Here is a 57671-nt window from a genome sequence, read left to right on the forward strand (position 1 = left end):
CGGGCGGGGACGTCCGGGTCACGGTCAACCGAGCGGGCGTGGTGACAGCGCTGGAACTACCCGAACAACTCTCGGGTATGCGCGGCCCGACCCTCTCCGGCGAGATCATGCGCGCCATCCAACGCGCGCAGGCGACCTTGGGGGACAAGGTGGTCGGCCTGATGAGGGAGCGGGTCCCGGAGGACACCGCCAGCATCGCCACGACCGCCGACGCCTATGCCCGCCAATTCCCGGACGTAGACGGCGAAAGCGACACCCCGGCCACCCCCACCCCCAAGCCGCCGACCACAACCGACGACCTGGATTCCTTCGACGCCAACGCCTTCCGAACAGTCTTCGACAACCCCGACCAGTTCTGAACGGCTGTTCGGATCAGCCCTTCGGGGCAGACGAGCGGACAGCAAAGAAGGGCAGACGGAAGGAACAGAAGGGAAGGGACAGGCGAACCGAGCCACCGCTGCAACCGCCGCCAGATCCCAGCCCTCACCCACCTCGACGCGACTTGGCTAAGCCGGGCTCATCCCGCAACCGGTGTCCGCGTGCCCGTCTCACTTCGACGCGACTTGGCCATGCCGGGCCCACCCCGTAACCGCCGCAGAATCCCAGCCCACCACCGAACGCAACGCGCCCCCACCATTCGCCTTGATTGGGTGGGCTTGCTTTGCGTGGGGGGACGAGCCTGCCAAGCTGTCCCGCGGGTGGGGTGGGCTTGCCCCTCCCACCGCTCTTCCCCACCGCAGGCTCGAAGGGGCCCCGCGCAAAGCAAGTTCGCCCAATCGAGGCCCCACATCTTTTCCGCGAACAGCCGGACAAACCCAACGCGCCCAGCAAAGCCAAACCAAAGCCCTACGCGGAACCCCGAACTTCCTTCCGCGCCCCAGGCCGATTCCGCCGCACCGTGTGCACCACGAACAGCGTCAACAACAACAACAGCACCCCACCACCAGCACCCACCAACGCAACCCGCATCGGCGTCCAGTCCTTCTGCTCCGGCGCAGGCATCACCGCCCGCACATCCAACGCCGGATCCGCCGCCACCCCCTGCTCGCTCGGGATCAACGTCGTCAACGCCCCAATGGGATTGATCATCCCGTACCCCACCAGGTTGTCCCGCCCCCCAGGCGCGGCCGGGTGCGACGACGACAACTTCACCCGCTCCATCACCTGCTTCGCCGTCAACTCCGGATACCGCTCCCGGATCAACGCCGCCAGCCCCGCCACATACGGCGCCGCGAAACTCGTCCCCTGGATCGACACCTGCTTGTTCCCCGGCAGCACCTGCATGTTCGCCAGCCCGTCCGTAGCCGGGTCCAGCGAAATGATGTCCGTCCCCGGCGCCGCCACCGTCACCCACGGCCCCTGCACCGAGAACTCCGCCGGGTCCCCGTTCCGGTTCATCGCCGCCACCGAGATCACGTAGTCCGAGAACCACGGCGGCGTCACGATGTGCGTCGGTCGATTCGGGTCGATCCCGTTCCGCTGGTCCGGGCAACCGTGCTCACCGGTGTTGCCCGCGGACGCCACCAGCACCACGTTCTTCTGCTCGAACGCGTACCGCAGCGCCGCCTGCAGCTGCTTCTCCGCCTCGGTGATCGGCCCGCTGGCCACCGGCCGGCAGTTGTCCACCGACATGTTGATGACCGACGCGCCCTGGTTCGCCGCCGACACGACCGCCTTGGCCAGCGTTTCCAGGGTGCCCGCGGGCAGGTCCTCGCCCTCGGGCTTGGCCGCGGTCGGCCGGTTGCCCTTGTAGTTCGCGCTGGACTGGCGGATCGAGAGGATCTGCGCGTCCGGCGCGATGCCCTTGAACCCGATGTCGCTGCCCGCGGGCGGGTTCGCCGCGATGATGCCCGCCACCTCGGTGCCGTGCCCGTCGCAGTCCTCGAGGCCGCGCTTGTCCGGGATGACGAAGTCGCCGCCGGGCAGCACCCGGCCGCCGAAGTACGCGTGCTGCTTGACCCCGGTGTCGATCACCGCGACGACCTGGCCCTTGCCGGTGGCGAAGTGGTGCAGCTCGTCGAAGCGCAGCTGCAGCTGGCCCCACGGCTTGTTCTTCAGGTCCGTGCCCTGGTTCAGCGACCCGATGCACTCGTTGGCCAGGTTGTACTTGGTGTCCGGGTCGGTCCCGCCGGGCAGGGGGAAGTCCGCGGGCAGCGGCGGCGGCTTGGCCATGGAGTCCGGCTTGGCGGGCGCGGGGGACGACGGCTGGGAGGACGGTTGCGCGGCCGCGGGTAACGGGAGGGCGACCGCGATGGCCGCGACGGTGATCGAGGCCGCGAGCCTGCTTGCGGTGCGGCGCATCAGAACGACACGTGCCGCAGCGTCGCGTACAGGTCCATCACGGCCAGCGCCAGCGGCAGCACCACCGCGATGCAGATGGCCTCGATGACCTCGACCGTGCGCCGCAGCGGTGGCGAGAACCGCTGCTCCGGGAACACCACGCCGAGCACCAGCGCGGCGCCGCCGATCAGCACGAGCGCGCCGAACACCCACAGCAGCCGGTCGAAGGTGTCCGCGCCGAACAGCCAGCCGAACAGGATCCCGGCCGCGGCCAGCATCCCCGTGCCCAGCAACGCGATCGCCTGGCTGCCGTTGGCGTACGTGCGGCCGCGCAGCAGCAGCACCAGCGTCGCCACCACACCGAGCAGCACGCCCCACAGGCCCGGCGCCGCGGCGGCCACCACGGCGCCGATCGCCGCCGCCGCGCCGCAGCCGATGATCATGCCGGTCATGTACTCGTGCGCCAGGCCCGCGCGCCGCTCGATCGAGCGGTAGTCCGGGAAGCCGGTGTCCTCCTTGAGGTCCTCGGCGCTGCCCGGCACGTTCGGCAGCGGCAGCCGCGCCAGCTGGATCGTCAACCGGGGCAGCACCGACAGCGCGCCGAGCGCGAACGCCACCGTGCCCGCCGCGATCCCGGCCGCCGGGTGCGCGACCAGCGTCGCCACCGCGAACGCGATCACCCCGAGGGCCGCCGCGGTGCCCGCCGCGACGAACGTGGTGATCCCCGCGCCGATCAGCATGATCGCCGCGGACGCCACGATCAGCACCAGCGCCGAGGCCAGCAGCAGGCTCGCCCGGCCGGGCAGGCCCGGCACGATCGAGAGCCCGCTGACGAACGCCAGCGGCAGACCGCCCGCCGCCGCGATCAGCACGCCGGTGGTCTTCGCCTGGTAGCCGCGGGCGAACACCGCGCCCAGCGCGACCGCGACGACCGCGCCCGTGCCGCCGGTGACCGCGGGCCCGAGGTGCCCGCCGCCGAACAGCGGCCCGGCCATCAGCACCGCGAGGGCGCCCACCAGCAGCGCCAGCGCGCCCGCGATGTGCCCGATGCGGTTCGCCGTCTGCTTCGTCCACGGGCGGTAGCTGTCCGGGGTCGACTCGGCGATGGCGTCGACCACGTCGTCGAACAGCGGCTGCGGCGGGTTCTCGGCGCGCTTGCGCAGCTGCAGCAGCTCACCGTCCACCACGCCGAGCGAACCGAGGGTGCGGCTCGGGTCCAGCGGGCTGTCGCCCAGCTTCGCCAGGCACCACCCGCCGTGCCGCGCGCCGCCGTCCGGTGTGGCCTCCTCGGCCATCTTCAACAGCATCGGCAGCAGGTCGGCCACCGCCACGTCCACGGGCAACGCCACGTCGATGCGCCGGTTCGGCGCGACCACCGTCACCCGGCTGAACACGGTCGTACCGGTCGCCACTGCCTGCCCCCTCGACTTCTGTCCCAGGTCTGCGCTGTCCACAGGCCCGTGAGTTGTCCACAGGTCTGTTCGTCCCCACCCCACCGGGGCCGGAACCGGTCCTAGTATGGCCGCACCGGTGTCGCCGCTCGCGGCGGTTCGGCCAAGTCGGCGGGCACGGCGGGGCGCGACCGGGAAATCGATGGCGGATTCCGCGTCGAACCGAGCGAAATCCCACGAGGGGGACGACATGGCGGGAGCGGAAGCGTCCCGGCGCGACGCGGCGTTCGTGCCGCGGCTGCTGCCGGTGCCCGCTGTCGTCGCCGCGGCGGCCTTGGCGGTGCTGGTGTTCCTGGCGGCCGGGCACCACCCGGTGGCGCTGTTCCCCGGTGTCGCCTGCCTGGTCGCGCTGGTGGCCGCGGTGTGGTCCCGGCCGGACGCCCCGGCCTGGCTCGGGCTCGGCGTGGTCGCGCTGTCCGCCGTCGCCGCGTCGACAGTCCTGCTGTACCTGGCGGGCGGGCACAACACGTCGTCGCTGCTCATCGGGGCCCTGATCGCCGCGCTGACCGCGGGCGCGCTGATCGTCCGCCGCCCCAAGGGCCCGATCGCCCTCGACGGCTGGCTGGGCGTCGCCGCCACCGCGACGGCGGGTGCCGTGGTCATCGCCGGGCTGGTGCCCGACGCCAAGACCGGGCCGGTCGTCGACCTGCTGCCCGCCGACCCGCTCCGCCACCTCCAGTTCAGCGGGCTGCTGCTACTCACCGCCACCGGCCTGATGGTGGCCCGCCGCGCCGCCGGGCCTGCCCGGTTCGCCCTGCACCTGCTGCTCACGGCGGCGACCGCGCTGCTGGTCTACCTGCTCGCCATCACCGGCGCCGGGTCCGTCGTCGTCACCCTGGGTGTGGCGCACGCGCTGGTCGCGGTCGCCGCGCTGGTGGCCGCGGGCCGAGCCGGATCGTCCGAACGCGCCGGGTAGCCGCCGGTGGTTCGGTAGTTTCTCCCCGAGCCAGCCCCACCATCCGCCAGTCGAGTCGAAGAGGTGTCCACCCGGTGAGCACGCTGCAGTTCAAGCGTTCGCCCCGCCTCGCCGCGCCGCGGCAGCCCGGCGGCGAGGTCCACCTGGAACCGCCGCCCGAGGTGCCCCGCGTCATCCCCGGCAACATCGTGATGAAGCTGCTGCCCGCGGTGATGATCGTGGCGTCGGTGGGCATGATGGCGTTCATGTTCGTCGTGGGCGGCAGGCAGCCCACGTCCCTGCTCTTCGGCGGCATGTTCCTGATGTCGACCGTCGGCATGATGGCGGGCGGCATGGGCGGGCGCGGCGGCGGCCAGAAGAAGGCCGAGATGAACGAGGACCGCAAGGACTACCTGCGCTACCTCGGCCAGATGCGCGACCGGGCCCGCGAGGCCGCGCTGGAGCAGCGCGCCGCCCTGGAGTGGACCCACCCCGACCCGCAGGCGCTGTGGTCGATCGCCACCAGCAGGCGCATGTGGGAACGCCGCCAGTCCGACTCCGACTTCTGCCACCTGCGCGTCGGCCGCGGCTCCCAGCGGCTGGCCACCCGCCTGGTACCGCCGCAGACCGGGCCGGTCGACGAACTCGAACCCATCGCCACCCTGGCGCTGCGCCGCTTCGTGCGCGCCCACTCCATCGTCCCCGACCTGCCCATCCAGGTCGCGATCCGCGGCTTCGCGGCCGTCGGCGTCAGCGGCGACCGGGCCCTGGCCCGCGGCCTCACCCGCGCGCTGCTGGCCCAGCTGGTCACCTTCCACTCCCACGACGACGTGCTGATCGCCGTCGTCACCTCCGGCAAGGCCAAGGCCGAGTGGGAGTGGGCCAAGTGGCTCCCGCACACCCAGCACCCGACCATGGTCGACGGCATCGGCCAGATGCGGCTGATGGCCTCCTCGCTGGCCCAGGTCGAGCAGTGGCTCGGCGACGAGATCCGCGACCGGCAGCGGTTCACCCGCAACTCCCCGCCCCAGCCGGACCAGCCGCAGGTCGTCATCATCATCGACGACGGCGAGGTCACCCACGAGGAAGCCGTCCTGCTCTCCGAGGGCAAGGTCGGCGTCACCCTCATCGACCTGTCCGAGACCCTCGGCACCCTCACCGCCCGGCGCGGCCTGCGCCTGGTCGTCGAACCCGACCGGCTCGGCGCGCGCAGCGCCAGCGGCGTCGAGTGGTTCGCCGAGCCGGACACGCTGACCACCGCCGAGGCCGAGGCGCTGGCCCGCAAGCTCTCCCCGTACCGGGTCAACACCTCCGTCGTCGACACCGCCGACGAGGAGCCGCTGCTGTCCAACCCGACGCTGCTGGAGCTGCTCGGCATCCCCGGCGACCCGATGACCTTCGACGTGCAGCACGCGTGGCGGCCCCGGCCGGTGCGCGACCGCTACCGGGTCCCGTTCGGCGTCGGCGAGCACGGGCAGGCCGTCGAGCTGGACATCAAGGAAGCGGCCATGGAGGGCATGGGCCCGCACGGCCTGTGCATCGGCGCGACCGGCTCCGGCAAGTCGGAGTTCCTGCGCACCCTGGTGCTGGGCATGCTGGCCACGCACTCGTCGTCCACGCTGAACTTCGTCCTCGTCGACTTCAAGGGTGGCGCGACGTTCCTCGGCCTCGACGACGCGCCGCACGTCGCCGCCACCATCACCAACCTGCAGGGCGACCTGACCCTGGTGGACCGCATGCGCGACGCGCTCGCCGGTGAGATGAACCGGCGGCAGGAGGCGCTGAAGAACGGCGGCAACTTCAAGAACGTGTGGGAGTACGAGAAGGCCCGCGAGAACGGCGCCGACCTCGACCCGCTGCCCGCGCTGTTCATCGTGGTCGACGAGTTCTCCGAGCTGCTCGCCGCGAAACCGGACTTCATCGACCTGTTCGTCGCGATCGGTCGACTCGGGCGGTCGCTGCAGATGCACATGCTGCTCGCCTCGCAGCGACTCGAAGAGGGCAAGCTGCGCGGCCTCGACTCGCACCTGTCCTACCGGATCGGTCTGAAGACGTTCTCCGCCGCGGAGTCCCGCGCCGCGATCGGCGTGCCGGACGCGTTCGAGCTGCCGTCGATCCCCGGCTCGGGCTACCTCAAGTACGACACCAGCACCATGGTGCGGTTCAAGGCGTCCTACGTGTCCGGGCCGTACCGGGCCGCGGGCGGGCAGGTGGCCGGGCCCGCCGCGGCGGTGACCGGCGACCGGCGCGCGAAGCTGTTCGTGCCCGACTACGTCGAGATCCCCAAGGAACCGGAGAAGCCCGCCGAGGCGCCGAAGCCGGAGGTCAAGCCCGAGGGCGGCACCGAGGTCAGCGAGCTCGACGTGATCGTCAAGCGGCTGGAGAACCAGGGGCCGGGCGCGCACGAGGTGTGGCTGCCGCCGCTCAACGACCCCAGCTCGCTGGACCTGCTGCTGCCGCCGCTGCAGCTCACCGAGGACCGCGGCCTCTCGCCGGTCGGGTTCTTCGCCAACGGCAGGCTCCAGGTGCCGCTCGGCATCATCGACAAGCCGTTCGAGCAGCGCCGCGACACCCTGTGGGCCGACTTCTCCGGCGCCGCCGGGCACGCCGCCATCGCGGGCGGGCCGCAGTCGGGCAAGTCGATGATGCTGCGCACGCTGATCATGTCGATGGCGCTGACGCACACCCCGCAGGAGGTGCAGTTCTACTGCGTCGACCTCGGCGGTGGCACGCTCGGCTCGCTCGACGGGCTGCCGCACGTCGGCGGCGTGGCCGGTCGCATCGACCCGGACAAGGTCCGGCGCATGATCGCCGAGGTCACCAGCTTGGTGACCGAGCGGGAGCAGCGCTTCCGCGACCTCGGCGTCGACTCGATGACCGACTTCCGCAACCGCAAGCGCCGCGGCGAGGTCCAGGACGACCCGTTCGGCGACGTGTTCCTCGTCGTCGACGGCTGGCTCAACTTCCGCCAGGAGTTCGAGGCGCTGGAGATGCAGGTCGTCAACCTGGCCGCGCAGGGCCTCTCGTTCGGCATCCACGTGATCGTGGCCGCCAACCGGTGGGCGGAGATCCGGCCCGCGCTCAAGGACCTGCTCGGCACCCGGTTCGAGCTGCGCCTCGGTGACCCGAGCGAGTCCGATGTGGACCGTCGGGTCGCGGTGAACGTGCCGTCCGGCAGGCCGGGCCGCGGTCTGTCGCGCGACAAGCTGCACTTCCTCACCGGCCTGCCGCGCGTCGACACCTCCAGCGACACCGAGACGGTGGCCGCCGGGGTGCAGGACGCGGTCGCCAAGATCAAGTCCGCCTGGCGCGGCCCCACCGCGCCGCGGGTCCGCCTGCTGCCGGAGCTGATGTCCTACGAGGACCTGCTGGCCATCGACGGGCACCGGGACAGCAGGCTGGTGCCGATCGGCGTCGACGAGAACGACCTGGCCCCGGTCTACCTCGACTTCGACGCCGAACCCCACTTCGTCGCCTTCGCCGACGGCGAGTCCGGCAAGACCAACCTGCTGCGCGTCATCGCGCGCGGCATCATGGACCGCTACGTCGCGAAGAAGGAAGCGGTCATCCTCCTGATCGACTACCGGCGCACCATGCTGGGCTTCGTCAACACCGACCACCTGATGGAGTACGCGGTCTCCTCCAACCAGCTGGGCAACGTGATCAAGACGGTCCGCGACTCGATGCTCAAGCGGCTCCCCGGGCCGAACGTGACGCAGGAGGAGCTGCGGAACCGGTCCTGGTGGAAGGGCCCCGAGCTGTTCGTCCTGGTCGACGACTACGACCTGGTGGCCCCGCAGGGGAACAACCCGCTGCAACCCCTGGCCGAGTTCCTCCCGCAGGCCAAGGACGTGGGCCTGCACGTCATCGCCGTCCGCCGCACCGGTGGCGCGAGCCGGGCGATGTTCGACCCGATCCTCGGCAAGCTCCGCGAGATCGCCAGCCCGGGTCTGGTCGGCAGCGGCAGCAAGGACGAGGGAAACCTGCTGGGCACGGTCAAGCCGTCCGCCATGCCCCCGGGCCGCGGCACCCTGGTCAGCCGCAAGGTGGGCCAGTCCCTCATGCACATCGCCTGGATCTCCCCCGACTAACCACCCCGCCACACCTCCGCGACCCGCCCCTGGCCACCGCCGGGGGCGGGTCGCGCCTTCCGCCTCGGTGCGTGCCGTGGCTCATCCGTACCCGCGCTTGCCCGATCCGCCGAGATCGACGAATCGCCGGTTCGCCGGTTCGCCCTCCGCGCATTCGAGCAACGGAAATGATCATGATCGGGTTTCCGCATTCCGGTAGCTCGATGGCGGGAACCATTCCGCCACCCGTTGGTGATCAATGGTTGCCGCCCCGCCCCCGGAAGCGCCATTCGCGAGAACGGGTGGAGGATGGGGGCGGTCAGGGCCTACGAGTGGAACCGGGGCGGGTTGTGGCGGTGCGGGTGGCGGTCGACTTCGGGACGTCCAGCACGTGTGTCGCCCTGTCCGTGGACGAGCGGGAACCGCAGGTGGTGGTCGTCGACGGGGGGCCGTTGTTCGCCTCCGCCGTGTGGGCGGGTGCCAACGGCGCGTTGTTCGTGGGGGCCGAGGCGGAGCGGCAGGCGGCCCTCGACCCGTCGCGCTACGAGCCGCACCCGAAGCGGCGGGTCGATGACGGGCAGCTGTTGCTCGGTGACGTCGTCGTGTCGGTCGAGGCGGTGTTCCGGGCGGTGCTGACCCGGGCCGTCGACGAGGCCCGGCGGGTGGCGGGTGGCGCGCCGGTCGACCAGCTGGTGCTCACCCACCCCGCCGACTGGGGCGGCACCCGCACCCAGGTCCTGCGCCGCGCCGCGACCGGGTTGGCGGCCCGGCTCGAGCTGGTGCCGGAACCGGTCGCCGCCGCCGTCTTCCACGCCGCGAACTTCCGGCCGCGCCGACCGGACCCGCCCGCGCCCGCGACCGGTCCGATCCCGCAACCCCCGGCGCCGTGGAACACCCAGCGGCCCCAGCGGGTCGCGCAGCCGTGGGGTGTCCCCCGGGGCGGCCAGGAGGGCGACGCGGTCGCCGTGCTCGACCTCGGCGGCGGCACGGTGGACGTCAGCGTCGTCCAGGCCCGGCCCGCGTCCTTCGCGCGTCCCGCCTCCTTCTACGTCCTGGACACCAAGGGCAATCCCGACTTCGGCGGCGCCGACATCGACCAGGCCATCATGGACCACCTCGGCGCCGCCGCCGCCGATCCCGCTGCCTGGCAAGCGCTTGCCGAGGGGCGCGACCTGGTCGACCGGCGGCGCAGGCGGGTGCTGCGGCAGGACATCCGCAACGCCAAGGAAACGCTCTCCCGCCACCCCTACACCGACATCCCGCTCCCGCCACCGTTCCACGACGCCCACCTCACCCGCGACGACCTGGAACGCCTGATCGCCCACCAGGTCTCCGCCGCCGCCGACCTCACCACCGCCGCCATCCGCGAGTCCGGTGTCACCCCCGGTCAGCTGTCGGGGGTCTTCCTCGTCGGCGGCTCCAGCCGGATCCCGATGGTCGCCCGCCTCGTCGCCGAGCGCACCGGCGTCGTGCCCGTGACCCTGGACCAACCCGAGACCGTCGTCGCCCGGGGTGCCTTGCGGGCCGTCAAAGTGGACGACGCGCCGCGGCCCGCGCCCAGGGCCGTCGTCCCGCCGCCGCCCCCACCTCCCGCGCCCGTCAAGCAGCCGAAGCGGAAAGCGCCCATCTTCATCGCTGCCGCGGTCGCCGTCGTCGCGGCCGGTGTGGCGGCCTTCTTCCTCATCCCCGCGGGCGAGCAGGATCCCGGTCGCTACGTGGACAGCTACCAGTACCGCTTCGCCCTCCCCGACGGTTGGCGGCAGACCGGCGGCAACCCGAACCTGCTGCGCACCGAGATCAAACCCATCGGCGCCGAGCGCGGGGCCGACCTGCTGATCGTGCAGGAGCGGCAGCTCAGCTTCGACAGCGGCGCCGAGCGGGACCGCGCCGTCTCCCGGCTGCGCGAGGACTACGCGAAGGGCGGGCAGGCGTTCTCCGGCTTCACCGAGCAGACCAGCTTCGGCGGCCGCAACGTCATCTACTACCGCGAGTCGTTGCCCGCGGACAACGCGACCGTGGAGTGGTACGTCCTGCTGCAAGGTAGGTTCCAGGTGAGCGTCGGCTGCCAGTACACCCCGGACGGCCGTGACGCCGTGCAGAGCGCGTGTGGGACCGTGGTGCGGTCGCTGGTCGTGACCGGCTGAGCGGTATCGGGTTGGGAGGCGGGGCGATGACCGGACCGAACCAGGGTTTCGCGGACGCGGTGGCGCGCTTCCGGGCCGAGTTGGACGCCGCGGTGACCCGCGCCCGCCGCGCGTCGGCCGAGGGCCGCGAGCTGAGCGCGGCGTTCCGCCGGGACGTGCACCGGCACGCCTCCCGGCAGTCCGCCGTCGACGAGCAGGCCCCCCGGCCGGTCGCCCCGCACGACCCCGACGACGACGACTTCTCGCAGCACCAGATCCTCTTCCACGGGGGCTGACCTGCGGCGATCGTTCACCAACGGGAACCGCCGACGACATCGTCACACCCGTCAAACACCGTCCCACCTGCGGGTTCCGGCCGGGACCGTTAACGGGAGCAACGACATCGCGGCAACCGCCACCGAGGCGGAACCAAACCTGGCAGGGTCTTCGTCGTAAGCGGCGTACACAACGAAGAACGTGTGCGACCCAACCACAAGCCAGGGGGTTTCTCCCGATGTCCGGTTACGGAATCACGCCAGAAGAGATGGCCAAGGCCGCTACCGACGTTGACAACGTCAACGAGGAGAGCCGCAACGCGCTGGGCTCGCTGCGCAACAACCTCACGCCGCTGCACGACAACTGGCAGGGTCAGGCCAGCGCCGCGTTCGCCACCCTCATGCAGCGCTTCGACGACGACGCCCGCAAGCTGCACGACGCGCTGCAGGGCATCTCCGAGCAGCTCAAGGCCAGCAACACGGCCTACGTCCAGCAGGAAGAGGCCGCGTCCTCCTCGCTGACCAACATCAGCAACGTCCTCGGCGGCTGATTTCCGTTCGGCGCAAGCCTTCTTCTTCACCCCCCGCAAAGACTTAGGGAGTCACCGCAATGCCTAACGGCGACATCATCAAGGTCAATTTCGCCGAGGTCGCCAACGCGGCCCAGTCGATCACCTCCACCTCGGGTCAGCTGGAGACCCTGCTGGGCGACCTCAAGTCGCGCCTGGCCCCGCTGCGCGCCGGCTACACCGGCCAGGCCGCGGAGCTGTGGGACGCCAAGCAGCGCGAGTGGGACGCCGCCTACGACGACCTGAAGCAGGTCCTGGGCTCCATCGGTACCGCCGTGCGCCAGTCCGGCGAGAACTACCAGGAGACCGAGAGCGCGAACGCCAGCCGCTGGGCGTGAGTCACCGCCAGTGGTCACCGAGGCCCCCGGGAGCAGCTCCCGGGGGCCTCGGCTTTTCCTTGTCGCACAGTCGGTTCCGAGCATCGGCTATCGGGCGCGACCCCGATGGGGGTGCCAGGCTTGGAGTGTCCTCTGTGGACAAGTCAGGGTGATCGGGTGAGCGCGGGCCGGTAGTCGCCCGCCGGTGCGTCGCCCCGGGGGACGTCGATGACGTGATGGAGCGCCCAGCCCTTTCGGTCGGGCATTCGCGCTGTGCCAAGGAGGATGGCACTTCGGCGACCTGGACTCCCTGTGGCTCAACGAATTCCGCGACTTCGCCGAACGGCACCGCGGGCTCTCCGCGCTCGACCGCGACGACCGGCTGCTGCGCTCCGGCCGCGGCGCCGAGCCGGTGCCGCGGCCGGTCGAGCTGGTCGACCGGTTCCCGCACGACGAACGCGTGGCCGCGCGGCTCGTGTCCGCCGCGCTACCCTCGACGGCCGCCAGGGCGACGCGCGGGACTGCACCGGCCGCGCCGAACAGCTCGCCGCGCTGGACCGGTTCCGGTCGTCCGGGGAGAGCGCGCCCCCGTCGGTAGTGATCATCACCGGGACGGCGGGCCGCCTGATCTTGATCACCAGCCGCAACCGGCCGCCTCCCTGCTCGTCCGTGACGATGCCCACCTCACCCCGGCCGCGTCTGTCGCCCGGCCGGGCGGGGGAGCCCGGCTCGCCGTGCCGGACCGCGGCCTCGGGTGACCGAGTGTGCTCGGATCGTTACTCAGCAGTGAATGGCCGATGGTGATCGAAAGCACAATCGCGGTCACCCGGTAGTGGTGGCTCGGCGGTCCGCGGCCGGTGGCTACCATTGCCCAACACCCGGGCCGGTCAGCCGGAACCTGACCTGCGCCGGGCCAGTTCACAGCCGTCAGGCTGGGGGCTGTTTTGACCCTCCAACACCCACCCGGTATCTTCTTACGTTGTTGTGCGGCGCGGGGCGTAAAGCTCGACTGGTCGAACGCGAGTCGAGCCGCGTTGCGCGCCCCTGTACGACCCGCGTCGTACAGGGGTGAGGCCCGCACAGGTACCCATGACGCATGTTGACGATGAGGTAGCTCCGTGCCCACGTACAGCCCTAAGCCCGGCGAAGTCGAACGCGCCTGGCACGTGATCGACGCCGAGGACGTGGTGCTCGGTCGTCTCGCCACGCATGTCGCCACGCTGCTGCGCGGCAAGCACAAGCCCACCTACGCCCCCCACGTGGACACCGGCGACTTCGTCGTCATCGTCAACGCCGAGAAGGTCGTCCTGACCGGCAACAAGCGGGACCAGGCGTTCGCCTACCGGCACAGCGGCTACCCGGGCGGTCTGCGCAAGCAGTCCTTCGGCGAGCTGCTCGACACCCGCCCCGACCGGCTGCTGGAGAAGGTCGTCAAGGGCATGCTGCCGAAGAACAAGCTCGGCCGCGCCCAGGGCAAGAAGCTCAAGGTCTACGCAGGCCCGGAGCACCCGCACGCCGCCCAGCAGCCCACGCCGTTCGAGATTGCGAAGGTCGCCAAGTGAGTGAGGACGTCGTGACCCCCGAGGTCGATGACACCGCCGAGAACACCGAGGCCGTGGACACCGACGTCTACACCTCCGAGTCGCCCGAGTTCGACGCCGAGGTCGAGGCCGGTACCGACGAGGAGCCCGCCGCTCCCGCGCTGCCCCACCTGACCGCCGAGACCGCGCAGACGGTCGGCCGGCGCAAGGAGGCCGTGGTCCGCGTCCGGATCCAGCCCGGCTCCGGCAAGTTCCTCCTCAACGGCAAGTCGCTCGAGGAGTACTTCCCGAACAAGGTGCACCAGCAGCTCATCCGCGAGCCCCTGGTGGTCGTGGAGAAGCCCGAGTCCTTCGACATCCGGGCGAACCTGCACGGCGGCGGCATCACCGGCCAGGCCGGTGCGCTGCGCCTGGCGATCGCCCGCGCGCTGATCGAGCTGGACAGCGAGGACCGCCCGGTCCTGAAGAAGGCGGGCTTCCTGACCCGCGACCCGCGGGCCAAGGAGCGGAAGAAGTACGGCCTGAAGAAGGCCCGCAAGGCGCCGCAGTACAGCAAGCGCTGACCTGCGCCCAGGCACACACCAGCGGGAGCGGCACGTTCGACCTTCGAACAGGCCGCTCCCGCTGGTCGTTTTCCACCCGGTAGTCCCACCGGTCCCACTGGTCGACCCCCGCCCTGTCACCCACACGCTCCCCAATCCCCACACGCGGAGGTTCCAAGTCCATGGCACGACTGTTCGGCACCGATGGAGTGCGTGGTCTCGCCAACTCCGACCTGACGCCGGAGCTGGTGCTCAAGGTGGCCGCCTCGGCCGCGCGGGTGCTCGCCCGCCCCGGTGACGGCGCGCGCCGACCGGTCGCCGTCGTCGGCCGCGACCCGCGGGCCAGCGGCGAGATGCTGCAGGCCGCGGTGTGCGCCGGGCTGGCCGCGGCCGGTGTCGACGTCATGCAGGTGGGCGTGCTGCCCACCCCGGGCGTGGCGTTCCTGGTCGGCGACCTGGACGCCGACCTCGGCGTGATGATCTCCGCGTCGCACAACCCGATGCCCGACAACGGCATCAAGTTCTTCACCTCCGGCGGGCACAAGCTCTCCGACGCGCTGGAGGACGAGATCGAGGCGGGTCTGGACAGCGCCGCCGAGCGGCCGACCGGTGCCGCCGTCGGCCGGGTCTACGACGTCGCCGACGCGCACGACCGCTACGTCGCGCACCTGCTGGCCGCCACCCCGAACCGCCTCGACGGCCTCAAGGTCGTGGTGGACTGCGCCAACGGCGCCGCGTGGGCCACCGCGCCCCGGGCCTACCGGGAGGCGGGCGCCGAGGTCATCGCCATGCACGCGCTGCCGGACGGCGTCAACATCAACGAGGCCTGCGGCTCCACGCACCTCGACGACCTGCGCGCCGCCGTGCTCCGCGAGGGCGCCGACCTGGGCATCGCCCACGACGGCGACGCCGACCGCTGCCTGGCCGTGGACGCCGCGGGCGAGGTCGTCGACGGCGACCAGATCATGGCCGTGCTGGCCCTGGCCATGCGCGACGCGGGCGAGCTGACCGAGGACAGCTTCGTGGTGACCGTGATGAGCAACCTCGGGCTGCACGTGGCCATGCGCGACCTGGGTGTGAAGCTGCGCACGACCGCCGTCGGCGACCGGTACGTGCTGGAGGAGCTGCGCGCCACCGGCCTGGCCCTGGGCGGCGAGCAGTCCGGCCACGTCCTGCTCCCCGGCCACGCCACCACCGGCGACGGCCTGCTGACCGCGATCCGCCTGATGGCCCGGGTCGCCGACACCGGCAAGCCCCTGGCGGAGCTGGCGGCGGCGATGACGAAGATGCCGCAGGTGCTGGTCAACGTCCGGGTGGCGGACAAGGCCGCCGTCGCGGCGTCCCCCGAGGTGAGCGCGGCGGTCGTCGAGGTCGAGACCGAACTCGGCGACACGGGCCGGGTGCTGCTGCGACCGTCGGGCACGGAGCAGCTGGTCCGGGTGATGGTCGAGGCGCCGACGCAGGAGGCCGCCCAAGGCGCGGCCGACCGCCTGGCCGCCGTCGTCGCGACCGCGAGCTGAGCTGACGCGGGCAGCCCCGCCCGGTTGCCCACCTCACCGGTGACCGGGCGGTGGATGCCGCCGTTCGCCAGTCCCGAAAGGGTGGTCCTCGGTACATTTCTCTTTGCGTAAGTGACGGCACCGCAGGTCAGCGGTTCGCGTCCAAGGCGTGGACAGGTCGAGGGGAAACCTCCAAGGGGGAGCGGTGGCAGTAGACGAGACCATGAAGATGGACCACGAGTTGGTCCGGTCCGCGGCGATGGACATGGCGGACATGGCGGTCGCGCTGCAATCCGTGCAGACCTACGCCACCGGGGACGGGCTCAAGGCCGAGCACTTCGGTGGCACCCCGGAGGGCTTCAACGCCTTCGGCTCGTTCAACGGCGTCGTGCAGGCGCTGGCCCAGTCGGTGACCAAGGCGCAGCAGTTCTGCACCGAGGCGGCCAAGCGGATCGACGCGTCGGCCAAGTCGACCACCGCGACCGACGTCGACAACGCGTGGGGCCTCACCCAGTCCGGGGGCAAGTAACCGATGGCGGAGAACTTCAGCCACGGCATCACCGATGCCCTGCAGGTCCCGTCCGACGTCTACACCGAGGACCACTCGGCGAAGATGCTGGAGCCGCTGGAGACCTACATCAAGCTGTTGGGCCGCGACTTCCTCGGTTTCCTCTACGAGAAGTGGCGCAGCCACCCCGCCTGCCTCCCGGCCAACGCCAACCGGTGGAAGGAACAGCCGGTCGCGGGCGACGGCTGGCAGGAGAAGACCGACCAGTCCGGCGGCCTCTGGAAGATCAAGATCATCAACTGGGGCTTCATCTGGGGTGCGCGGGGCAGGCTCGACAACCTGGCCAAGGCCGCCGCCGCGATGGACGGCACGGCGAACGCCATCTCGGGGAAGCTGCACGGCGCGTGGACCAGCAAGGCAGGCGACGCGGCCACCACCAAGATCAACGACCTGCGCGCGGCCGCCCAGGAGTACGGCACCGCCGTCGGGGAACTCCGCGCGAACATCGAGGGCGCCTGGCACGCCAGCCGGGGACCGGTGGAGCGCCTGTCCCAGTTCGCCGGGTCCGGCACCGGGGGCAAGTCGCTCGCCGACCGCTACGGCGCGAACGCGTTCTCCGACAACACCGACTTCATCGATTTCCCGAGGGACAAGCTCGCGACCTACATCGATGAGATGGGCCGCATCCTGCAGAACGGCACGTTCCGCTCCGGCATCTACGCCAAGGAGGAGTGGACCGCGGGCTACGCGTTCCTCAACGAGGAGTTCACCCCGGGCCTGCCGTTCGACGACCTCGGTTGCGACAAGCAGACCGCCGAAACCCTGCACCAGCCCGGCAAGGTCCTGCTCACCGACGGCGACAACCGCTGGTCGAACGAGATCTGCAACGAGCTCAACGACTTCTGCAACTGCTACTTCACGACCATGGCCAACCTGCGCCGCCAGATCGAGGAGACGATCACGGCGGTCACCGACGCCTGGCGCGAGCTGAACTCGGGTTCGATGCTGATCGCCACCGACCCGTTCGGCAAGCTCGCGCTCAGCGGGGCGGACAAGCCGCCGCCGGACGACGAGTCGGGGGACGAGAAGCCGCCGACCAAGAAGGACCCGGGGACCGGGACCGGGTCGACCGATACCGGGACCGGGACCGGGGACCAGCCGAAGCAGCAGCAGATGCCGCCGCCGCCGAAGGCCGAGGACCTGCCGCAGATGCCGGATCCCGGGCAGGTCGACCAGGGCACCGATCCGTCCGCCGTGGACCCGACGCAGACGCCGGGGGCCGTGCCGGGGACCACCGGGGGCGCGCCGGAGACGGTGACGATCTCCGAGGGCGGGCGGACCATCGGGGTGCAGAGCCCCGACGGGGCGGGGCACGTCAAGGTCACCGTCGACGACGGCTCCGGCAAGCCCAAGACCTACGACCTCGACTTCGGCGCGAGCACGCCCGGGCAGGGGCAGCTCGGGCCCGACGGCAAGCCGGTCGTCGGACCGGACGGCAAGCCGATCACCGACGGTGCCGAGGGGCGCCCGCTCGGGCCGGACGGCAGGCCGGTCAACGGCGTGGACGCCCAGACCCGCGGCATGCCGGTCGACGGGGCGATCGGACCCGACGGCAGGCCGGTCGACGGGGCGATCGGGCCGGACGGCAAGCCCGTCGACGTCCAGCACGTGCAGGCCGGGCCCGACGGCAAGGCGGTCATCCACGACGGCGACGTCACCATCACCGCCGAGCGGGATCCCGGCTCCCCGGACACGGTCAAGATCACCGTGGACGACGGCACCGGCGAGCCCGTCAGCTACACCGTCGACTTCGACGAGACCACCCAGGGCGCGACCGGCGGGGCCCAGCACGGCGGTCCCGCCACCGACACCGCGGGCCAGGCCACGGGCACCACGCGGGCGAACCCGGACGGCGGCCAGCCGGGCCACCAACCCGAGCCCGGCAGGCCCGGTGTCCCACCGGCAGGCCAGGACCAGCCCACACCGGGCGGCCAGGTGCCTGGCGGCGGTACGCACGGGATGAACGACGCCAGCCCGATCGGCCACGGTCAGCCGGGCGGCCAGGTGCCTGGCGGCGGTACGCACGGCATGAACGACGCCAGCCCCATCGGTCACGGCCAGCCCGCGCCGGGCGGTCAGGTACCCGGCCAGGTCGCCCCCGGCGGGCACGGCGTGCCCGGCTACGACGCCGCCCAGTCCGGTCACGGCATGCTCAACAACGACGCGGCCCAGCCCGGGCACCCGCAGGCCACCTACGCCGCCAGCGGCGGGGGCAGCGCGTGGAGTTCGGACGCCTGGGGGGCCTCGGGCAGCATCTTCGACGAGCAGCCCCGCGACCAGCTCGGCCCGCACCCGGGCCACGACCAGTCCGGTCAGCACGGTCAGCACGACAACGGCCACGGCGGCGACACCCAGACCGCGGGCGCGGGCGAGGCCGGTCTGGCCTCCGCCGCGTCCGGGCTGCCCGGTGACCAGTCCGGCACCGGCTCGCCCATGGGCGGCGGGATGCCGATGGGTGCGATGGGTGGTGGCGGCCAAGGCCAGGGCGGTGGCGACAGCGAGCGCGGCGGTTCGCAGTGGCGGACCACCGGCCAGCTCTTCGACGACGACTACGCCGACGCCGAGGCCCGCATCAGCGGCAGCTTCGACGGCGGGAGGTGAGCCGGATGTCCGACCTGACCGCGGAGACCAGGCTGATCCTGGCCAAGTACGAGGACATCACCGCCCAGTACCACGCCCGGGTCAACCAGGTCGGCGAGGAGTTCGCCGCCGAGCTGACCCGCACCGACGCCGCCGCGGCCGAGCGCGACCGCGTGCTGGCCGAGCAGCGGCCCGCGATCGACGCCGCGCACGAGGCGACCAAGCGGGAGGCCCAGGAGCGGGCCGCGGCCGAGCAGCAGAAGGCCGCCGCGTGGACGCGGGAGACCAAGTCCACGGTGCTGTCCTTCGGCGGCGACGACGAGCGGCCCCAGGAGCGCCCCGAGCGCCCCCGGCCGGTGCCGCCGCCGGTCGCGCCCCCGGAGCCCGCGCCGGAGGCCAGGTCGACGCCCGCCCAGCGGTTCCTGTCCTTCGCCGACGACGAGGACGAACCCGCCCCGCCGCCGCGGCCCGCGCCGAAGCGGCAGGCACCCGCCCCGGTCGAGGACGACGGCGACGACGACTGGTCCGGTCGCAGCTGGGTGCGCTGACATGCCGGACGGTGTGCTGAGGGTTGACCACGAGGCCGTCTCCGCGCTGGCCAAGGAGGTCGCCGACCTGCGGTCCGCGCTGGAGGAGGTGGCCGCCTTCGCCCGCGCGGACCTGCCGCCGCCGCGGCGGTTCGGCCCGCTGGGCGAGGCTGCGGGCGCGGCGTTCGGCACCTTGCACGAGGCGCTGCTGACCTCGTTCGAGAAGGTCGTGCCGCAGGTCGACGGCATGGTCGCGGAGCTGGTCGAGTCGACGAAGCGGATCGCCGACGTCGACGAGGAAGCGGCGCGGCGGATCACCCGGGCCGGTGAGCGGTGACGGCCGAGCAGGTGCGGGCCGCGCTGACCGCGCCGACCGGCGCCGACCTGGCCGACACCGCGGACGCCCTGGTCGAGGGCCCGCTCGCCGAGCCGCGCGGGCTGCTGTCCCCGCGCGCCGGTGGTGCCGTCTACCGGCGGTGGCGCGCGCACCCGGCGGCCAAGGGCGGCTGGACGCCCGAGCCGTGGGGTCCCGCCGACGAGCGCATGGTCGACGACCTGCGCAACGCCGAGTTCGGTGGCCTGGCCGCCGCCCGCGACCGGTTGGCCGCGCTGGCCAAGGCCGCGGAAGCCCTGCGCGAGGGCGCGGCGGGCCTGCGGACCCGGTTATCCGACACCTGGGGTGGTCGTGGCGCCGACACCGCCGCGACCCGGTTCGACCAGCTCTCGGTGGCCGCCCGCACGTGGCACGACGGGCTCTTGCGCCTGGCGACCGCGCTCGACGGCGGTCGCGGTGTCGCGGCCGACGCACTGCACGGCTGGGCCGCGCAAGCGGCCACGCTGCGCGGCATCGCCGTCGACAACCTCGCCAACCGCCAGGACCAGATCGACCGCCTCGACGCGGCCCTGCGCTCGTACACCCCGGCGCAGTTGCGCACGCCGGGCACGCTCAACCTCAACGGCATCGCCGAGGACCCGTGGCCCAGCGCCGAGGTCATCGACTACCTCGACGACTACTGCGGTCGCTACGCCGCCGCCGTGGCCCGCTTCCGCGCCGACCTGCGCGCCGTGCACGACGCCACCGCCCAGGGCTGGCGCGCGTTCACCGACGCGATCCGCGCGGTCGACCCGGACCCGTTCACCGCCGTCACCCCCTCGTCGTCGACCGCGCCGTCGGCCGCCGTCCCGACGGGCACCGCGCCCAGCGGGGCGGCCACGGGGGAGAGCGTCACCATCCGCGAGGGCGGTAGGGCGATCACGGTGGACTCGTCGATGGGGATCACCGTGGACCGCGGCGACGGCAAGCCGACGAAGTACGTGGTCGACAGCGCCCCCAGCCCCCAACCGGCGCCCAAACCGGCGGCGGCGAGCGCCGCCGCCGACACCCCGGGCACCCCGGCCCCCGACGCGGCGGCCACACCCAGTGAGGCGGGAGTTCCCGCCGGTGGCTCGGCGGGTGGCTCAGTTGGTGGCGGTGGCGCAGCGGTCGGTGGTGGCGGTGGCACGTCGGCGGGCCAGCCGCCGTTGCAGCCCGGCGCGATGACCAACGCCGAGGCGCCCCCGTCACAGGAATCCCGTGCGGGCGTTGGGGGTTCCGCGCCCGCGGCGGCGGGTCCGGCCGCGGGCGCGGGCATGGCGGGCGGTGGCATGGGCGGGATGCCCATGGGCGGCGGCGGGGGCGGTCAAGGCGGTGGCGGTGGCGACACCGACCGCAAGGCCAGCCAGTGGCGGCTGGTCGGCAGCCTGTTCGACGACAACGACCCGGCCGCGTTCTTCGACGGCGTCGTCGGGGAAGACCCGGCCAACCGGGCCAAGGGGTGAGCGTGCTCGACGAGGACAACCCGGCCGTCCGCGCGGTCCGCGCCGAGTTCCAGCGGATCAGCGCGGGCCTCGGCGACCACTTCGAGCGCTCACGGGCCGAGTACGAGCAGACCCTCACCCGGCACGAGCAAGACCGCGAGCGCTGGGCCAAAACCCCACCGGAGCCGCCGAAGCGCGCCCGGCAGAAGCAGTCGGACGACCCGTCCGACACGGGCTTCTTCTCGGTCAGCTGGATGACCAACCGCTGACCTACCGCGGCGGCCACTGCCCCGGCTGGTCCTGCACGTAGGACCGCTCCTGGGGCGGGAATCCCGGCGCCGGAAACCCCTGCGGTGGAAAGCCGGGCTGCGGCCCGGCAGGCGGGAATCCCTGCGGCGCATAGCCGGGCTGCAGGTAGGCGGGCGTAAACCCTTGCGGTGGAACGGGTCCCGGGAAACCGCTGGGCGGTGGGAATCCCGGTGGCGGGTAGCCCGGCTGGAATCCCCTGTTCGGCGGCGAAGCCAGCCCTTGGGTGACTCCGCGCCGGAACAGCACCACGGGCACGACTGCCCCGACCAGCGCGCTCACCAAGCCGACGATGATCCACGTCATGAGCAGGTTCGGCATGATCGTCATCGCTCGCACCGACACCCAGAGCCCGCCCGCGATGACGATCCCGGCCCCGATCGTCGCGAGGATCCGCCCGGCGGGCTGGAAGGCCAGCAGCATGCCGCCACCGGAGAGCAACAGCGCCGCGGCGATCAACCCGATGAACCCGAGCCCGAACAGCGACGCCCCCACCGTGAGCCCGCCGACGGACAACGCGGTGACCCCCGCTGCGCGCACCGCGCCCTGAGGGTTGGACGGCGGAATCGGCGGTGGACCTTGGGGTGGGTATGGCTGCACGTCAGCCAGTCTGCACGAGGTGCCGATCCAGGACTGTGCCCTTGATGTTCTCGTCCAGCAGCCGGGCGTACTCGGTCTGCCCGGTGAGGTGAGTGAGGAAGAACGCGGTCAGCAGGGCGCGGCTGATCCGCTGCGTGGCGTGCTCCGCCTTGCCGTGCACCAGCAGCCCGCTCCAGTGCCTGCCCTCGGTGAACCCGAGGTGGCTGGCCTTGGTGATGGTGCGCACGTCCGCCTGCCCACCCCACGCCTGCGCGATGAGGTGGCCGTGCGCGCTCGGCGGGGCGACCAGGTCGTTGCCCGCCAGCACGTGCAGCGACGGCATGCGGCACTCGCGTGCGGCGTTGCTGGCCACCGGGGCGGTCTCGGCCGCCGCCAGGGTCGCGACGGCCCGCACCCGCTGGTCGCGCGCCGCGGCCAGCACGGCGCTGCCGCCGCCGGTCGAGTGCCCGGCCAGGCCCAGCCTGCCCTCGTCGACGCTGATCTCGCCGTCGCCGAGGCGCACGCCGACGCACACGTCCAGCGCGGTGCTCAGGTCGGAGGCCAGCAGCCGGTGCGAGCCGAACGGGCCGGTGTGCGTCCCGGGCGCGGCGACGACCACCCCCCACGACGCCAGGTGCCGGAACAGCCCCCGGTACCGCGACGGCGGCTGGAGCCAGCCGTGCCCGAAGGCGACCGCGGGCAGGCCGCGGCCGGAGTGCGGCGTGTAGACCGCGCCGGGCAGCCCGACCAGCGCCAGGTCACCGCGCAGGACCTGGTGCGGACCGGGGCGGGCGAGCTCGTCGAGGAGGTGCTTGGCCGTGCGTGCCATGGGGGTCAGCCTATCGGTGGTCGAAGTACCTGGTGGGTACCCTCGTGCGCGTGTGCGGAATCGCGGGTCGCGTCACCGGGATCGCCCGGTCGCGCGGGTACGACCTGGACGGGCCCCGCGACCTCGCGAAGTCCGTCACCGTCGAGTAGGAGCCGTATGCGGGGCGTCTGGACCACCGGAGCCGTCAGGACAGCCGAGGAGGCCGTCCTCGCCAAGACCGCGCCGGGCGCGTTGATGCGCCGGGCCGCGCACGGCGTCGCGCTGCACGTCACGCGGCTGCTCGACCAGCACACCGGGGGCGTCGCGGGCCGCCGGGTCGTGTTGCTGGTCGGCGCGGGCAACAACGGCGGCGACGCGCTCTGGGCCGGGGCCTTCCTGCGTCGCCGCTCGGTCGGCGTCACGGCCGTGCTGCTGGCGCCGGAGCGCGCGCACGCCGAGGGGCTGGCCGCGTTGCGGCGCGCAGGCGGGCGGGTCGGTACGCCCGAGGACGTCGACTTCGCCGACCTGGTCGTCGACGGGATCGTGGGGCTCTCCGCGCGCGGCCCGCTGCGGCCGGACGCGGCGGCCGTGGTCAGCCGGGTGCGGGCGCCGGTCGTGGCCGTCGACCTGCCCAGCGGTGTGGACCCGGACACCGGGGCCGTCGAGGGGCCCGCGGTGACCGCGGACGTGACGGTGACGTTCGGCGCGTACAAGCCCGTGCACTACCTCGCGGGGGCCCGCTGCGGCGCGGTCCACCTGATCGACCTGGGGCTCGACCTGGCGAAACCCGTCTTCGAGGTGCTGGGCGCCGCGGAGGTGGCCGCGGCGTGGCCGGTGCCGGGGCCGGAGGACGACAAGTTCACCCAGGGCGTCGTGGGGGTGGTCGCGGGCTCGGAGACGTACCCGGGCGCGGCGGTGCTCGCGGTCGGCGCGGCCGTGCTGGCCACCTCGGGGCTCACCCGCTACGCCGGGTCGGCCGCCGACGAGGTGCGCAGGCGCTGGCCGGAGGTGGTCGCCACCGGCTCGGTCGGCGACGCGGGACGGGTGCAGGCGTGGGTGGCCGGTCCGGGCATGGGCACCGGCAAGGCGTCCCGGGACGTCCTCGCGCACGTGCTCGACGCGGGCCTGCCGACCTGCGTCGACGCGGACGGCATCACGCTGCTGGCCCGGTACCCCGACCTGTGGGACGCGCGCGACCCGGACGCGCCGCTGCTGCTCACCCCGCACGACCGCGAGTTCGCCAGGATCGCCGAACCGCACGGGATCGAGCTGGGTGCCGACCGGGTGGCCGCGGCCAAGTCGCTGGCCGCCGAACTGGACGTAACCGTGTTGCTCAAGGGGCATGCCACGGTGGTCGCGTCGCCGGACGGGCGCGCGCTGGTCAACCCGGCCCGCTCGCACTGGCTGGCGACCGCGGGCTCGGGCGACGTGCTGTCCGGGCTGGCGGGCGCGCTGCTCGCGGCCGGGCTCGACCCGCTGCTCGCGGGCGGCGCGGCGGCGTGGCTGCACGTGCGGGCGGGTGAAGCCGCCGCGCTGGGCGCTCCGGTGCCCGCGTCGGCGATCGTGGACGCGGTGCCGACGGCACTGCGCGGGCTGCTGGGGGCGAGATGAGTCGCGCGGAGGTCGTGGTCGATCTGGACGCGTTGCGGCACAACGTGTCCCTGCTCGTCGCGCGCGCGCCGGGCGCGGACGCGATGGCGGTCGTGAAGGCCGACGGCTACGGGCACGGGGCCGTGCGGGTCGCGCGGGCGGCGCTGTCGGCCGGGGTGACCTGGCTCGGGTCGTGTTCGTTGAACGAGGCGCTGGTGCTGCGGGACGCGGGGATCACCGCGCCGATCCTGTCCTGGTTGGACACCCCGGACGCGGACATGGACGCGGCCGTGGAAGCCGGGATCGATGTCGGTGTGTCCTCTGTGGAGGAACTGGACCGGCTGTCCGGCGCGCGGGTGCACCTGAAGGTCGACACCGGGCTGGCGCGCAACGGGTGTCCGCCCGGCCGGTGGGCGGACCTGGTGCGCGCCGCGGCGGAGTCGGACAACGAGGTGTACGCGGTCTGGTCGCACCTGGCCTGCGCGGACGTGCCCGGCCACCCGTCGGTCGACGCCCAGGCGCAGCGGTTCGAGCACGCCTACAAGACCGCCTTGGACGCCGGTCTCACCCCACGGCGGCACCTGGCCAACTCGGCGGCCACGCTGAGCAGACCGGACCTGCACTTCGACATGGTCCGGCTCGGCATCGCGATGTACGGGCTGAACCCGTTGCCCACCAAGGAAGACCTCATTCCCGTGATGACCTTCCGGGCGTCGGTAGCCATGGTCAAGCGGGTGGCCGCGGGCGAGTCGGTCTCCTACGGACAGACTTGGACCGCGCCGCGTGACACCACGCTCGCCCTGGTGACGGCCGGGTACGCCGACGGTGTGCCGAGGCTGCTGTCGAACCGGGTCGACGTGCTGCTCGGCGGTGTTCGGCGGCCGGTGCGCGGCCGGGTGTGCATGGACCAGATCGTCGTCGACTGCGGCGACGACGAGGTCTCGCCCGGCGACGAGGTCGTGCTGTTCGGCCCCGGCACGCGCGGGGAACCGACGGCGACCGAGTGGGCCGACACCATCGGCACCATCGACTACGAGATCGTCACGGGCATGTACCGGCCCCGGGTGGCCCGCCGGTACGTCGGCGGATGAACCGCGCGGGCAAGGTCGCCGCGGGCGCGGGCGTGCTCGCCGCCGCCACGGCCATCGCGGTCGGCGTCACCCGCCGCCGCGCGTCCGGCGACGACCCGTACGCCGACGAGCCGCTGGGTGAGCTGCCGCCGTCGCGCACCAGCACGGTCGCCGCGGACGACGGCCTGGCCCTCTCCGTCGAGGAGGTCGACCCCGAGGACGGCGGCAAACCGGTCCTGACCGCGGTGTTCGTGCACGGTTTCGCGATGAGCAGGCGCGGCTGGCACTTCCAGCGCCGCGACCTGGCCCGGCTCACCGACCCCCGGGTGCGGCTCGTGCTCTACGACCACCGCAGCCACGGCCGCTCCGCCCGCGCCGACATCAGCACGAGCACGATCGAGCAGTTGGCCGCGGACCTCGACGAGGTGATCCGCGCTGTGGTGCCCCGTGGACCGATCGTCCTCATCGGACACTCGATGGGCGGCATGGCCGTGATGGCGCTGGCCGAGCGGCACCCGGAGCTGTTCGCCGAGCGGGTGCGCGGGGTGGCGCTGATCGGCACGTCGGCGGGTGAGGTCGGGCGCAGCGGGCTGCCCCGGCCGCTGCTGTCGAAGTACAACCCGCTGACCCGCGTCCTCGGCCGGGTCGCCGAGTGGCAGCCCACCGCCGTCGAGCTGGTCCGCTCGGTGGGTGGCGCGGTCACCCGGGGCGCGGCCCGCACGGTCGGGTTCGGGCCCGGCGAGGTGAGCCAGAAGCTGGTGGGGTTCCTCGTCGACATGCTCGACGGCACGCCCGTCCGGGTGCTCGCCGACTTCGTGGACACGCTGGGCAGCCACAACCGCTACGCGGCGCTGGCCGGGCTCAAGCACACCCGCGTCCTGGTGCTCAGCGGCGACCACGACTGGATGACCCCGTTCGCGCACGCCGAGCGGATCGCCACGGCCCTGCCGGACGCCACCCTGGTCCGCGTGCCCGGCGCCGGTCACCTGGTGATCCTGGAGCGCCCCGATGTGGTGAACGAGCACCTGACTACGCTGCTGCGGGACTGCGCCCGGGGCCGCGGCGCGGGTCGGAAGAGGTGAGGACCGTGGCTGAGACCGTGCTGCTGCGCACGCACGAGGACACCCTGGCGTACGGGCGCGCCCTGGGCACCCGGTTGCGGGCCGGGGACCTGGTGCTGCTGGCGGGGCCGCTGGGGGCGGGCAAGACGGTGCTGGCCAAGGGGATCGCCGAGGGGCTCGGGGTGCTGGGCCGGGTGAGCAGCCCGACGTTCATCATCGCCCGGGAGCACAAGGCGGGCGCGCGCGGGATCCCGATGGTGCACGTCGACGCGTACCGGCTGGGTGGCGACCTGGAGCAGCTCGACGACCTGGACCTGGACTCGGAACTGGTCGCGTCCGTGGTCGTCGTCGAGTGGGGCGAGGGCTCGGCGGACCGGCTCAACGCCGACCACCTGCTCATCCGCCTGGCCCGGGAGGCCGACGACTCCCGCCTGGCGTCGGTCGAACCGCACGGCGACTGGGTGTCGCGGGTCTGATTTCCCCTTCGGCGGTGCCGGGGTGCGGGTCTAGGGTCCTGGCATGCGCGCAGTGATCTTTGACTGGGGTGGCACGCTGACGCCGTGGGTGACGATGGATCACCTGGCCGCGTGGCGGGCCTATGCCGACATCGTCCACCCGGGAGACGCCGAGGCGTCGGGGGTGCTGGCCGCGGCGTTGCTCGCGGCGGAGGACGAGGCCTGGGGGCGGGTCCGGGTCCACCACACGGCCTTCCACCTGACCCAGGTGCTGGAGTCCGCCGGGGCACCGCCCGACGAGGCGGCGCTGGCCGCCTTCCGGACCTACTGGGACCCGGCGACCCGCACCGACCCGGAGGTGGCGCCGATGCTCGGCGAGCTGCGGGAGCGCGGGCTGCGGACGGGGGTGCTCTCGTCCACGGCGTGGCCCGGTGCCTGGCACGAGGAGGTCCTGCACCGCGACGGCGTCGGCGACTTGTTCGACGGGCTGGTGTGGAGCAGCGACCTGGCCTACACCAAACCGCACCGGGTGGCCTTCGAGGCGGCGATGGCGGCGGTGGGCGTCGACGACCCGGCCGACTGCGTCTACGTCGGCGACCGCCCGTACGACGACATCAGCGGCGCGCAGGCGGTGGGGATGCGGACCATCTTCATCCCGCACAGCGACATCCCGCTGGCGCAACAGGTCGCCGTCGACGTGGTGCCCGACGCGGTTGTGCAGCGCATGTCCGAGCTGCCCGCCGTCCTGGACCGGTGGCTGGACGGCCGAAACCCCCTTTAGTGCAGCCTGAAAGACCCTTCGGGGGAAGGCGGCGCCTGGCGTTGTGAGCCAAGGTGAGTCCGGGCGGGACAGTCCCGTCCGGACACAACGCCAGATCCTGGAGGACGAGATCCCATGAAGACACGCGCCTTGGTGATCAGCGGAGCGGTCGGACTTGGAGTCGTGCTGGCGGCGTCACCAGCATCCGCGAAGGCCCTGGACACGCCGGTCGACGGTGTGGGCTACCGGGTCACCGCCGACCACAGCGGCAAGTGCCTGGACGTCAAAGGTGTGAGCCAGGACAACGGCGCCGACGTGATCCAGTGGGATTGCAACGGCGGCGCCAACCAGTACTGGACCCTCTACGCGGTGGGGGACGGCGCCTACAACCTCGTCGCGGGCCACAGCGGCAAGTGCCTGGACGTCGAGGGCGTGAGCCTGGACAACGGCGCCGACGTGATCCAGTGGGATTGCAACGGCGGCGCCAACCAGCGGTGGTACCTCAACGACGCGGGCTACGGCAGCTACAACCTGGTGGCCGAACACAGCAGCAAGTGCCTGGACGTCAAGGGTGTGAGCCAGGACAACGGCGCCGACGTGATCCAGTGGGATTGCAACGGCGGCGCCAACCAGAGCTGGACCTTCGCCAGCGCCTGATCGGCGAATCGGGGTCGCCCGTCACCCGACGGGCGACCCTGATTGGTTCGCAGGTTGTCCACATGCACTCAGGTTGTTCACAACCCGCCTCCAGTGCCTTCAACCATCTGCCGCCACCGAATAGAATCGAAAACAGGGGCTCCTTGACCTCAAGGGGTCGTTGCGCCGGGTGTGGGATGATCTTCGTGGGTGAGTGATCGGAGATCTTGTTGTGGCATGTCGGGTGATTTTGAGTTGCGAGGATCGGGAGACGATCTCGCGCGAGTTACGTGCGAGGCGGTCGTTTCGGTTTATCGGTAGGGTGTTGGGTCGGCATCATTCGGTGGTCGCTCGTGAGGTCGCTCTCAATGGTGGCCGGTTGGCTTATCGCGCGGTGCGGGCGGGGCGGCGGGCGGCCTCGGCGCGGGCCAGGCCGAAAGTTCGGAAGATGGAACGGTCGGGTCGGGCGAGACGTGTGCCGTCGTCGGCGAAGCGGTCGCGGCGCGACCTGATCGTGGGTATGGTCAACATCGGCGAGCGTCCGGCGGAGGCCGAGGACCGGGCGGTCCCCGGCTTCTGGGAAGGGGACCTCATTCTGGGGTCGGCGTGCAAGTCGCAGATTCTGACGTTGGTTGAGCGTCAGACCCGGTTCGTGATGTTGATCCGGGTCCCGCATGATCGGTCCGCGGATCGTGTCGCGGCGTTGTTGGCTGAGAAGATGATGACGTTGCCCGAGTTCCTTCGGAAATCGTTGACCTGGGATCAGGGCAGCGAAATGGCCGACCACGCCACCTTCACGACGGTGACCGGGATGCCCGTCTATTTCTGTGATCCACGCTCACCGTGGCAACGCGGAACGAACGAGAACACCAACCGCCTTCTTCGGCAGTACTTCCCCAAGGGGACGGATCTCTCGGTTTATTCCCAGGCCGACCTCGACGAGGTGGCCCGCGAGCTCAACGGCCGCCCCCGGCAGACCCTCGACTGGTACAAACCCGTCGAGAAACTCAACGAACTGCTGATCAACCATGGTGGCGCGATGACCTGTTGAGGTCAAGGCTCCCCTATGGCGGGGTACCCCTCGCTGGCGTTTGGGGCGGGGTTCGGCCGTTGCGGTGTCGCGGCGAGTCGTGGTCCGGCCTGCGTCAAGGGGCTGCCGCGAAGTAGGCCACCTTGACCTCCTTCGTGGTCGGCGGCGGGAACGATTCCCCGTCGCCGCCGAGTTGGCCGATCTGGACCGTCCACACCGGCTTTGAGCGGTCGACCACGTCGCCGCCATCGGGTCCGGTTAGGACGAAGTCCGAGTTTCCCTGGTCGCAGGAGTAAGCGCCGACATAGCCGTCCGCGCGTCCGCCCCAGCTGCCGCCGTTGCGCAGCAGGCATTTCGCGCCGCCGTCCAGTTCCAGGCCCCAGGGGGCCGGGTTCGGGGACGGTGTGACCGAGGGGACCGCTTCCTTCGACACGGCTCGCCGGAGTTGCTTCTTCCACGGGAAACCGCCGCACAGGAGGTCGCGGCGGTTCGGTTCCACCCAGCAGGCCAGTGCGCCCGCGGCCGACGGGGAGCAGGCGACGACGTCCGGTCCCACGGCCGCCGGTGACGGGTAGCAGTCCTCGACTTCCTCCGGGTCCTCCGCGACGGTGTAGCCGCTCGTCGAGTTGCCCGACTTGTCCACGCCCGCCACGTTCACCACCTTGGTGGCCGCGCCGGTGGACTTGCCCAGTTCGGTCAGCGCGCCCTGCACGATCTCCGTCACCTGGTTGACCGCGCTCTGGTCGGTCGGCAGCCGCAGGTGCGAGCAGGCCGCCACGATCGTGACACCACCGAGGTACGCCTGCACGGGGGCGCTGAACCGGTTCTCCTGCAGGTCCTGCAACGTGAAGTAGTCGAAGGCCATCGACGCCGAGGCGAACGACAGGCTGTGCGCCGCGCCGTTGACCAGTCCGAAGTCGACGGTGCAGCGGTCCGTGCGGGAGTAGGACTTGCCGCCTTCCTCCGGCGGCACGCCGGTCGGTCCGGAGGTGGGGTAGCCGTGCGCGGAGGGCACGGGCACCACGCCGTCGCTGAACAGCGGGATCGAGTACGCCGTGAACCCGAAGAACGTCCGGTTCACCGTCACGTCCCCGGCCACCTGGGTCAGGTTCACCCCACTCGCCAGCCACGGCGGCAGGTCACCGCACCCGCGCGGCAGCGAAGCCCCTTTTTCGTGCTCCGCCAAGCACTTCCCGCCGTCGCGCCCGTCGATCGGCGGCAACTCCTTGCCGGTCACGTGCCGCAGCACCTCCATCAGCCGCGACGGCCCGCCTTCGCCGCCCCACGGTGACCCGAGCTGCGGCGTCCCCAGCGTGATGACGTACGGCACGACCTTCGCCAACTCGGTGTTCAGCGCGTACCGCAGCGCCAACCCGCCCATCGAGTGCGCGACGACGACGACCTTCCCGTCCCCGCCAGCCTTCTCGTACGCCGACGAGACCTGCCCCAGGTAGGCCGCGAGGCACGGCGCGATGTGCGAATCCGAGGCCCAGTACGCCGCCCACCTGCTGTAGTCGAACGTGTACGCGCTGACCCGCCCGTCCAACTGCCCGGCCACCTTCTTCGCCGAGTCGTCCATGGGGTCGCCGTTCCACCCGTGCACGAACACCACCGGCCGCTTGGACCGCGACTGCCCCGCGCCCGCCTTGGTCGACCTCGCCCCCTCGCACTGCGACGGCAACTTCTGCGCCTGCGCGGGCACAGCGCACAGCAACGTCAACAACAACACGGCCAGTACCCGGGCGATCACTGCGCGGCCTCCGTCGAACTGATCAGCCACTGCCCGTCGACGGCCACCAACCACACCGTCCACACCGCGCCACCCACCCGCGCCGAAACCTTGGCCCGCCCACCTTCCGCGGCCTGGAAGCTCGACACGTCGAACTCGACGGGTGTCCCCGCCAACGAGGTCACGAACCCGTCGTCCAGCGGCTGGTCGGGCGAGACCGCGATCGCCTCGCGCACCCGCCCCTCGGACCCGCTGGTCAGGTCCGCGGTCAACTCACGCGCCCGCTCGACCGTCAACGGCACCGCGCTCGACGCCGAAGGAGTGGTGGGGCTGGCGAAGGGAGTTCCCCCAACCCCTCGACCGCCGAAGAACCACACGGCAGCGGCAACGGCCACACCCACCAGTACAACCACGACTATCAGCCCACGTCGACCCACGCCCGTCTCATCGCGAGCGCCAATCGGGTGTTACCGGCACACCCGCACCGCTACACCCACACAGTGGACACCGGCAGCGCCGGGTCCGCCGAGAGGTCCAAAGAGGACGGCTTGACCCCGGCCGCCACCAGGTGCGCGCCCAACGCCGCCATCATCGCGCCGTTGTCCGTGCACAACCGCGGCCGCGGCACCCGCAACTCGATCCCGGCCGCCGCGCAGCGCTCCGCCGCCAACTCCTTCAACCGCGAGTTCGCCGCCACACCACCGGAAATGACCATCGTCCCGATGCCCAGGTCGGTCGCCGCCCGCACCGCCTTCGCCGTCAGGACGTCCGCCACCGCCTCCTGGAACGACGCCGACACGTCGTCCACCGGCACCTCTTCGCCATCCCGCTCCCGCGCCTCCACCCACCGCGCGACGGCAGTCTTCAGGCCGGAGAACGAGAAGTCGTACTTCGCGTCCCGGGGGCCCGTGAGTCCACGGGGGAACGCGATGGCCGACGGATTCCCGCGCCGCGCCGCCTGGTCGATCGGCGGCCCACCCGGGTACGGCAGCCCGATCACCCGCGCCACCTTGTCGTACGCCTCGCCCGCCGCGTCGTCGATGGTCGAGCCGATCTCCGTGATGCCGCCCGCCAGGTCGTCGACCCTCAGCAGTTGGCTGTGCCCGCCGGAGACCAGCAGCGCGAGCGCCGGCGACGGCAGGGGCCCGTGCTCCAGGGTGTCCGCGGCGACGTGCCCGGCCAGGTGGTTGACCCCGTACAGCGGCACGTCCAGCGCCGTCGCGTACGCCTTGGCCGCCGACACCCCCACCAGCAGCGCCCCCGCCAGCCCCGGCCCGCAGGTCACCGCGATGGCGTCCACGTCCGACAGCGCCAGCCCGGCGGTGTCGAACGCGCGCCGCATGGTCGGGACCATGGCCTCCAGGTGCGCGCGGCTGGCCACCTCGGGCACCACCCCGCCGAAGCGGACGTGCTGCTCGACGCTGGACGCGACCTCGTCGGCCAGCAACTCCAAGCCGTCCGCGCCGAGCCGGACGATGCCGACGCCGGTCTCGTCGCACGAGCTCTCAATGCCCAGGATGATCGTCATGGGGTGTTCTCCACTGTCCGGTCCACCCGCGCGGGCCGGACCATGGTGTACGCGTCGGCGCCGGAGGGCTGGTAGTAGCGGCGGCGCAGGCCGATGGTGGCGAAGCCGTGCGCCTCGTAGAGCCCGATGGCGGGCGCGTTGTCGGTGCGCACCTCGAGGAACACCTGCGCCAGGTGCTCGTCGGCGCGGGCCAGCAGCACCCGCAGCAGCGCGCGGCCCACGCCGCGGCCCTGCCACACCGGGTCGACGCCCAGGTTGTGCACGCTGGCCTCCATGTCGCCCGGCTTGCCCGCCATGCCCAACCCGCCGTAGCCGACCAGCAGCTCACCGGCGTACGCGCCCACGTAGTAGTGGCCCCAGTCCAGCTCGGACGCGAACGCCGACTCGCTCCACGGGTCGTCGTCCGGGAACAGGATGCGCTCCAGCTCGGCGCAGCGGCGCAGGTCGGCGCGCCCCAGGACGCCGATCCGCGTCGGCTCGCTCATCCCGGGCTCACCCGCTTGCGCGCACCAGGCTCGACCGCGTCCGGCCGCCGCAGGTAGAGCGGGGTCAGCGGGCCGGGTTCGGCACCGAGGTCCGCGGCGGCGACGAGGCCGAGCGGGCTCGGGTGCGCGGATCCGACCCGCGGCAGGCCGAAGTCGAACAGGTCCGCGCCCGCCACCCGGGTGACCCCCAGCTCGGCGACCCGCGCCGCGACCTCGGCGGGCGGCGCGACGGCGGGCTCGGTCCGGCGGCTGCCGTCGGCGGCGTACGCGGCCCAGTAGACCTCGCGGCGGCGCGCGTCGGTGACCACGAGCAGCGGCTCACCCGGGACGTCGGCGGCGATGGCGTCCAGCGAGCACACCGGGTGCACCGGCCGGTCCAGGGCGTGGCCGAGCGCGGCGGCGGTGACCATGCCCGCGCGCAGCCCGGTGAACGGGCCGGGGCCGATGCCGCAGACCAGGGCGTCCACGTCGGCGAAGGCGCGGCCCGCCTCGGCGAGCGCGTCGCGCAGGTGCGGGGTGAGCAGTTCGCCGTGCGCGCGGGCGTCGACGGTCACCCGCGCGGCGAGCAGCGTCGACGCGCCACCGGCTACCTCGACGACTCCGGCGGTGACCGCGGGGGTGGCGGTGTCGACCGCTAGTACCAGCACGGTCGTCAAGAGTACGAGGGCTCGCCGCCGGGCTCCGAAGTGGTCCGGGACACGTCGCCCGCCGCGCGCCGCTCGCGCCGGTTCACCGAGACGCTCTCCACCGCGAACGCGCACACCAGGGCCAGCAAACCGCCGCCCGCGATCACGCCGCCGACCTTGCCGATGCGCGCCTTGGGCAGCTTCTCCGCCTCCGCAGGCGCGGCGACCACGCTGACCGTCACCCACGTGCTCGGCGGCGCGCCGAGGTCGCGCTGCTTCTCGTCGAGGGAGTCGCGGATCAGGTCGAAGGCGTTCTGGCCGAGCTCCTTGGCCCTGGCCTCGGTGGCGCCCTCGACCTTGGCCGTCATGAACGGGCCCTCACGGCTGATCTCCACGCCGTCCTTGGGCTGGGTGACCAGCTTGGCCGCCGAGACCGCGGTCTCCTCGATGAGCATGATCGTGATGGTGGAGAGCGTCGGCGCGAACGCCAGCAGCGAGTTGGTCTGCTCCCGCTGGCTCGCCGGGCGCACGATGCGGCCGTCCTTGGGCGCGAGCATGACGACCGAGCCCGTCCACTGGTAGCTCAGCGGGGTGGTCGCGTACGCGTACCCGGCGCCGCCCAGGGTGAGCACCAGCAGCGGCACGATGACCAGCCACCGGCGCGCCAACAGCGCGAACAGCTTGCGAAATTGCACGACGCTCCCCACCGCCAGGGCTCTCCCTGGTCTGCCTATCGCGACCAGTGTGCCCGCTGTAACACCGGACTACCGGGTGCGACCGAGTTCACTAGTCTCGGTGCGGTGCTGCTGCCGACGCTGGTGAACCCCACCTCCGCCGAGGCCGTCCGCTTCGGCGACCTCGTCATCACCCACGCCGACCTGGCCGGATCCGCGCGCGCCACGGCCGCCGCGCTCGCGGGCCGCACCCGGGTCGCGGTCTGGGCCACCCCGACCCCGCACACGTGCCTCGCCGTCGTCGGCGCGCTGGCCGCCGGGGTGCCCGTGGTGCCGCTGAACCCGAAGGTGGGGGAGCGCGAGCTGGCCCACATCCTCGGCGACAGCGCACCGGAGCTGGTGCTGGCCGAACCGGACGCCGACCTGCCCCCCGCGCTGGCCCACCTGCCCCGGCTGCACGTCGACCCGGCGGCGCGCGGCTCGGGTGACCTGCCCGCCGAGCCGGACCCGGAGTCGCCCGCGTTCATCGTCTACACCTCGGGGACCACCGGCCCGCCCAAGGGCGTGCTGATGCCCCGCCGCGCGATCACGTCCAACCTGGACGCCCTGGCCGCGGCGTGGGAGTGGACCGCGGCCGACAAGGTGGTGCACGGCCTGCCCCTGTTCCACGTGCACGGCCTGATCCTGGGCGTGCTCGGCCCGCTGCGGCTCGGCGGCGCGGTCTGGCACCTGGGCCGCTTCTCGTCGGCTTCGCTGGGCGAGGCGCTGGCGGCGGGCGCCACGGTGGTGTTCGGCGTGCCGACGATGTACCACCGGCTCGCGGCGGACTGCGAGGCGTCGCCGTCGCTGGCCGCGGTGGTCGGGCGCGCGCGGCTGCTGGTGTCCGGCTCGGCGGCGCTGCCCGCGACCGACCACGAACGCATCACGGCGGCCACGGGGCAGCGGGTCGTGGAGCGGTACGGGATGACCGAGACCTTGATGAACTGCGGGGTCCGGGCGTCGGGGGACCGCAGGGCGGGCACGGTCGGGCCGCCGATCGACGGTGTCGAGGTCCGCGTCGTGGACGAAACCGGCGCTTCGGTGGTCGACGGCGAGATCGGCGAGATCGAGGTCCACGGCCCCAACCTCTTCCTCGGCTACCTCAACCGCCCGGACGCCACCACCGCCGCCCTCCGCGACGGCTGGTTCCGCACCGGCGACATGGCCATCCGCGACCCGGACGGCTACCTGCGCATCGTCGGCCGACGAGCCACCGACCTCATCAAGAGCGGCGGGTACAAGATCGGGGCGGGGGAGATCGAGAACGCGCTGATGGAGCACCCGGGGGTGGCGGAGGTCGCGGTTACCGGTGAGCCGGACGAGGACCTGGGCGAGCGGATCGTGGCGTGGGTCGTTGCTGAGGGGGAACCACCTGCGGCCTCGGACTTGGCTGACCACGTTGCGCGGCTGTTGGCCCCGCACAAGCGACCTCGGGTCGTGCACTTCCTGGAATCGTTGCCGCGCAACGAGATGGGCAAGGTCACCAAGCGGGCGTTGAAGGTGCCCTAGCGGTTTCCACAGGTGTGGGCGGGTTGTCCACAGGCTTGATCGTCTTTGGCGCTGGGTGTCGGTGTGCGTCGGTAGAATGGTTACCGGGGGCCGGAGGCGTGGGTTGATCTTGCTGGCTGTGTCTGTTTTGGCTGGTGGGGTGGGGGCTTGGGCGCGGGGTGTTTCGTCCCGGCGTGGTTGGGTTCTTGTGATCGTGTGGAGGTTCTGACCTAGCGTGGTCGCGTTCTTGTGATCGCGTGGACGTTTTGACCCAGCGTGGTTGGGTTCTCTCGTGGTCCTGGCGCGAGTTTTCGAGCGTTGCTCGATGGGGTGAATTGTCTTTGCGCGGGGCCCCTACGAGCCTGCGGTGGGGAAGAGCGGTGGGGATGGGCAAGCCCAACCCACCCGCGGGAGAGCTTGGCAGGCTCGTCCCCCCCACACAAAGACAATCCACACTCATCGAGCAGAAGGTGGGGCGCGATGGATTGGGTGGGGGTCGGGTTGATACACGTCGTCGGGTGGCGGGTTCGGCTTGGCGGGGTGGGACCGGTTATCGGGTTGGTGCGTCGGGTGGGCGGGTGCGGTGTGGGCGGCGGGCAGGGGGTCGGCCTGACGCGTGGAACGGGTTGCCGGGATGGTCGTGCCAGGTGAGCGCGTGCGGCTTGGGCGGCGGGCAGGGGGTCGGCCTGACGCGTGGAACGGGTTGTCGGGGTGCTGCGGTTGTGTGGGCTGGAGCCGCTTGGGTGGGATGGAGCTGGTCGAGCGTGGCCAGCCTCGTTGTGGGGGCAGGGTCAGTGCCGTCCGGTGCGTGCTGCGGCTTGGCGGTCGCGCCCGGGACGGGTTCGTGCGCCCGGGTGGGCGCGGTCGAGGTTCCGCGCCCACCCGGGTCGGTCAGGCCCGGTTCAGGGTGTGGCCGCGGTCCTCCACGACGAAGCTCGCCGCCGTCGTGGCCTCGGCGCCCGCGGTGCGGACGTGGGGCAGCGTGCGGAAGTCCGCGCGCAGTTCCCTGGCCGTGAAGCGCGTCCGGACGTACCCCCGCCGGTTCTTGTAGAACTTCAGGTGCGGGTTCTCCGCCAGCACCGCCGCGTTGGTGTCCTCGCCGCCGTCGCCGGTGGAGGTGATCGAGGTGGTGACCAGTTCCACCCCGACGTTGCGGGAGTCCGGGCGGTCCCAGCTCTCCTTGACCTCCCCCGCCCAGTGCCGGTGCACGTCACCGGTCAGCACGACCCCGTTGCGGGTCGTGCCCAGCCCGGCGGCGACCTTGTCCCGGCTCGCCTTGTACCCGTCCCACGAGTCCATGCTGAACCCCTGCTTCTCACCCACCGTCAGGTCGCGCTGGGCGAAGAACACCTGCTGCCCCAACACGTCCCACCTCGACCGCGAGGAACGCAGACCGTCCAGCAGCCACTTCTCCTGGGCCGTGCCGGTGATGGTCCGGGCGGCGTCGAGGCGGTCCGCGCAGTCGACCTTCGTGCCGTCGCCGCAGGCCTGGTCGTCGCGGTACTGGCGGGTGTCGAGCATGTGGAAGGTGGCGAGGGCGCCCCAGCGGACGCGGCGGAACAGCTGCATGTCCTGGCCGCGCGGGCGGGCTGTGCGGCGCAGGGGCATGTTCTCGTAGTACGCCTGGAACGCCGCCGCGCGCCGGGCCGGGAATGCGGGATCCGGGGCCTCGGGGACGTCGTCGGCCCAGTTGTTCTCCACCTCGTGGTCGTCGAACACGACCAGCCACGGCGCGACCTGGTGCGCCAGTTGGAGGTCCGGGTCCGACTTGTACTGCGCGTGCCGCAGCCGGTAGTCGGCCAGGGTGCGGGTCTCGGGGCCGACGACCGCGCGCACGTCCGCCGCCTTGCCCGCGTACTCGTACTGGTAGTCGCCCAGGTGCAGCACCAGGTCCGGGTGGTCTTCGGCGAGGCGGCGGTACGCGGTGAAGAAACCCTCGCCGTAGTGGGAGCAGGAGGCGAAGCACATGGTCAGCGCGCCGCTGAGCACGTGCGGGGCCGGGGCGGTGCGGGTGCGGCCGACCTCGGACAGGTGGCCCTGCGCGCGGAAGCGGTAGAAGTACTCCGCGCCGGGGCGCAGGCCCGACAGCTCGACGTGCACGCTGTGCCCGGACTCGGGGCGGGCGACCTCCACCCCCGCGCGGACCACGTGCCGGAAGCGCTCGTCGGTCGCGACTTGCCAGGACACCGGCACCGGCCGGTCGGGCATGCCGCCGAGCCCGTCGAGGGCCAGCGGGTCCTGGGCCAGCCGGGTCCACAGCACGACGCCGTCGGCGGACGGGTCACCGGAGGCGACGCCGAGGGTGAAGGGGTCGGTGAGCCCGCGGCCGGGCGCCGCACCCGCGGGCAGGCCGAGCGCGACCGTGGACAGGCCGATGGCGGCCGCGCCGCCGAGCAGCACGGAACGGCGGTTCGTGGAAGCGTTCATGTGGTGGGAGACCTCCCGGATGGGTGATACCGGCAGGCCACCTTGGCAGGGTGGCGGTTTCCCGCGATCGGATTCGGGGTGAGCGCTTGGTGAGCGGTCGGCGACCACCCGCTGACCCGTCCCTCGACCGGACTAACGTCGCCACCGTGCACCCCGTCGCCGCCCTGCTCCACGCCCGCCGCGCCGCGAACACCCGAGCCGACGGCAGGCGCCTCGCCCTGGTGATCGAGGGCGGCGGCAGCCGGGGCGCCTTCTCCGGCGGCATGGTCGCCGGCCTGGACGACCTCGGCCTGGTCGACTGCTTCGACGCCGTCTACGGGGCCTCCGCGGGCGCGCTCAACGCCGCCTGGATGCTCGGCGGCCAGGCCCAGCTCGGCACCACCGGCTGGTCCGACCCCGCGATCATGCGCCGGGTCACCAACCCGTGGCGGCTGCGCCGGGTCGTCGACACCGAGCACCTCGTGCAGGTCATCTACCCGGCCATCCCGATGAACTTCGCGGGCATCCTGGCCAACCCCACGACCTTCCACCCGATGGCGACCGACGCGGCCACCGGTGCCGCCGTCGACCTCCGCCCGCTGATCACCGACCAGCGCACCCTGCAGCTCGCCCTGCGCGCCTCCACCGGCCTGCCGCTGCTCTCCGGGCGGCCCGTCACCCTCGCGGGCCGCACCTGGGTCGACGCCGGGCTCGCCGAGGCCATCCCGTTCCGCACCGCCACCGCCGACGGCGCCACCGACGTCCTGGTCCTGCGCACCCGCGCGGTCGGCTGGACCGCCGAGCCGCCGTCCCGGCTGGAGACCGCGGTCGTCTCCCGCTACCTGCGCAAGGCCGCCCCCGGCGCGCTCGCCGCGTGGACCGACCGGCACGCCCGCCAACTCGCCGACGACGCCGACCTCGCCGCGCACCCGAACATCCTCGAGATCCGCCCACCGGTCACCGCCCCGGACGTCCCGCGCCTGACCCGCGACACGATCCTGCTGCGCCGAGCCGTGCACCTGGGCCGCCGTGCGGCTGTAGACGCCCTCGCGAGATCGCGCCGGTCTCTGGACTGAACCGGGAGGGACGAGATCGGCTCAAAGGCGATCGGAGCCGAGGCCATGGCACAGACGTACTCAGCTGAAGTCTCGGCGCATGCAGACCCGCAGCTCCGGGTCCAGCCCCTCCTCGGCCTCCAGTGCGACCAGCTCCCGCAACTCCGGTGTCGGCTGGATCACCCGGAAGCCGATGCGCTCGTAGTAGGGCCGGTTCCACGGCACGTCCCGGAACGTCGTCAGGGTCAGCGCCGCCAGGCCCGCCGCGCGCGCCCACCGCTCGAAGTGGTCCACCAGCTCCCGGCCCAGGCCCCGCCCGCGGTACGCCGGGTCCACGGTGACCTGGGCGATGTGCCCGCACCCGCCGACCTCGCCGCCCAGCAGGTACGCGTCCACCCGGTCCTGCTCGAGCACCCACCCGACGCCGTCGTCGAGGAGCTCGTCGAACTCCTCGTCGGAGAACCCGTCGTCCTCCGCGATCTCCGGTAGGCCCACGTCGGCGAACGCCGCGCCCGCGATGACCTCGATCTCCCGCATCCGGGGGTAGTCCGCCCGGACCGCCTTCCTGATCACCCCCGAACCTCTACCACGGTCGGGGCTGGTCAGGCCAGGATCCCACGTCACACCGAGGGGTCGTTGCAGGCTTAGCAGTCGCCTGGGTAGAGTGCCAGTTGCACGGCGCCAGTACCGCCCCGACCCCCGCGACGGCGGGGTGGCAGGAGCCGTCGGCGCGGGTTCCCACCCGCGCCCTGTACCTGCCAACGCTTTCGACGACCCGTGGAGGTCACGCGGTGAGCGTGAACATCAAGCCGCTCGAAGACAAGATCCTCGTCCAGGCCAGCGAGGCCGAGGCGACCACGGCTTCCGGCCTGGTCATCCCGGACACCGCCAAGGAGAAGCCCCAGGAGGGCAAGGTCCTGGCCGTTGGACCGGGTCGGATCGACGACAAGGGCAACCGCGTCCCGGTGGACGTGGCGGTCGGTGACGTCGTCATCTACTCCAAGTACGGCGGCACCGAGATCAAGCACAACGGCGAGGAGTACCTCCTCCTGTCCGCCCGCGACGTGCTGGCCGTCATCAACTAGGACGGATCGGCCGACAAGCTGAGCGCCCCGGGCCCCCTGCGGGGCACCCGGGGCGTTTTGCGATCAATGGAGAGGTAGGCAATGCCCAAGCAGATCAGCTTCGACGAGGACGCTCGTCGGGCACTCGAGCGCGGTGTGAACAAGCTCGCCGACGCGGTCAAGGTCACCCTCGGCCCGCGCGGGCGGCACGTCGTGCTCGCCAAGAAGTTCGGCGGCCCCACCGTCACCAACGACGGCGTGACCATCGCCCGCGAGATCGAGCTCGAGGACGCCTTCGAGAACCTCGGCGCCCAGCTCGCCAAGAACGTCGCCACCAAGACCAACGACGTCGCGGGCGACGGCACCACCACCGCGACCGTGCTGGCCCAGGCCCTGGTCCGGGTCGGCCTGCGCAACGTCGCCGCGGGCGCCAACCCCACCGCCATCGGCAAGGGCATCCAGGCCGCCGCCGACGCGGTCGTGGCGTCCCTCAAGGCCAAGGCCACCCCGGTCAAGGGCCGCGACAACATCGCCCAGGTCGGCACCGTCGCCTCCCGCGACGCCTCGATCGGCGCGCTGCTCGGCGAGGCCATCGAGAAGGTCGGCGAGGACGGCGTGATCACCGTGGAGGAGTCCTCCACGCTGGCCACCGAGCTCGTCATCACCGAGGGCGTGCAGTTCGACAAGGGCTACGTCTCCGCGCACTTCGCCACCGACCTCGAGGCGCAGGAGGCCGTCCTGGAGGACGCCTACATCCTGCTGCACCGCGAGAAGATCTCGGCGCTGGCCGACCTGCTCCCCGTGCTGGAGAAGGTCGTGGAGAGCGGCCGGTCCGTGCTCATCATCGCCGAGGACGTCGAGGGCGAGGCGCTGTCCACCCTGGTGGTCAACGCCCTGCGCAAGACGATCAAGGCCGTGGCCGTCAAGGCGCCGTTCTTCGGCGACCGCCGCAAGGCGTTCCTCGACGACCTCGCCGTGGTCACCGGCGGCGAGGTCATCTCCGCCGAGGTCGGCACCAAGCTCTCCGAGGCCACCCTCGAGTCGCTGGGCACCGCCCGCCGCATCGTGGTGACCAAGGACGACACCACGATCGTCGACGGCGGGGGCGCCAAGGACGCGATCGCCGCGCGCGGTGAGCAGCTGCGCAAGGAGATCGAGGCCACCGACTCCGACTGGGACCGCGAGAAGCTGCAGGAGCGGCTGGCGAAGCTCTCGGGCGGCGTCGCCGTGATCAAGGTCGGCGCGGCCACCGAGACCGAGCTGTCCGAGCGCAAGCACCGCATCGAGGACGCCGTGGCGGCCACCAAGGCGGCCGTCGAGGAGGGCATCGTGCCCGGCGGCGGCTCCGCGTTGGTCCAGGTCAGCAAGGACCTCGAGGGCGGCCTCGGCCTCACCGGCGACGAGGCGACCGGCGTCACCATCGTCCGCGAGGCGCTGTCCGCGCCGCTGTTCTGGATCGCCGCGAACGGCGGCCAGGAGGGCGCGGTCGTGGTGAACAACGTCCGCGAGCTGCCCTGGGGCCAGGGCTTCAACGCCGCCAAGCTCACCTACGGCGACCTGCTCGCCGACGGCGTCGTCGACCCGGTCAAGGTCACCCGCTCCGCGGTCGCCAACGCCGCCTCCATCGCCCGCATGGTGCTCACCACCGAGAGCGCGGTCGTGGAGAAGAAGGCCGAGGAGCCCGCCGCCGGTGGCCACGGCCACGGCCACGGTCACGGCCACTGACCAAGCACCACCCCCGCACCACACGCGAAGGGCCCGGTCCACCTCGGACCGGGCCCTTCACGTTCGTCCAAACTCGATCAAACTGGTTCAGAAACCCCCGCACCGCCAAGCTGGTTCAGGAACTCGCCGCACCGTGGGGGTCTGGGGGGTCGCCCCCCAGTGTGAATGACGGCCGACTGGGCCCGCGCGTTCCGCGGGCACACCTCGGCTGAGGCCGTGGGGATCTGGGGGTCGCCCCCCGGATTCAATAGTGGAACGCACCGGCTCACGCTCTCCGTGAGCATGGGTGTCCCGTGCGTGAAACGTCACTTCGCTACTGCGAGCGTGCGCTTCTCGGTTTTGATGATCGCCTCGCGCTCGGACTCGGAGAGGCCGCCCCAGATGCCGTACGGCTCGTGCACGGCCAGCGCGTGGGTGCGGCACAGCGACAGCACGGGGCAGGCCTGGCAGATCGCCTTGGCCTTGGCCTCCCGGCGGGCCCTGGCCGGGCCGCGCTCGCCGTCGGGGTGGAAGAAGAACGCGCTGTCCATGCCTCTGCACGAGCCCTCAAGCTGCCAGTCCCACACGTCGGCGTTCGGACCGGGCAGCCTGCGAGTGTCCGCCATGGTGGCAGCCTCCTGAGCGAGGTGGAGCGAGTGGACTGGCGTGGAACCGGCGGAGCGCGTTACTCCATTCGGTGCAGCGATTTACACGCTAGAACCGCGCCAATACTTTGTTCAAGGGTGATCGACTCATCGGATACACGATTCAGCCGATCGGCATCACCCGGTCGACACAGCGTGGCCGGCGACCCCGGTGCGGCCGTGCCGGGGGTCACCCGAAAATCGCCATCCGGCCGCCGAATCCCCACGTCGAAGCCCGGTAGGAGCCACCCAGGGTGGTCCTCGTGGCGACTCGCCCGCGTCCGCGAAACCGATACCGAGGGTGTTCGGAGTGGCGCGCGGGCCCGATGTAGTCTCGGCGGTTTCGCGCACGTGGGGCGGCAGACGCCCGCTTGAACGGGTGGGCGCCCGCGTCCGGCGGTCGAGGTCGGTCGGGAGGCGGTGCGGCGGCCTTTGCCCGACGGGGTGTCACCTGTCGCGGCGGCGCGGTACGCGCTGCGTACATCTGGTGAGTCCGATTCGTGACCAAGCGCGCGGCGGCCCGGTCGCGCCCCTGGTCGGCACCGCGCAAACCGCTCGGCCGCGGGTCCGGTTGCCCCGGTGGTGCACCGCGCGGGCTTCCTCCGGGTGTCGTCCCGGGGCGTTCGACCTAGGCCTTTGGCCACTCAGCGGAGAGGCCCAAGCGAGAAGATGGACCAGATGAGTGACCACGATCGTGCAACCCGGTGGGCCGCCGCGTTCGGCGCCCAACCGGGCGAATCCCCTGGCCCGAACGGCTCTGACCCGGCCGGGCGGTGGCTGGCGGCGGTCGCTCTGGGTGGTCAAGGTCGCTACGCGGCGGCCACCGCGCTCCTCGAACCGGTGATCTCCGGGGCGCTGCGCGCCGACCCCGCGACCGTCGCGCTCGCCGCCTCGACCCTGGCCTCGCACCGCAGGCAGCTGGGCGGCCACGCCGCCGCCCGCCGCCTCGACGGCGCGGGCCTGCGCGCGTTGGCCGAGGCGGGCGCGCTGACCGGTGGCGCGGGGCCCCTCGACCACCGCGGCGCGCTGGGGGAGGAAGGTGCCGACCTCGCCGCCGCCCGCTCGGACGTGCTGCTCGGCTTGGCCGCGGACGCCGTCGGCCTGGGCAGGCCGGGAGAGGCGCGCAGGCTGTTCGGAATCGAGTCCGCCTGGGTCGACGCGGGCTGGCGGGCGCGGATCCGGCGCGGCTGGGTGGCCGCCGAGATCGCCTTGGCCGCGGGCGACCCGGCCGCCGCGGTCGACCCCGCCGAGGCCGCCGCCGAGGCCGCCGAGGGGTGCGGGTCGGTGCGCCACCGGGCCAAGTCGGCGCTCGTGCTCGGCGCGGTCCGCGCGGCCACCGGCGACCCCGCCGCGGCGCACCGGTTGATCACCGGGTGCCTGCGCGAGTCGGTCGAGCACGGACTGCTGCCGCTGCGGTGGGCGGGCGCGCTCGTGCTCGCCGATCTGGCGCCCGGGGTCGCCGCCGAGCACCGCTCGCGAGCGGAGCGGGTCCTGCACTGTGTGTTACGACACTCCGACCCGGCGGGCCGCGCGCTCGCCCTCGCGTCGCCGTGGCTCCCGACCTCGGGTTTTGGCCTTGGTCCGAACAGGTGACATCGGCGGTCCGGTCTTCCGGTTGATTGGTTGACAGATTTACCACCGAATCGTGTCAAGGTTGGGGCTCCAGCGTCCGATAGGGGAATTGGAACGTCACTCGGCTGCAGGAAGGAGTCCCCGTGACGACGGTCTTGATCTGCGACGACCGCCGCAGCGTGCGGGAGGGCTTGACCCGTGTCATGTCTGCTGTGCCAGGGGTCAGTCGCATCGACTGCGTAGCGCACGGTGACGAGCTGCTCGCCCGGTTCTCCCGGCAGCCGGTCGACGTCGTCCTCGTCGGCACGCAGCGCGCGGTGCCCACCGGGGTCGAAGCCACGCGGCGGCTCGTCTCGGCCAACCCCCAGGCCAATGTCATCGTCTTCGGCGCACCCGACGACGCGGGCAGCATCGCCGCCGCCATCGCGGGCGGCGCCCGCGGCTACCTGCGCTGGGACGCCTCGCGCCCCGAGCTGGTCGCCGCGCTCGCGCACACCCTGGCCAGCACCTCGGTGCCCGCGCCCCGCCAGCCCTCCGACCCGGGCGTCCAGCTCACCGACCGCGAGCTGCAGGTGCTGCGCGGCATGAGCCAGGGCAAGAGCAACGGCCAGATCGGCCGCGAGCTCTACCTGTCGGAGGACACCGTCAAGACCCACGCGCGGCGGTTGTTCCGCAAGCTCGGGGTGCGGGACCGCGCCCAGGCGGTGGCCCATGGGTTCCGGCGCGGCCTGGTCTCTTAGGTCCAACGGCGTCGGCGGCGAGCCGTGCGTGCCCGGGGCGGAACGGGCACGCACGGCTTGTCGTGTCGACGCCGCTTGGACCGACCCGCCACCACCACCCGGCCCCTCCCGACCAGCGGGCCGGGTCCGCGGACACTCGTGCGCGCGCCCGGGTGCCCGCTACTGTGTCGCGTGCCACGCCAGCCCGGGGTGGGCCCGAGCGGCACGAGCGTGTCGCGGCGGTGCCCGGCCAGGGCGGTACGGTGGACCGCGAGCCCGGCTTCGGCCTCGGTTCGGTGTCCTTCAGTTGACCGCATTCGTAACACCAGGGCTGCATTCTGCGATGACCACATTGGGGGACGGACTGGACGCGTCGGTGAGCGCTGCCGTCGAGGGTGACCCTCGAGCGGTCGAGCGGGTGCTGGCGTCGGTTCGCCCCCTGGTGGTGCGGTACTGCCGCGCCCGTGTCGGCAGGCAGGAACGGTCGTTCGCGTCCGCGGACGACGTGGCGCAGGAGGTGTGTCTCGCGGTGTTGACGGCGCTGCCCGGCTACCGCGACCAAGGCCGCCCGTTCCTGGCCTTCGTCTACGGCATCGCCGCGCACAAGGTCGCCGACGCGCACCGCGCCTCCGCCCGTAACCGCTCCGAGCCCGTCGCCGATGTCCCGGACGAGCCGGAGACCGAGGCCGGGCCCGAGCAGCGCGCCATGCAGGGCGAGTTGTCCCGGCGGATGAGCGAGTTGTTGTCGGTCCTGCCGGACAAGCAGCGTGAGATCGTCGTCCTGCGGGTAGTGGTGGGTCTGTCGGCGGAGGAGACGGCGGAGGCGGTCGGATCCACTCCCGGAGCGGTTCGGGTGGCCCAACACCGGGCACTTGCCCGGTTGCGGAAGACTTTGTCGGCGGAGGAGGTGGCCTGAAGTGCCCGACCAGAGCGGTAGCGATGAGCGCGGTGCGGACGAGGTGACGACGCCCTCGGTGCCCGGGGAGCCGGGCGCGGACCCATCTCCCGGGCTGTCCAACGTGACCCCGGTCGTGTTCGGGTCCGGGCTGCGGCTCGACCCGGAGCCCGCCGAGCTGGCCGACCTCGAGGACGCCGACGACGCGGTGGACATCTCCCGGGTCGCCGCCGACGACGCGTTCCTCGACCTGCTGGGCGCCGCGGTCCGCGGCGACCGCGGTATGCACGACGACCTCGATGACCTCGGCGACCTCGGCGCGGAAATCCCCGACCTGCCCCCCGACTTCCGCGACGACGAGCTGGCGGCCCTGCTCAGCTCGTGGCGCGACGAGGTCGACTCGGCCCCGATCGGCGAGATCGTCGACTCCCAGCTGGCCGTGGCCACGGTGTTCGCCGCGAAGGCCAGACGACGCCGCAGACCAAGGCTCCTGGTGCCGTTCGCCGCTGCCGCCGCGGTGCTGGCCATCGCCTTCACCGGCGCGGGCCTGGCCGCGCGCGACGCCCAGCCGGGCGACACGCTGTGGAGCCTGACCAAGGTCCTCTACGCCGACCACGCCCGCTCCGTCGAGGCGGCGGCGTCGGTCCGCCAGGACCTGGACATCGCCCAGACCGCCCTCGCCGAGGGCAAGGTCGCCGAGGCCAAGTCCAAGCTCGAAGACGCCCAGAAGGGCCTGCCGGTCATCGCCAGCGAGGACGGCCAGGCCGAACTCGCCGCCACCCACGCCGACCTGCTGTCGCAGCTCCCGGGTGTGCCCGCCAACGGCGTGCAGGTACCGCCGTCGGCCACGCCGAGCACCGCGTCGCCGACGCCGACCCAGCAGCTCAACCCGCCGCCGTCGACGTCGTCGAACAGCCAGCAGCAGCCCGCGCCGACGTCGCAGCAGCAGCCGAGCACCCCGCCGACGACGACCGATCCGGTCACGCCGCCGTCGACCACGGAACCGCCGCCGACCACGACGACGCAGACCCAGCCGCAGACCGAGTCGCCCCGGATGAACGAGCCGACCAGTGGCACGGGCAACGGCGTCGCCCCGGCGGAAGGCGGCAACAGCCAGGGCCAGTCGTTCTCGGCGCCCGGCGCGAACGGCACGACGAGCACCACCCCCTGACCGGCGCGACAACGACGACGAAGGCCGCCCCCGGAGCAGTACCCGGGGGCGGCCTTCGTCGTGTGGTCTTCGGTGCCTAGAGCGCGTTCTCGCTGGCCGTGACGCCGTCCGCGTAGCCGCGGCAGTACTCCCAGCTCACGTAGGACACCGGGTCCGGGTCGAAGGCGGGCTCGTGCGGCCGCATCCGGCCGTCGTTGAGCAGCTGCTCCAGGCTCGCCGCGAGCAGCGCCCAGTCGTGGTAGTGCGGCTCCTGGCACTCGCCGCAGTCCACCACGATCCCCCGGACCCCGCGCGGCTCCAGCAGCGCCTGGTACACGGCGAGGTCGGACAGGTCGGCCAGCAGCTCTTCGCGTTCTTCGTCGCTCATCGGTGGGCCTGCCTCGTCGTCGGGCTCGTCGAGCACCCGGGCGGGGTCGTCGGGGTCGTCGGCGAACGGGTCGGGCGGCAGCGCCCCGCGGCGGGGGTCCCCGGCGGGCCGGTCGTCCCTGGGGCCTCCGGAGAACGGGTTGGGGGGAACTGCGTCATGCGGCACGACCACGCACGGTACCGGGCGATGCCGGGGGACTGCCCGGATACCATGTCGGAACCGGGTCACCCGCTCACCCGCGCGGGCTCTCGGCTCGGTAGCAGGCCACCCCAGCACCCCCGGCACGGCCACCGGGACCGCCAGCAGGCAGGAAGGTCCGCCACCCACCATGACCAGCGAGCTCAACGCTGACGGGGTCCCGACCAAGTTCGCCACCCTCGGGCTCACGTTCGACGACGTGCTGCTGCAACCGGCGCAATCGGATGTGATCCCCAGCACTGTCGACACGGGAACCCGGATCTCGCGCAATGTGACGCTGCGCATCCCGGTCGCGTCGGCCGCGATGGACACCGTCACCGAGGGCCGGATGGCCATCGCGATGGCCCGCCAGGGCGGCATCGGCATCCTGCAGCGCAACCTCTCCATCGAGGACCAGGCGCGGCAGGCGGAGACGGTGAAGCGGTCCGAGGCGGGCATGGTCACCGACCCCGTCACCTGCTCCCCGGGCGACACCCTCGCCGAGGTCGACGCGATGTGCGCGCGCTACCGGATCTCCGGTCTGCCGGTCACCGACGCGCAGGGCACCCTCGTGGGCATCATCACCAACCGGGACATGCGCTTCGAGGTCGACCACACCCGGCTGGTCTCCGAGGTCATGACCAAGGGCCCGCTGGTCACCGCCCAGGTCGGGGTGTCCGCCGAGGCCGCGCTCGGCCTGCTGCGCAGGCACAAGGTGGAGAAGCTGCCGATCGTCGACGGCGACGGGAAGCTGCGCGGCCTGATCACGGTCAAGGACTTCGTCAAGACCGAGCAGTACCCGAACGCCACCAAGGACCCGGACGGCAGGCTCATCTGCGGCGCCGCGGTCGGCGTCGGCGACGACGGCTACAAGCGCGCGATGACGCTGTTCGACGCCGGTGTGGACGTGCTGATGGTGGACACCGCGCACGGCCACTCGCGCGCGGTGCTCGACATCGTCGCCCGGCTGAAGAAGGAGCTCGGCGACGCGGTCGACGTCGTCGGCGGCAACGTGGCCACCCGCGCGGGCGCGCAGGCCATGGTCGAGGCGGGCGCGGACGGCGTGAAGGTCGGCGTCGGCCCCGGCTCGATCTGCACCACCCGGGTGGTCGCGGGCGTCGGCGTGCCGCAGATCACCGCCATCTACGAGGCGTCGCTGGCCGCGGGCCCGGCGGGCATCCCGGTGATCGGCGACGGCGGCATCCAGTACTCCGGCGACATCGCCAAGGCCATCGCGGCGGGCGCGGACGCGGTCATGCTGGGCAGCCTGCTGGCGGGGACCGCGGAGGCCCCCGGCGAGCTGATCCTGGTCAACGGCAAGCAGTTCAAGAGCTACCGCGGCATGGGCTCGCTCGGCGCGATGCGCTCGCGCGGCGAGGCCAAGTCCTACTCCAAGGACCGCTACGCCCAGGACGACGTGCTCTCCGACGACAAGCTGGTGCCCGAGGGCATCGAGGGCCGGGTGCCCTACCGCGGCCCGCTCTCGCAGGTCATCTTCCAGCTGGTCGGCGGGCTGCGCGCGGGCATGGGCTTCACCGGCTCGCGCACGATCCCGGAGCTCAAGCAGGCGCAGCTGATCCGGATCACGGCGGCGGGGCTCAAGGAGAGCCACCCGCACGACATCACCATGACCGTCGAAGCGCCGAACTACACCACCCGCTGAGCCCCGGCTCGGCACCCGGAAAGGAACACCCCCAGTGCGGGATCTTGTCGACATCGGCATGGGTCGGACGGCCCGGCGCGCCTTCGGCCTCGACGAGGTGGAGATCGTGCCGTCGCGGCGCACCCGCTCGTCCAAGGACGTCTCGACCACCTGGCAGATCGACGCCTACCGGTTCGACATCCCGCTGGTCACGCACCCGACCGACGCCATCGTCTCGCCCGGCACCGCGGTGGCGGTCGGCGAGCTGGGCGGGCTCGGGGTGCTCAACGCCGAGGGCCTGTGGGCCCGGCACGCCGACGTCGACACGGCGCTGCTGCGCCTGGTGGAGGCCGCGGAGAAGGGCGACGACCCGGCGGACCTGGTGCGCGCGCTGCAGCGGCTGCACGCCGAGCCGATCCAGGTGGAGCTGCTCACCGAGGCGATCCGCAAGGTCCGCGACTCGGGCGTCACGGTCGCGGCCAGGGTGAGCCCGCAGCGGGCCGCCGAGCTGACCCCGCACCTGCTGGCCGCGGGCGTGGAGATCCTGGTGGTGCAGGGCACGATCGTCTCCGCCGAGCACGTGACCAGGGACAACGGCGACCCGCTCAACCTCAAGAGCTTCATCGCCGACCTGGACGTGCCAGTCATCGCGGGCGGCGTGCACGACTACCGCACCGCCATCCACCTTATGCGCACCGGCGCGGCGGGCGTGATCGTCGGCCACGGGCACTGCGCCGGGGTCACCACGACCGACGCCGCGCTGGGCATCGGCACGCCGATGGCCACCGCGATCGTCGACGCGGCGGCCGCGCGCCGGGACTACCTGGACGAGACCGGCGGCCGGTACGTGCACGTCATCGCCGACGGCGACGTGCACGCCAGCGGCGACATCGCCAAGTCGATCGCCTGCGGCGCGGATGCGGTCATGCTGGGCGCGCCGCTCGCGGTGGCCGCCGAGGCGCCCGGTCAGGGCCTGTACTGGACGTCGGCGGCGGCGCACCCGTCGCTGCCGCGCAGCCGGGTGGTGCCGGTCGTCGAGGACGTCGAGGTCGACCTGAAGACGCTGCTGTTCGGCCCGTCCGGGGACGCGGACGGGCTGGTCAACCTGTTCGGCGCGCTGCGCAGGGCGCTGGCCAAGACCGGCTACTCGGACCTGAAGGAGTTCCAGAAGGTCGGCTTGACGGTCCGCGGATGAGGACCGTGCTGCGGTCGGGTGGTGGCTTCGCGCTGGTCGAGGCCACCGAGGCGGATCTGGAACTGGTCCGGGCGGGCTTCGACGGCGCGTTCGACGTGGACCCGGACGACCGGCCGGTGGCGCCGCCGTCGGAGATCCACCGGGCCGTGGTGGTCGACCAGGTCACTGGTGCGCCGCTCGGGGACATGAGCTGGCACCGGGTGTCCTGGGGCCGCACGTACGCGTGCGGGGCCTGGAACATGGGCATCGGGTTGCTGCCGTCCGCGCGCGGTCGGGGCGCCGGTGCGGGGGCGTTGCGGCTGCTCGTGGCGCACCTGTTCGCGACCACCGACCTGGACCGGGTCGAGGCGTCGACGGACGTGGTGAACACCGCGGCGCAGCGCGCGATCGAGGCGGCCGGGCTGCGGCGGGAGGGTGTCGCGCGGGGCGCGCAGCTGCGCGGTGGTGAGCGGCGGGACATGGTCATGTACGGGCTGCTGCGGTCCGACCTGGCCTGATCCGTGTTACCGGCGGTTACAGAAAAGTCCGTTCGGGGGCTGGTCGCGGGTGTCCGGCTGCGCCTAGCCTCTCGGCATGGGTGCGCAACTCGCCGGTAACAACGCCGACTACGACGTCCTGGTGGTCGGCTCGGGGTTCGGCGGCAGCGTCGCCGCGCTCCGGTTGGTGGAGAAGGGCTACCGGGTCGCGGTGGTCGAGGCGGGTCGCCGGTTCGCCGACGACGAGTTCGCCAAGACGTCGTGGGATCTGCGCAACTACCTGTGGGCGCCCGCGCTGGGCTGCTACGGCATCCAGCGCATCCACCTGCTCAAGGACGTGCTGGTGCTCGCGGGGGCCGGTGTCGGCGGTGGGTCGCTGGTCTACGCGAACACGCTCTACCGTCCACTCAAGCCGTTCTACGCGGACCGGCAGTGGGCGCACATCACCGACTGGGAGAGCGAACTCGCGCCCCACTACGACCAGGCGACGCGGATGCTCGGCGTGGTCACGAACCCGACGGTGACGCCGTCGGACGAGGTGATGCGCAAGGTCGCCGCGGACATGGGGGTTGCGGACTCTTACCACCCGACGCCGGTAGGGGTCTTCTTCGGCGCACCGGGTGAGCGCGCGCAAGACCCGTACTTCGGCGGCGCGGGGCCGGAACGCACCGGGTGCACCGAATGCGGGTCGTGCATGACCGGGTGCCGGGTAGGCGCCAAGAACACCCTGGTGAAGAACTACCTCTATCTGGCGGAGAAAGCCGGGGCGCGAATCGTTCCACTCACGACGGTCACCGCGGTGCGTCCGCGCGGCGATGGGTCCTTTGAGGTCGATTTGCGTAAGACCGGAACGCGGTCCAAGAGGTTCCGTACGACCGTCACGGCCGGACAGGTCGTGTTGGCCGCCGGGACGTGGGGTACGCAGAACCTGTTGCACGCCATGCGGGACACGGGCACGTTGCCGCGCCTGTCGTCGCGGCTGGGGGAGCTGACCCGGACCAACTCGGAGGCCATCCTCGGCGCGGGGCGCACGTCCGTGGACCCGTCGGTGGACTACAGCCGGGGTGTCGCGATCACCTCGTCGTTCCACCCGGACGCGAACACCCACATCGAGCCGGTCCGCTACGGCAAGGGCAGCAACGCGATGAGCCTGCTGCAGACCATCGCGACCGACGGCACCTCGCCCGTGCCGCGCTGGCGGCAGGCGCTGCGGTTCATGGCCCGGCACCCGGTCCAGACCGCGAAGCTGCTGCAGGGCTACCGGTGGAGCGAGCGGACGGTGATCCTGCTGGTGATGCAGAGCCTGGACAACTCGATCACCACCTACACCCGGCCCGGTCTGTTCGGCCGCCGCTACACCTCGCGGCAGGGCCACGGCGAGCCCAACCCGTCGTTCATCCCGGCCGGGCAGGTGGCCAACGAGCTGACCGCCCGGCACATCGGCGGTATGCCCGGCGGCACCTGGGGCGACCTGGCCGACGTCCCGATCACCGCCCACTTCATCGGCGGCTGCCCGATCGGCACGTCCCCCGACGACAGCGTCATCGACCCGTACCACCGCGTGCACGGCTACCCGGGGCTGTCCGTGGTCGACGGCGCCGCCATCACCGCCAACCTGGGCGTGAACCCGTCCCTGACCATCACCGCCCAAGCCGAGCGCGCGTTCTCGCTGTGGCCGAACAAGGGCGAACCCGATCCCCGCCCCGACCCCGGGACGCCGTACCGCCGGGTGGACCCGGTCGACCCGGTCGCGCCCACCGTGCCCGCCTCGGCACCTGCCGCCCTTCGCCCCACCGCGGTCCCACCGCGCGCGGATGCCTGCGACTGAGCCATGCCCGCACCACCAAGCCGCGCCTTTGAGACGCTCACCAGGTGGACGGCGATCGACTCGCGCACCTGGTCGACGAGAAGCAGGCAGGACCGGAGGTCGTGACCCCGCTGCGAGGCGGAGTGGCCGGGTTGCGAGCCGGCGCCGCGCCGCGGAGCGTCCCGCCGGAGACGGTCTACCGGATCAAGGTTTCGCTGCTGGGGGCGACGCCGCCGATCTGGCGGCGGTTGGAGGTGGCCGCGGACATCTTCCTCGGCGGGCTCCACGAGGTGATCCAGCGGGCGTTCGACTGGGACGGCGGTCACCTGCACGTCTTCCGGACGCCTCGCGGTGACTTCGGCGTGCCCTACTCCGACATGGGCTTCGCGGACCAGGACACCGCCACCTTGGCCGACGTGGCGCCCGGGGTCGGCGGGAAGATCGGCTACCACTACGACTTCGGGGACTGCTGGGACCACGAGATCGTGGTCGAGGAAGTGATGGCGCCGTGCACCGCGGCGTTGCGGCCTTCCGGTCGCTGACCTGTGGTTGATCTTTGCCGGAGTGAGTTGTCCACATGGGCCGATTTTCTCCACAGGTCGTTCCGGGGGCCTGTACCCGGGGCGGTCGCGGTGGCAGGGTGGCCGTTGTGACAAAAGCATTCGCGTCCAGCGCCGACCTCGAGCGCAAAGTCGAGACCTTCACCGAACTCGCCGACGGCGTGTACGCGTTGACCGCCGAGGGCGACCCCAACGTGGGCGCCGTCGAGGGCGAGGACTTCGTGGTCTGCTTCGAGGCGAGGGCCACCCCGGTCGCCGCCCGCCGCTGGCTCGACCTGCTGCGCGAGCGCACCGACAAACCGGTGCGCTACCTGGTGCTCAGTCACTACCACGCGGTCCGGGTGCTCGGCGCGAGCGCGTTCGACGCCCAGGAGATCATCACCCACGAGACCACCCGTGAGCTCATCGCCGAGCGCGGCGAGGCCGACTGGGCCAGCGAACTGGGGCGGATGCCGCGGCTGTTCGAGGAGCCGGACAGCATCCCGGGCCTCACCCGGCCCACGCTCACCTTCACCGACCGGATGGTCATCCCGCTCGGCGGCGACCGCGGCGACCTGGTGCTGGCGTACTGCGGGCGCGGGCACACCGCGGGCGACATCGTGGCCTGGCTGCCGAAGAAGAAGATCCTGTTCGCGGGCGACCTGGTGGAGGCCAAGGCCGCGCTGTACACCGGCGACGCCTTCCACGACGACTGGGCCACCACCACGCTGGACGCGGTGGCCGCCTTCGGCGCCGAGACGCTGGTCGGCGGGCGCGGCGCGGTCGCCCAGGGCACCGAGGCCGTGGCCGCCGCCATCGCCCAGTCCCGGCACTTCCTCGACGAGCTGCGCCGCATCGTCGGCGAGGTCCACCGCCGCGGCGGCACGGTCGGCGAGGCGTTCCGCGCCACCCACACCGCGCTGGAGCCGGAGTACGGCCGCTGGCCGATCTTCGAGCACTGCCTGCCCTTCGACGTGCAGCGCTACTGGGACGAGCTGGACGGCCACGACTGGCCGGTGGTCTGGACCGCCGAGCGGGACCGCGAGGTGTGGGCGGCGCTCCAGGAGGGCCGGTGACCGAGCCGGTCCTCATCGTCGGCGGTGGTCCGGTCGGGCTGACCGCCGCGCTCGTGCTGGCCCGCCACGGCGTGCCGAGCCTGGTCGTCGAGGCGCTGCCGGGGCGGCTGCTGGAGGGCAGCCGCGCCATCTGCGTGCAACGGGACGTGCTGGACGTGCTCGAGCGCGTCGGCGCCGGGCGCGAGGTGGTCGAGCGCGGTGTCACCTGGTACTCGGGGCGGATCTTCTACCGCGAGCACGAGGTCTTCTCGATGACCCTGCCCGAGCCCGCGCCCGGGCACTTCCCGCCGTTCGTGAACACCCCGCAGAACAGCATCGAGCACGTGCTGGAGGCCAGGGTCCGCGCCGAACCGCTGATCGACCTGCGGTACAGCACCAAGGCGGTGGCCGTCGAGCAGGACGCGGACGGGGTGTCGCTGACCATCGAGGGTCCACAAGGGACGGAGACGGTGCGCGGCACGCACTGCGTCGCCGCCGACGGCAGCCGGTCCACGCTGCGCAAGCTGCTCGGGCTCACGTTCAACGGGCACTCGTACGGCGACAAGTTCCTCATCACCGACATCCGCGCCGACTTCGGGTTCCCCGTGCCGGAGCGGCGGTTCTACTTCGACCCGGAGTGGAACCCGGGTCGCCAGGCGCTGCTGCACCCGCAGCCGGACTCGGTCTGGCGCATCGACTGGCAGGTGCCCGACGAGTACGACCTCGCCGCCGAGCAGGAGAGCGGCGCGCTGGAGGCGCGCATCCGCCGGGTGCTCGGCGACCTGGAGTACGAGTTGGTGTGGGCGTCGCTGTACCGCTTCCACCAGCGCCGCGTCCCGACCATGCGCGTCGGCCGGATCCTGCTGTGCGGCGACTCGGCGCACATCATGAGCCCCTTCGGCGCGCGCGGGATGAACTCGGGCATCACCGAGGCGGAGAACGCGGCCTGGAAGATCGCCGCCATCCGCACCGGCTGGGGCGCCCCGGCCCTGCTGGACACCTACGACCTCGAACGCGGCCCGGCCACCGACGAGAACCTGCGCGTCACCGGCACCACCATGCGGTTCCTCTGCCCGGCCGACGACGAGGAATGGGCCCGCCGCCTCGACGTCCTCCAGCGCAGCGTGACCGACCCCGAGGTCGCCGCGAAGATCGACTCCGGACGGCTCGCCGAGCCCTTCTGGTACCTCGACTCCCCGCTGACCAGCCACGCCCCGGACGCCGACCTGTCGGCCTTCCCGCGCGAGCCGGGCGTCCCCCGGCCGACGGTCCCCGGGGTGCTCTGCCCGGACGTCCCGTTCCCGGACGGCACCCGGCTGCGGGACCACCTGGGACCGCTGTTCACCCTGCTGGCCGCCCCGGACGCCACCATCCCGGACGAACTCCTGGCCGCCCCCGAACTGGCCACCCTGGCCCCACCCCGCGTCGTGCCCTTACCCGCCAACGCGGTCGAGGCACTGGACCTGCCCCCGACCGCCGCCGCACTGGTCCGCCCCGACGGCTTCCTGGCGGCGACCTTCACCGACGAGGTCGACCTGGCCAAGAACCTCACCCCGGCCCTGCTCCAGGCGGCAGGCTGGAACCACACCGACCGCGAATCCGGAACCTGACCCGCTGGTTCCGGGGCGCGGACGCCAAACCGTCCGCGCCCCGGAACCCTGGTCGGTCGGAAAATGAGCCCACCCACTCCCGACGAGTAGGTGGTGCCATGTGGCGATGATGGCCGCGGCCGGCCACACCGTCTACGCGCTCAACCCGTTGCGGGTGGCGAGGGCTCCGCCACCGGTCCAGGTGGCTCGGCTGACGATCGGCCCCGATCGGCACCGCACCCGTCGCGGCCGCAGCCCATGGCCGCAGCCCATGGCCGCAGCCCATGGCCGCAGCCCATGGCCGCAGCCCATGGCCGCAGCCCATGCGTCTCCTTCGGGGCCTGTTCTTCGGCGCCGAGTGCTCGCGGGATTCGGCGACGACCAAGCGCCTACGCCACCGCCAAGCTCACAAGAACCACGCGGGAGTCGGCCCATCACCCCGGCCTCCGGCGAGAAGATCGCCTTGACCCCGCGTCGCCCACGACAATCGACGCCCTCCGCAGCCAGGCGTTCGACGCGCGGGCTGTGATCGTCCGGCGCATGTGCCTACCGCGACCGCCAACGCGGCCACGGCGTCCCACTCCGCCTGGCCGCACCGCGCGGGCTCGCCGGTGGCTTGGCGGCCAGGCCCCCGAGATGCCTTTCGGGCCACCGGTTCCACACCCCAACACGCCCGAAAACGTGAGCATCACACACCTTTTTCCGGGTTTGTGAAAGATGTTGTGGGGGCGCGGCACTAGGCAGGGGTACTTCCAGGGTGGTGAGATCTGGACCGCGCGCGGGCGGGAGGACGAGGACTTGATCAGTAGGCGATCGTTTCTGCGGGTGGGCGGGCTGGGGGCGGCGGCGACCGTGGCGGGGTGTTCCGGCGGGGGACCGACAGCCGCCAACGCGACCGGTGCGCGCACGTCCGCCACCACCACGGCGGCGGCCACGAGCACGAGTGCCGCGCCGCTGGACTGGGGCGCGCTGCGCGACCGGCTCGGCGGTGCGCTGCTGCAGTCCGGTTCGCCCGACTTCGGCGCCGCCATCCGGTTGAAGAACCCGATCTTCGACAAGCGCAACCCGGCGGGCCTGGCGCTGTGCGGCAGCGCCGAGCACGTCCAGGCGTGCGTCGAGTTCGCCCGGCAGGCGAAGATCCCGATCGCCGCCCGCAGCGGTGGCCACAGCTACGCGGGCTACTCCGCGCCCGACGGGGGCCTGATCGTCGACGTCGGTCGGATGGCGTCGGTCGAGGTGCGCACCGACGGCACCGCTGTCATCGGCGCGGGCGCCCGGCTCATCGACGTCTACACCGCCCTGGCCGCCAAGGGCCGCTGCCTCCCGGCGGGCACCTGCCCCACGGTCGGCGTCGCGGGTCTGGCGCTCGGCGGCGGCCTGGGCGTCTTCACCCGCAAGTTCGGTCTGACCTGCGACCGCCTGGTGTCCGCCCAGATCGTCACCGCGGACAGCGTGCTGCGCCCGGCCTCGCCGTCCAACGAACCCGACCTGTTCTGGGCGCTGCGCGGCGGTGGCGGCGGCAACTTCGGCGTCGTCACGTCCTTCACCTTCACCACCGAACCCGCCCCGGACGTCACCGTCTTCCACCTGTCCTACCCGGCGGCCGCCGCGGCGGCCGTGGTCGCGGCCTGGCAGGGCTGGGCGACCGCGGTACCCGACGAGCTCTGGTCGGCCGTCGCGGTCAACGGCGACGCCG

Annotated in this window: 53 protein-coding genes (2 of these 53 running past the window's edge); 39 read left to right on the forward strand and 14 right to left on the reverse strand. The window is 72.4% G+C overall.

Features of this window, described 5'->3' with window-relative positions:
* A protein-coding gene (locus tag CLV40_RS06935; protein WP_146107954.1) for a YbaB/EbfC family nucleoid-associated protein crosses the window boundary here: on the forward strand, nucleotides 1–359 show its 3' portion. The gene continues 130 nt to the left of window position 1, outside the view; the window shows 359 of its 489 coding nt (coding positions 131–489); the start codon falls outside the window, past its left edge; its stop codon occupies nucleotides 357–359.
* A 487-nt stretch (nucleotides 360–846) separates the two neighbouring features.
* Here the strand turns inward: CLV40_RS06935 and mycP are convergent, their stop codons facing one another.
* Nucleotides 847–2301 (reverse strand): type VII secretion-associated serine protease mycosin, encoded by a 1455-nt coding sequence (gene mycP / locus CLV40_RS06940; RefSeq protein WP_104478003.1) that lies wholly within the window; start codon nucleotides 2299–2301, stop codon nucleotides 847–849.
* A complete protein-coding gene (eccD, locus tag CLV40_RS06945; protein WP_245931146.1) occupies nucleotides 2301–3692 on the reverse strand; it encodes a type VII secretion integral membrane protein EccD in 1392 nt (463 codons plus the stop codon). Before eccD ends, mycP begins: the two co-directional genes overlap by 1 nt.
* Nucleotides 3693–3921: 229 nt before the next feature.
* Between eccD and CLV40_RS06950 the strand changes: the two genes are divergently transcribed.
* The 15 genes from CLV40_RS06950 to CLV40_RS07020 all read left to right on the forward strand — a co-directional run bounded on the left by CLV40_RS06950 (nucleotide 3922) and on the right by CLV40_RS07020 (nucleotide 21303).
* Nucleotides 3922–4647 (forward strand): hypothetical protein, encoded by a 726-nt coding sequence (locus CLV40_RS06950; protein WP_104478004.1) that lies wholly within the window; start codon nucleotides 3922–3924, stop codon nucleotides 4645–4647.
* A 74-nt stretch (nucleotides 4648–4721) separates the two neighbouring features.
* Nucleotides 4722–8717, forward strand: coding sequence for a type VII secretion protein EccCa (gene eccCa, locus CLV40_RS06955; protein ID WP_104478005.1), 3996 nt, complete (start codon nucleotides 4722–4724; stop codon nucleotides 8715–8717).
* 329 nt (nucleotides 8718–9046) lie between these two features.
* On the forward strand, nucleotides 9047–10840 hold the full coding sequence (locus tag CLV40_RS06960) for a type VII secretion-associated protein (protein ID WP_245931147.1): 1794 nt from the start codon (nucleotides 9047–9049) through the stop codon (nucleotides 10838–10840).
* 26 nt (nucleotides 10841–10866) lie between these two features.
* Nucleotides 10867–11115 carry a hypothetical protein gene (locus CLV40_RS06965; protein WP_104478007.1) on the forward strand — a complete coding sequence of 83 codons (249 nt, stop codon included), beginning with the start codon at nucleotides 10867–10869 and terminating at the stop codon, nucleotides 11113–11115.
* Between the two features lie 218 nt (nucleotides 11116–11333).
* A complete protein-coding gene (locus tag CLV40_RS06970) occupies nucleotides 11334–11645 on the forward strand; it encodes a WXG100 family type VII secretion target (protein WP_104478008.1) in 312 nt (103 codons plus the stop codon).
* Nucleotides 11646–11704: 59 nt separating this feature from the next.
* Nucleotides 11705–12001: a WXG100 family type VII secretion target gene (locus CLV40_RS06975; protein WP_104478009.1), complete on the forward strand. Its 297-nt coding sequence runs from the start codon at nucleotides 11705–11707 to the stop codon at nucleotides 11999–12001.
* A 1097-nt stretch (nucleotides 12002–13098) separates the two neighbouring features.
* On the forward strand, nucleotides 13099–13542 hold the full coding sequence (rplM, locus tag CLV40_RS06980) for a 50S ribosomal protein L13 (protein WP_104478010.1): 444 nt from the start codon (nucleotides 13099–13101) through the stop codon (nucleotides 13540–13542).
* Between the two features lie 53 nt (nucleotides 13543–13595).
* Entirely contained in the window at nucleotides 13596–14084 is a 489-nt protein-coding gene (rpsI, locus tag CLV40_RS06985; protein ID WP_104478308.1) for a 30S ribosomal protein S9, read from the forward strand.
* Nucleotides 14085–14245: 161 nt separating this feature from the next.
* Nucleotides 14246–15583 (forward strand): phosphoglucosamine mutase, encoded by a 1338-nt coding sequence (glmM, locus tag CLV40_RS06990; protein WP_104478011.1) that lies wholly within the window; start codon nucleotides 14246–14248, stop codon nucleotides 15581–15583.
* Nucleotides 15584–15767: 184 nt separating this feature from the next.
* A complete protein-coding gene (locus CLV40_RS06995; protein ID WP_146107955.1) occupies nucleotides 15768–16091 on the forward strand; it encodes a hypothetical protein in 324 nt (107 codons plus the stop codon).
* A 3-nt stretch (nucleotides 16092–16094) separates the two neighbouring features.
* Nucleotides 16095–18731, forward strand: a complete 2637-nt coding sequence (locus CLV40_RS07000) for a hypothetical protein (protein WP_104478013.1) — start codon at nucleotides 16095–16097, stop codon at nucleotides 18729–18731.
* A 5-nt stretch (nucleotides 18732–18736) separates the two neighbouring features.
* Nucleotides 18737–19258 (forward strand): hypothetical protein, encoded by a 522-nt coding sequence (locus tag CLV40_RS07005; protein ID WP_104478014.1) that lies wholly within the window; start codon nucleotides 18737–18739, stop codon nucleotides 19256–19258.
* A gap of 1 nt (nucleotide 19259) precedes the next feature.
* Nucleotides 19260–19574 (forward strand): hypothetical protein, encoded by a 315-nt coding sequence (locus CLV40_RS07010; protein ID WP_104478015.1) that lies wholly within the window; start codon nucleotides 19260–19262, stop codon nucleotides 19572–19574.
* Nucleotides 19571–21055: a hypothetical protein gene (locus CLV40_RS07015; RefSeq protein ID WP_104478016.1), complete on the forward strand. Its 1485-nt coding sequence runs from the start codon at nucleotides 19571–19573 to the stop codon at nucleotides 21053–21055. The genes CLV40_RS07010 and CLV40_RS07015 overlap by 4 nt, the downstream gene beginning before the upstream one ends.
* Before the next feature lie 2 nt (nucleotides 21056–21057).
* Entirely contained in the window at nucleotides 21058–21303 is a 246-nt protein-coding gene (locus tag CLV40_RS07020) for a hypothetical protein (RefSeq protein WP_104478017.1), read from the forward strand.
* Between the two features lies 1 nt (nucleotide 21304).
* On the opposite strand, the gene CLV40_RS07025 is transcribed toward CLV40_RS07020, so the two are convergent.
* Both CLV40_RS07025 and CLV40_RS07030 read right to left on the reverse strand, forming a co-directional pair.
* Nucleotides 21305–21880, reverse strand: coding sequence for a hypothetical protein (locus tag CLV40_RS07025; RefSeq protein WP_104478018.1), 576 nt, complete (start codon nucleotides 21878–21880; stop codon nucleotides 21305–21307).
* Nucleotides 21881–21941: 61 nt separating this feature from the next.
* Nucleotides 21942–22748 carry a dienelactone hydrolase family protein gene (locus tag CLV40_RS07030; RefSeq protein ID WP_104478019.1) on the reverse strand — a complete coding sequence of 269 codons (807 nt, stop codon included), beginning with the start codon at nucleotides 22746–22748 and terminating at the stop codon, nucleotides 21942–21944.
* 156 nt (nucleotides 22749–22904) lie between these two features.
* Here CLV40_RS07030 and CLV40_RS07035 point away from each other — a divergent pair, with 156 nt between their 5' ends.
* The 7 genes from CLV40_RS07035 (at nucleotide 22905) to CLV40_RS07065 (ending at nucleotide 29350) form a co-directional block, all read left to right on the forward strand.
* The gene (locus CLV40_RS07035) at nucleotides 22905–24338 is read left to right on the forward strand and encodes an NAD(P)H-hydrate dehydratase (protein ID WP_104478020.1); all 1434 of its coding nucleotides are present in this window, start codon (nucleotides 22905–22907) and stop codon (nucleotides 24336–24338) included.
* Nucleotides 24335–25408 carry an alanine racemase gene (alr, locus tag CLV40_RS07040; protein WP_104478021.1) on the forward strand — a complete coding sequence of 358 codons (1074 nt, stop codon included), beginning with the start codon at nucleotides 24335–24337 and terminating at the stop codon, nucleotides 25406–25408. Before CLV40_RS07035 ends, alr begins: the two co-directional genes overlap by 4 nt.
* Nucleotides 25405–26469 (forward strand): alpha/beta fold hydrolase, encoded by a 1065-nt coding sequence (locus CLV40_RS07045; protein WP_104478022.1) that lies wholly within the window; start codon nucleotides 25405–25407, stop codon nucleotides 26467–26469. The genes alr and CLV40_RS07045 overlap by 4 nt, the downstream gene beginning before the upstream one ends.
* Before the next feature lie 5 nt (nucleotides 26470–26474).
* The gene (tsaE, locus tag CLV40_RS07050) at nucleotides 26475–26924 is read left to right on the forward strand and encodes a tRNA (adenosine(37)-N6)-threonylcarbamoyltransferase complex ATPase subunit type 1 TsaE (protein ID WP_104478023.1); all 450 of its coding nucleotides are present in this window, start codon (nucleotides 26475–26477) and stop codon (nucleotides 26922–26924) included.
* Between the two features lie 43 nt (nucleotides 26925–26967).
* Nucleotides 26968–27684: an HAD family hydrolase gene (locus CLV40_RS07055; protein WP_104478024.1), complete on the forward strand. Its 717-nt coding sequence runs from the start codon at nucleotides 26968–26970 to the stop codon at nucleotides 27682–27684.
* Between the two features lie 114 nt (nucleotides 27685–27798).
* On the forward strand, nucleotides 27799–28320 hold the full coding sequence (locus CLV40_RS07060) for an RICIN domain-containing protein (protein WP_104478025.1): 522 nt from the start codon (nucleotides 27799–27801) through the stop codon (nucleotides 28318–28320).
* Between the two features lie 223 nt (nucleotides 28321–28543).
* Nucleotides 28544–29350 carry an IS30 family transposase gene (locus tag CLV40_RS07065; RefSeq protein ID WP_281261649.1) on the forward strand — a complete coding sequence of 269 codons (807 nt, stop codon included), beginning with the start codon at nucleotides 28544–28546 and terminating at the stop codon, nucleotides 29348–29350.
* A 94-nt stretch (nucleotides 29351–29444) separates the two neighbouring features.
* On the opposite strand, the gene CLV40_RS07070 is transcribed toward CLV40_RS07065, so the two are convergent.
* From CLV40_RS07070 to CLV40_RS07095, 6 genes are all read right to left on the reverse strand, one after another.
* Nucleotides 29445–31079, reverse strand: a complete 1635-nt coding sequence (locus tag CLV40_RS07070) for an esterase/lipase family protein (RefSeq protein WP_104478027.1) — start codon at nucleotides 31077–31079, stop codon at nucleotides 29445–29447.
* Nucleotides 31076–31459 carry a hypothetical protein gene (locus CLV40_RS07075; RefSeq protein WP_146107956.1) on the reverse strand — a complete coding sequence of 128 codons (384 nt, stop codon included), beginning with the start codon at nucleotides 31457–31459 and terminating at the stop codon, nucleotides 31076–31078. Before CLV40_RS07075 ends, CLV40_RS07070 begins: the two co-directional genes overlap by 4 nt.
* Nucleotides 31460–31545: 86 nt before the next feature.
* Nucleotides 31546–32586, reverse strand: a complete 1041-nt coding sequence (gene tsaD / locus CLV40_RS07080; protein ID WP_104478029.1) for a tRNA (adenosine(37)-N6)-threonylcarbamoyltransferase complex transferase subunit TsaD — start codon at nucleotides 32584–32586, stop codon at nucleotides 31546–31548.
* Complete coding sequence (rimI, locus tag CLV40_RS07085; protein ID WP_104478030.1) at nucleotides 32583–33071, reverse strand: ribosomal protein S18-alanine N-acetyltransferase; 489 nt, start codon at nucleotides 33069–33071, stop codon at nucleotides 32583–32585. Before rimI ends, tsaD begins: the two co-directional genes overlap by 4 nt.
* The gene (gene tsaB, locus CLV40_RS07090) at nucleotides 33068–33718 is read right to left on the reverse strand and encodes a tRNA (adenosine(37)-N6)-threonylcarbamoyltransferase complex dimerization subunit type 1 TsaB (RefSeq protein ID WP_104478309.1); all 651 of its coding nucleotides are present in this window, start codon (nucleotides 33716–33718) and stop codon (nucleotides 33068–33070) included. Before tsaB ends, rimI begins: the two co-directional genes overlap by 4 nt.
* A gap of 5 nt (nucleotides 33719–33723) precedes the next feature.
* Nucleotides 33724–34392 carry a hypothetical protein gene (locus tag CLV40_RS07095; RefSeq protein WP_104478031.1) on the reverse strand — a complete coding sequence of 223 codons (669 nt, stop codon included), beginning with the start codon at nucleotides 34390–34392 and terminating at the stop codon, nucleotides 33724–33726.
* 105 nt (nucleotides 34393–34497) lie between these two features.
* Here CLV40_RS07095 and CLV40_RS07100 point away from each other — a divergent pair, with 105 nt between their 5' ends.
* A complete protein-coding gene (locus CLV40_RS07100) occupies nucleotides 34498–35919 on the forward strand; it encodes an acyl-CoA synthetase (protein ID WP_104478032.1) in 1422 nt (473 codons plus the stop codon).
* A gap of 870 nt (nucleotides 35920–36789) precedes the next feature.
* Here the strand turns inward: CLV40_RS07100 and CLV40_RS07105 are convergent.
* Nucleotides 36790–38325: an alkaline phosphatase D family protein gene (locus CLV40_RS07105; protein WP_104478033.1), complete on the reverse strand. Its 1536-nt coding sequence runs from the start codon at nucleotides 38323–38325 to the stop codon at nucleotides 36790–36792.
* A 146-nt stretch (nucleotides 38326–38471) separates the two neighbouring features.
* Here CLV40_RS07105 and CLV40_RS07110 point away from each other — a divergent pair, with 146 nt between their 5' ends.
* Complete coding sequence (locus CLV40_RS07110) at nucleotides 38472–39380, forward strand: patatin-like phospholipase family protein (protein ID WP_104478034.1); 909 nt, start codon at nucleotides 38472–38474, stop codon at nucleotides 39378–39380.
* Between the two features lie 60 nt (nucleotides 39381–39440).
* Here the strand turns inward: CLV40_RS07110 and CLV40_RS07115 are convergent, their stop codons facing one another.
* Entirely contained in the window at nucleotides 39441–39932 is a 492-nt protein-coding gene (locus CLV40_RS07115; RefSeq protein ID WP_245931148.1) for a GNAT family N-acetyltransferase, read from the reverse strand.
* A 218-nt stretch (nucleotides 39933–40150) separates the two neighbouring features.
* Here CLV40_RS07115 and groES point away from each other — a divergent pair, with 218 nt between their 5' ends.
* The gene (gene groES / locus CLV40_RS07120) at nucleotides 40151–40444 is read left to right on the forward strand and encodes a co-chaperone GroES (RefSeq protein ID WP_104478035.1); all 294 of its coding nucleotides are present in this window, start codon (nucleotides 40151–40153) and stop codon (nucleotides 40442–40444) included.
* A gap of 81 nt (nucleotides 40445–40525) precedes the next feature.
* On the forward strand, nucleotides 40526–42148 hold the full coding sequence (gene groL, locus CLV40_RS07125) for a chaperonin GroEL (protein WP_104478036.1): 1623 nt from the start codon (nucleotides 40526–40528) through the stop codon (nucleotides 42146–42148).
* 305 nt (nucleotides 42149–42453) lie between these two features.
* On the opposite strand, the gene CLV40_RS07130 is transcribed toward groL, so the two are convergent.
* On the reverse strand, nucleotides 42454–42753 hold the full coding sequence (locus CLV40_RS07130) for a WhiB family transcriptional regulator (RefSeq protein ID WP_104478037.1): 300 nt from the start codon (nucleotides 42751–42753) through the stop codon (nucleotides 42454–42456).
* 696 nt (nucleotides 42754–43449) lie between these two features.
* On the opposite strand from CLV40_RS07130, the gene CLV40_RS07135 reads away from it, so the two are divergent.
* The 4 genes from CLV40_RS07135 (at nucleotide 43450) to CLV40_RS07150 (ending at nucleotide 47128) form a co-directional block, all read left to right on the forward strand.
* Entirely contained in the window at nucleotides 43450–44364 is a 915-nt protein-coding gene (locus CLV40_RS07135; RefSeq protein ID WP_104478311.1) for a hypothetical protein, read from the forward strand.
* Nucleotides 44365–44486: 122 nt separating this feature from the next.
* The gene (locus CLV40_RS07140) at nucleotides 44487–45083 is read left to right on the forward strand and encodes a response regulator transcription factor (protein ID WP_018682728.1); all 597 of its coding nucleotides are present in this window, start codon (nucleotides 44487–44489) and stop codon (nucleotides 45081–45083) included.
* A gap of 322 nt (nucleotides 45084–45405) precedes the next feature.
* A complete protein-coding gene (locus tag CLV40_RS07145; protein ID WP_104478038.1) occupies nucleotides 45406–45978 on the forward strand; it encodes a sigma-70 family RNA polymerase sigma factor in 573 nt (190 codons plus the stop codon).
* A 1-nt stretch (nucleotide 45979) separates the two neighbouring features.
* Complete coding sequence (locus CLV40_RS07150; protein WP_104478039.1) at nucleotides 45980–47128, forward strand: hypothetical protein; 1149 nt, start codon at nucleotides 45980–45982, stop codon at nucleotides 47126–47128.
* 76 nt (nucleotides 47129–47204) lie between these two features.
* Here the strand turns inward: CLV40_RS07150 and CLV40_RS07155 are convergent, their stop codons facing one another.
* Nucleotides 47205–47576 (reverse strand): DUF5319 domain-containing protein, encoded by a 372-nt coding sequence (locus tag CLV40_RS07155; RefSeq protein ID WP_104478312.1) that lies wholly within the window; start codon nucleotides 47574–47576, stop codon nucleotides 47205–47207.
* A 247-nt stretch (nucleotides 47577–47823) separates the two neighbouring features.
* Here CLV40_RS07155 and guaB point away from each other — a divergent pair, with 247 nt between their 5' ends.
* From guaB to CLV40_RS07195, 8 genes are all read left to right on the forward strand, one after another.
* Nucleotides 47824–49335 carry an IMP dehydrogenase gene (guaB, locus tag CLV40_RS07160; protein WP_104478040.1) on the forward strand — a complete coding sequence of 504 codons (1512 nt, stop codon included), beginning with the start codon at nucleotides 47824–47826 and terminating at the stop codon, nucleotides 49333–49335.
* Nucleotides 49336–49369: 34 nt separating this feature from the next.
* Entirely contained in the window at nucleotides 49370–50509 is a 1140-nt protein-coding gene (locus CLV40_RS07165) for a GuaB3 family IMP dehydrogenase-related protein (protein ID WP_104478041.1), read from the forward strand.
* Nucleotides 50506–51006 carry a GNAT family N-acetyltransferase gene (locus tag CLV40_RS07170; RefSeq protein WP_104478042.1) on the forward strand — a complete coding sequence of 167 codons (501 nt, stop codon included), beginning with the start codon at nucleotides 50506–50508 and terminating at the stop codon, nucleotides 51004–51006. The genes CLV40_RS07165 and CLV40_RS07170 overlap by 4 nt, the downstream gene beginning before the upstream one ends.
* 76 nt (nucleotides 51007–51082) lie before the next feature.
* Nucleotides 51083–52813 carry an FAD-dependent oxidoreductase gene (locus tag CLV40_RS07175; RefSeq protein WP_104478043.1) on the forward strand — a complete coding sequence of 577 codons (1731 nt, stop codon included), beginning with the start codon at nucleotides 51083–51085 and terminating at the stop codon, nucleotides 52811–52813.
* A 44-nt stretch (nucleotides 52814–52857) separates the two neighbouring features.
* Complete coding sequence (locus CLV40_RS07180; protein ID WP_104478044.1) at nucleotides 52858–53334, forward strand: plasmid pRiA4b ORF-3 family protein; 477 nt, start codon at nucleotides 52858–52860, stop codon at nucleotides 53332–53334.
* Between the two features lie 107 nt (nucleotides 53335–53441).
* Nucleotides 53442–54407, forward strand: a complete 966-nt coding sequence (locus tag CLV40_RS07185) for an MBL fold metallo-hydrolase (RefSeq protein WP_104478045.1) — start codon at nucleotides 53442–53444, stop codon at nucleotides 54405–54407.
* Entirely contained in the window at nucleotides 54404–55996 is a 1593-nt protein-coding gene (locus CLV40_RS07190) for an FAD-dependent monooxygenase (protein WP_104478046.1), read from the forward strand. The genes CLV40_RS07185 and CLV40_RS07190 overlap by 4 nt, the downstream gene beginning before the upstream one ends.
* Nucleotides 55997–56800: 804 nt before the next feature.
* Nucleotides 56801–57671: the 5' portion of an FAD-binding oxidoreductase gene (locus tag CLV40_RS07195; RefSeq protein WP_245931149.1), read on the forward strand. The gene runs 611 nt beyond the window's last position; only the first 871 of its 1482 coding nucleotides appear in the window; its start codon is at nucleotides 56801–56803; its stop codon lies off the right edge, out of view.

It is taken from the genome of Actinokineospora auranticolor (assembly GCF_002934265.1).
GTDB lineage: Bacteria > Actinomycetota > Actinomycetes > Mycobacteriales > Pseudonocardiaceae > Actinokineospora > Actinokineospora auranticolor.

What these genes read in the sequence shown, in the direction of transcription:
- CLV40_RS07130 (WP_104478037.1), bottom strand. Translation starts at nt 42,753, where the DNA reads ATGGCGGACACTCGCAGGCTGCCCGGTCCGAACGCCGACGTGTGGGAC.
- CLV40_RS06950 (WP_104478004.1), top strand. Translation starts at nt 3,922, where the DNA reads ATGGCGGGAGCGGAAGCGTCCCGGCGCGACGCGGCGTTCGTGCCGCGG.
- CLV40_RS07135 (WP_104478311.1), top strand. Translation starts at nt 43,450, where the DNA reads ATGAGTGACCACGATCGTGCAACCCGGTGGGCCGCCGCGTTCGGCGCC.
- alr (WP_104478021.1), top strand. Translation starts at nt 24,335, where the DNA reads ATGAGTCGCGCGGAGGTCGTGGTCGATCTGGACGCGTTGCGGCACAAC.
- CLV40_RS07030 (WP_104478019.1), bottom strand. Translation starts at nt 22,748, where the DNA reads ATGGCACGCACGGCCAAGCACCTCCTCGACGAGCTCGCCCGCCCCGGT.
- CLV40_RS06970 (WP_104478008.1), top strand. Translation starts at nt 11,334, where the DNA reads ATGTCCGGTTACGGAATCACGCCAGAAGAGATGGCCAAGGCCGCTACC.
- CLV40_RS07000 (WP_104478013.1), top strand. Translation starts at nt 16,095, where the DNA reads ATGGCGGAGAACTTCAGCCACGGCATCACCGATGCCCTGCAGGTCCCG.
- CLV40_RS07005 (WP_104478014.1), top strand. Translation starts at nt 18,737, where the DNA reads ATGTCCGACCTGACCGCGGAGACCAGGCTGATCCTGGCCAAGTACGAG.
- CLV40_RS07055 (WP_104478024.1), top strand. Translation starts at nt 26,968, where the DNA reads ATGCGCGCAGTGATCTTTGACTGGGGTGGCACGCTGACGCCGTGGGTG.
- tsaD (WP_104478029.1), bottom strand. Translation starts at nt 32,586, where the DNA reads ATGACGATCATCCTGGGCATTGAGAGCTCGTGCGACGAGACCGGCGTC.
- guaB (WP_104478040.1), top strand. Translation starts at nt 47,824, where the DNA reads ATGACCAGCGAGCTCAACGCTGACGGGGTCCCGACCAAGTTCGCCACC.
- glmM (WP_104478011.1), top strand. Translation starts at nt 14,246, where the DNA reads ATGGCACGACTGTTCGGCACCGATGGAGTGCGTGGTCTCGCCAACTCC.
- rimI (WP_104478030.1), bottom strand. Translation starts at nt 33,071, where the DNA reads ATGAGCGAGCCGACGCGGATCGGCGTCCTGGGGCGCGCCGACCTGCGC.
- CLV40_RS07170 (WP_104478042.1), top strand. Translation starts at nt 50,506, where the DNA reads ATGAGGACCGTGCTGCGGTCGGGTGGTGGCTTCGCGCTGGTCGAGGCC.
- CLV40_RS07010 (WP_104478015.1), top strand. Translation starts at nt 19,260, where the DNA reads ATGCCGGACGGTGTGCTGAGGGTTGACCACGAGGCCGTCTCCGCGCTG.
- CLV40_RS06965 (WP_104478007.1), top strand. Translation starts at nt 10,867, where the DNA reads ATGACCGGACCGAACCAGGGTTTCGCGGACGCGGTGGCGCGCTTCCGG.
- CLV40_RS06975 (WP_104478009.1), top strand. Translation starts at nt 11,705, where the DNA reads ATGCCTAACGGCGACATCATCAAGGTCAATTTCGCCGAGGTCGCCAAC.
- CLV40_RS07145 (WP_104478038.1), top strand. Translation starts at nt 45,406, where the DNA reads ATGACCACATTGGGGGACGGACTGGACGCGTCGGTGAGCGCTGCCGTC.
- CLV40_RS07175 (WP_104478043.1), top strand. Translation starts at nt 51,083, where the DNA reads ATGGGTGCGCAACTCGCCGGTAACAACGCCGACTACGACGTCCTGGTG.
- CLV40_RS07045 (WP_104478022.1), top strand. Translation starts at nt 25,405, where the DNA reads ATGAACCGCGCGGGCAAGGTCGCCGCGGGCGCGGGCGTGCTCGCCGCC.
- CLV40_RS07105 (WP_104478033.1), bottom strand. Translation starts at nt 38,325, where the DNA reads ATGAACGCTTCCACGAACCGCCGTTCCGTGCTGCTCGGCGGCGCGGCC.
- CLV40_RS07060 (WP_104478025.1), top strand. Translation starts at nt 27,799, where the DNA reads ATGAAGACACGCGCCTTGGTGATCAGCGGAGCGGTCGGACTTGGAGTC.
- groL (WP_104478036.1), top strand. Translation starts at nt 40,526, where the DNA reads ATGCCCAAGCAGATCAGCTTCGACGAGGACGCTCGTCGGGCACTCGAG.
- mycP (WP_104478003.1), bottom strand. Translation starts at nt 2,301, where the DNA reads ATGCGCCGCACCGCAAGCAGGCTCGCGGCCTCGATCACCGTCGCGGCC.
- CLV40_RS07035 (WP_104478020.1), top strand. Translation starts at nt 22,905, where the DNA reads ATGCGGGGCGTCTGGACCACCGGAGCCGTCAGGACAGCCGAGGAGGCC.